46 protein-coding genes, 2 tRNA genes and 1 rRNA gene (1 of these 49 running past the window's edge) are annotated in these 57671 nt (G+C 67.1%); 35 read left to right on the top strand and 14 right to left on the bottom strand.

Going from position 1 to position 57671, the window contains the following annotated elements; translation table 11 throughout:
* The 4 genes in view from AS031_RS14175 to AS031_RS14160 are tightly spaced (at most 49 nt apart) and all read left to right on the top strand, a layout consistent with a single transcriptional unit that may run on beyond the window.
* A protein-coding gene (locus AS031_RS14175; RefSeq protein WP_058268814.1) for an ABC transporter substrate-binding protein crosses the window boundary here: on the top strand, positions 1–533 show its 3' portion. 568 nt of this gene lie to the left of the window's left edge; only the last 533 of its 1101 coding nucleotides appear in the window; the start codon falls outside the window, past its left edge; it ends in the stop codon at positions 531–533.
* Positions 534–535: 2 nt separating this feature from the next.
* A complete protein-coding gene (locus tag AS031_RS14170; protein ID WP_058268813.1) occupies positions 536–1435 on the top strand; it encodes an ABC transporter ATP-binding protein in 900 nt (299 codons plus the stop codon).
* Entirely contained in the window at positions 1435–2346 is a 912-nt protein-coding gene (locus tag AS031_RS14165) for an ABC transporter permease (RefSeq protein WP_058268812.1), read from the top strand. The genes AS031_RS14170 and AS031_RS14165 overlap by 1 nt, the downstream gene beginning before the upstream one ends.
* Positions 2347–2395: 49 nt before the next feature.
* Positions 2396–3319: a TauD/TfdA dioxygenase family protein gene (locus AS031_RS14160; protein ID WP_058268811.1), complete on the top strand. Its 924-nt coding sequence runs from the start codon at positions 2396–2398 to the stop codon at positions 3317–3319.
* An 83-nt stretch (positions 3320–3402) separates the two neighbouring features.
* Here the strand turns inward: AS031_RS14160 and AS031_RS14155 are convergent, their stop codons facing one another.
* The 3 genes from AS031_RS14155 to AS031_RS14145 form a co-directional block, all read right to left on the bottom strand.
* Positions 3403–7932: an ExeM/NucH family extracellular endonuclease gene (locus AS031_RS14155; protein ID WP_058268810.1), complete on the bottom strand. Its 4530-nt coding sequence runs from the start codon at positions 7930–7932 to the stop codon at positions 3403–3405.
* Positions 7933–8296: 364 nt separating this feature from the next.
* Positions 8297–9082 carry a VOC family protein gene (locus tag AS031_RS14150; RefSeq protein ID WP_058268809.1) on the bottom strand — a complete coding sequence of 262 codons (786 nt, stop codon included), beginning with the start codon at positions 9080–9082 and terminating at the stop codon, positions 8297–8299.
* A gap of 168 nt (positions 9083–9250) precedes the next feature.
* Positions 9251–9338: transfer RNA gene (locus AS031_RS14145), tRNA-Ser, on the bottom strand.
* 109 nt (positions 9339–9447) lie between these two features.
* Between AS031_RS14145 and AS031_RS14140 the strand changes: the two genes are divergently transcribed.
* From AS031_RS14140 to AS031_RS14100, 9 genes are all read left to right on the top strand, one after another.
* Positions 9448–10431, top strand: a complete 984-nt coding sequence (locus tag AS031_RS14140) for an NAD(P)H-quinone oxidoreductase (protein ID WP_058268808.1) — start codon at positions 9448–9450, stop codon at positions 10429–10431.
* Between the two features lie 121 nt (positions 10432–10552).
* On the top strand, positions 10553–11161 hold the full coding sequence (locus AS031_RS14135) for a PadR family transcriptional regulator (RefSeq protein ID WP_058268807.1): 609 nt from the start codon (positions 10553–10555) through the stop codon (positions 11159–11161).
* Entirely contained in the window at positions 11158–11895 is a 738-nt protein-coding gene (locus AS031_RS14130) for an ABC transporter ATP-binding protein (protein ID WP_058268806.1), read from the top strand. Before AS031_RS14135 ends, AS031_RS14130 begins: the two co-directional genes overlap by 4 nt.
* Positions 11895–14768, top strand: coding sequence for an FtsX-like permease family protein (locus AS031_RS14125; protein ID WP_058268805.1), 2874 nt, complete (start codon positions 11895–11897; stop codon positions 14766–14768). Before AS031_RS14130 ends, AS031_RS14125 begins: the two co-directional genes overlap by 1 nt.
* A gap of 265 nt (positions 14769–15033) precedes the next feature.
* On the top strand, positions 15034–17331 hold the full coding sequence (locus AS031_RS14120; protein WP_058268804.1) for a carbon starvation CstA family protein: 2298 nt from the start codon (positions 15034–15036) through the stop codon (positions 17329–17331).
* Entirely contained in the window at positions 17331–17534 is a 204-nt protein-coding gene (locus AS031_RS14115; protein WP_058268803.1) for a YbdD/YjiX family protein, read from the top strand. The genes AS031_RS14120 and AS031_RS14115 overlap by 1 nt, the downstream gene beginning before the upstream one ends.
* Before the next feature lie 79 nt (positions 17535–17613).
* Positions 17614–18243, top strand: a complete 630-nt coding sequence (locus tag AS031_RS14110) for a bacterial proteasome activator family protein (RefSeq protein WP_058268802.1) — start codon at positions 17614–17616, stop codon at positions 18241–18243.
* Between the two features lie 8 nt (positions 18244–18251).
* Positions 18252–18707 carry a hypothetical protein gene (locus AS031_RS14105; RefSeq protein WP_058268801.1) on the top strand — a complete coding sequence of 152 codons (456 nt, stop codon included), beginning with the start codon at positions 18252–18254 and terminating at the stop codon, positions 18705–18707.
* Between the two features lie 99 nt (positions 18708–18806).
* Positions 18807–19652, top strand: coding sequence for an aldo/keto reductase (locus AS031_RS14100; protein WP_058268800.1), 846 nt, complete (start codon positions 18807–18809; stop codon positions 19650–19652).
* Positions 19653–19809: 157 nt separating this feature from the next.
* Here the strand turns inward: AS031_RS14100 and AS031_RS14095 are convergent, their stop codons facing one another.
* Complete coding sequence (locus AS031_RS14095; protein WP_058268799.1) at positions 19810–19992, bottom strand: hypothetical protein; 183 nt, start codon at positions 19990–19992, stop codon at positions 19810–19812.
* Positions 19993–20320: 328 nt separating this feature from the next.
* Between AS031_RS14095 and AS031_RS14090 the strand changes: the two genes are divergently transcribed.
* Positions 20321–20698 carry a hypothetical protein gene (locus AS031_RS14090; RefSeq protein ID WP_058268798.1) on the top strand — a complete coding sequence of 126 codons (378 nt, stop codon included), beginning with the start codon at positions 20321–20323 and terminating at the stop codon, positions 20696–20698.
* A 31-nt stretch (positions 20699–20729) separates the two neighbouring features.
* On the opposite strand, the gene AS031_RS14085 is transcribed toward AS031_RS14090, so the two are convergent.
* A complete protein-coding gene (locus AS031_RS14085; RefSeq protein ID WP_058269032.1) occupies positions 20730–21698 on the bottom strand; it encodes a hypothetical protein in 969 nt (322 codons plus the stop codon).
* Between the two features lie 125 nt (positions 21699–21823).
* Between AS031_RS14085 and AS031_RS14080 the strand changes: the two genes are divergently transcribed.
* The 4 genes from AS031_RS14080 (at position 21824) to AS031_RS14065 (ending at position 26060) form a co-directional block, all read left to right on the top strand.
* The gene (locus AS031_RS14080; protein ID WP_058268797.1) at positions 21824–23065 is read left to right on the top strand and encodes an NAD(P)/FAD-dependent oxidoreductase; all 1242 of its coding nucleotides are present in this window, start codon (positions 21824–21826) and stop codon (positions 23063–23065) included.
* 466 nt (positions 23066–23531) lie between these two features.
* Positions 23532–24197 (top strand): nicotinamide riboside transporter PnuC, encoded by a 666-nt coding sequence (gene pnuC / locus AS031_RS14075; protein WP_058268796.1) that lies wholly within the window; start codon positions 23532–23534, stop codon positions 24195–24197.
* Position 24198: 1 nt separating this feature from the next.
* On the top strand, positions 24199–25305 hold the full coding sequence (locus tag AS031_RS14070) for an AAA family ATPase (protein ID WP_058268795.1): 1107 nt from the start codon (positions 24199–24201) through the stop codon (positions 25303–25305).
* Positions 25302–26060 (top strand): NUDIX hydrolase, encoded by a 759-nt coding sequence (locus AS031_RS14065; RefSeq protein ID WP_058268794.1) that lies wholly within the window; start codon positions 25302–25304, stop codon positions 26058–26060. The genes AS031_RS14070 and AS031_RS14065 overlap by 4 nt, the downstream gene beginning before the upstream one ends.
* Before the next feature lie 145 nt (positions 26061–26205).
* On the opposite strand, the gene AS031_RS14060 is transcribed toward AS031_RS14065, so the two are convergent.
* From AS031_RS14060 to tmk, 4 genes are all read right to left on the bottom strand, one after another.
* Positions 26206–26278 (bottom strand) — tRNA-Thr (locus tag AS031_RS14060).
* A 106-nt stretch (positions 26279–26384) separates the two neighbouring features.
* Positions 26385–27950: an alpha/beta hydrolase gene (locus AS031_RS14055; protein ID WP_058268793.1), complete on the bottom strand. Its 1566-nt coding sequence runs from the start codon at positions 27948–27950 to the stop codon at positions 26385–26387.
* Positions 27947–29110 carry a DNA polymerase III subunit delta' gene (locus tag AS031_RS14050; protein WP_058268792.1) on the bottom strand — a complete coding sequence of 388 codons (1164 nt, stop codon included), beginning with the start codon at positions 29108–29110 and terminating at the stop codon, positions 27947–27949. Before AS031_RS14050 ends, AS031_RS14055 begins: the two co-directional genes overlap by 4 nt.
* Complete coding sequence (gene tmk, locus AS031_RS14045; RefSeq protein ID WP_058268791.1) at positions 29107–29805, bottom strand: dTMP kinase; 699 nt, start codon at positions 29803–29805, stop codon at positions 29107–29109. Before tmk ends, AS031_RS14050 begins: the two co-directional genes overlap by 4 nt.
* A gap of 116 nt (positions 29806–29921) precedes the next feature.
* Here tmk and AS031_RS14040 point away from each other — a divergent pair, with 116 nt between their 5' ends.
* The gene (locus tag AS031_RS14040) at positions 29922–31112 is read left to right on the top strand and encodes a trans-sulfuration enzyme family protein (RefSeq protein WP_058268790.1); all 1191 of its coding nucleotides are present in this window, start codon (positions 29922–29924) and stop codon (positions 31110–31112) included.
* Positions 31113–31121: 9 nt separating this feature from the next.
* Positions 31122–31472 carry a DUF2516 family protein gene (locus AS031_RS14035; RefSeq protein WP_058268789.1) on the top strand — a complete coding sequence of 117 codons (351 nt, stop codon included), beginning with the start codon at positions 31122–31124 and terminating at the stop codon, positions 31470–31472.
* A 25-nt stretch (positions 31473–31497) separates the two neighbouring features.
* On the opposite strand, the gene AS031_RS14030 is transcribed toward AS031_RS14035, so the two are convergent.
* Positions 31498–32343 (bottom strand): class I SAM-dependent methyltransferase, encoded by an 846-nt coding sequence (locus AS031_RS14030; protein ID WP_176716552.1) that lies wholly within the window; start codon positions 32341–32343, stop codon positions 31498–31500.
* 71 nt (positions 32344–32414) lie between these two features.
* Here AS031_RS14030 and AS031_RS14025 point away from each other — a divergent pair, with 71 nt between their 5' ends.
* Positions 32415–33161 (top strand): phosphoglyceromutase, encoded by a 747-nt coding sequence (locus AS031_RS14025; protein WP_058268788.1) that lies wholly within the window; start codon positions 32415–32417, stop codon positions 33159–33161.
* Between the two features lie 152 nt (positions 33162–33313).
* On the opposite strand, the gene phoU is transcribed toward AS031_RS14025, so the two are convergent.
* Positions 33314–33976 carry a phosphate signaling complex protein PhoU gene (phoU, locus tag AS031_RS14020; protein ID WP_058269030.1) on the bottom strand — a complete coding sequence of 221 codons (663 nt, stop codon included), beginning with the start codon at positions 33974–33976 and terminating at the stop codon, positions 33314–33316.
* 206 nt (positions 33977–34182) lie between these two features.
* On the opposite strand from phoU, the gene AS031_RS14015 reads away from it, so the two are divergent.
* The gene (locus AS031_RS14015; RefSeq protein ID WP_058268787.1) at positions 34183–35481 is read left to right on the top strand and encodes a sensor histidine kinase; all 1299 of its coding nucleotides are present in this window, start codon (positions 34183–34185) and stop codon (positions 35479–35481) included.
* Positions 35478–36158 (top strand): response regulator transcription factor, encoded by a 681-nt coding sequence (locus AS031_RS14010; protein WP_058268786.1) that lies wholly within the window; start codon positions 35478–35480, stop codon positions 36156–36158. Before AS031_RS14015 ends, AS031_RS14010 begins: the two co-directional genes overlap by 4 nt.
* 106 nt (positions 36159–36264) lie before the next feature.
* Here AS031_RS14010 and AS031_RS14005 read toward each other — a convergent pair whose 3' ends face one another.
* A complete protein-coding gene (locus AS031_RS14005) occupies positions 36265–36810 on the bottom strand; it encodes a hypothetical protein (RefSeq protein ID WP_058268785.1) in 546 nt (181 codons plus the stop codon).
* Positions 36811–37082: 272 nt separating this feature from the next.
* Between AS031_RS14005 and AS031_RS14000 the strand changes: the two genes are divergently transcribed.
* The 8 genes from AS031_RS14000 (at position 37083) to AS031_RS13965 (ending at position 44648) form a co-directional block, all read left to right on the top strand.
* Positions 37083–37565: a CarD family transcriptional regulator gene (locus AS031_RS14000; RefSeq protein ID WP_011690592.1), complete on the top strand. Its 483-nt coding sequence runs from the start codon at positions 37083–37085 to the stop codon at positions 37563–37565.
* 124 nt (positions 37566–37689) lie between these two features.
* A complete protein-coding gene (gene ispD / locus AS031_RS13995) occupies positions 37690–38472 on the top strand; it encodes a 2-C-methyl-D-erythritol 4-phosphate cytidylyltransferase (RefSeq protein WP_058268784.1) in 783 nt (260 codons plus the stop codon).
* Positions 38469–39011: a 2-C-methyl-D-erythritol 2,4-cyclodiphosphate synthase gene (ispF, locus tag AS031_RS13990; RefSeq protein WP_058268783.1), complete on the top strand. Its 543-nt coding sequence runs from the start codon at positions 38469–38471 to the stop codon at positions 39009–39011. Before ispD ends, ispF begins: the two co-directional genes overlap by 4 nt.
* Positions 39008–40474 carry a cysteine--tRNA ligase gene (gene cysS / locus AS031_RS13985; protein ID WP_058268782.1) on the top strand — a complete coding sequence of 489 codons (1467 nt, stop codon included), beginning with the start codon at positions 39008–39010 and terminating at the stop codon, positions 40472–40474. The genes ispF and cysS overlap by 4 nt, the downstream gene beginning before the upstream one ends.
* A 90-nt stretch (positions 40475–40564) precedes the next feature.
* Complete coding sequence (gene rlmB / locus AS031_RS13980) at positions 40565–41554, top strand: 23S rRNA (guanosine(2251)-2'-O)-methyltransferase RlmB (RefSeq protein ID WP_058268781.1); 990 nt, start codon at positions 40565–40567, stop codon at positions 41552–41554.
* A 92-nt stretch (positions 41555–41646) separates the two neighbouring features.
* Entirely contained in the window at positions 41647–43758 is a 2112-nt protein-coding gene (glgX, locus tag AS031_RS13975) for a glycogen debranching protein GlgX (RefSeq protein WP_058268780.1), read from the top strand.
* Between the two features lie 13 nt (positions 43759–43771).
* Positions 43772–44284 carry a guanyl-specific ribonuclease gene (locus tag AS031_RS13970; RefSeq protein WP_082642020.1) on the top strand — a complete coding sequence of 171 codons (513 nt, stop codon included), beginning with the start codon at positions 43772–43774 and terminating at the stop codon, positions 44282–44284.
* Between the two features lie 7 nt (positions 44285–44291).
* Entirely contained in the window at positions 44292–44648 is a 357-nt protein-coding gene (locus AS031_RS13965; RefSeq protein WP_058268778.1) for a barstar family protein, read from the top strand.
* A gap of 6 nt (positions 44649–44654) precedes the next feature.
* Here the strand turns inward: AS031_RS13965 and AS031_RS13960 are convergent, their stop codons facing one another.
* Entirely contained in the window at positions 44655–46442 is a 1788-nt protein-coding gene (locus AS031_RS13960; RefSeq protein ID WP_058268777.1) for a thiamine pyrophosphate-requiring protein, read from the bottom strand.
* A 76-nt stretch (positions 46443–46518) separates the two neighbouring features.
* Positions 46519–49137, bottom strand: coding sequence for an alpha-glucan family phosphorylase (gene glgP, locus AS031_RS13955; RefSeq protein ID WP_176716551.1), 2619 nt, complete (start codon positions 49135–49137; stop codon positions 46519–46521).
* A 193-nt stretch (positions 49138–49330) separates the two neighbouring features.
* Between glgP and AS031_RS13950 the strand changes: the two genes are divergently transcribed.
* The 4 genes from AS031_RS13950 to AS031_RS13935 all read left to right on the top strand — a co-directional run.
* Positions 49331–51373 carry an alpha-1,4-glucan--maltose-1-phosphate maltosyltransferase gene (locus AS031_RS13950; protein WP_058268775.1) on the top strand — a complete coding sequence of 681 codons (2043 nt, stop codon included), beginning with the start codon at positions 49331–49333 and terminating at the stop codon, positions 51371–51373.
* Positions 51370–53166: a maltose alpha-D-glucosyltransferase gene (treS, locus tag AS031_RS13945; protein ID WP_058268774.1), complete on the top strand. Its 1797-nt coding sequence runs from the start codon at positions 51370–51372 to the stop codon at positions 53164–53166. The genes AS031_RS13950 and treS overlap by 4 nt, the downstream gene beginning before the upstream one ends.
* A gap of 3 nt (positions 53167–53169) precedes the next feature.
* Positions 53170–56877, top strand: a complete 3708-nt coding sequence (locus AS031_RS13940) for a 1,4-alpha-glucan branching enzyme (RefSeq protein WP_058268773.1) — start codon at positions 53170–53172, stop codon at positions 56875–56877.
* 476 nt (positions 56878–57353) lie between these two features.
* A 16S ribosomal RNA gene (locus tag AS031_RS13935) occupies positions 57354–57671 on the top strand; the annotation flags it as partial.

Raw genomic sequence — 57671 nt, 5'->3', positions numbered from 1 at the left:
TGCCACCCAACGAAACCGAGGTGGCCCTGCGCAAAAAGCAGGTGGACGTCGGCACCCTGGGCGGTGTCCTCCAGGACCGGGCGCTCGCAGAAGGCGGCATCCGGGCGCTGTTCACCGACGTCGGGGTCATCGGTGGACCGTTCGACGCCGGCCAGTACGTGCTGCGGAAGGACTTCCTCGCGAAGAACCCGGAGACCAGCCGCACCGTGGTCACGGGTGTGGCGAAGGCGATCGAGTGGGAGCGCACCACGCCCCGCGAACAGGTGATCGCCAAGTTTGAGGAGATCATCGCCAAGCGCGGCCGGAACGAAAGCACTGAGGCGCTCAAGTACTGGAAGAGCGTGGGCGTAGCGTCGCCCGGCGGCCGGATCCAGGACACGGACTTCACCCGCTGGGAGGACTACCTGAAGGGCGCCGGCGTCATCTCGGGAGACCTGGACACGGCCAGGCTTTACACCAACGACTTCAACCACCTCGGCCCGACCGCTCCGGCGGCAACAGCACCATCAGCCGGCCCTGCGTCGAAGGGATAGCCATGACTCCCAAGATCAGCCTGCACAACGTCACCAAGGAATTCACTGTCCGCCAGGGAAGGACGAAAGGAAACACCACGGGGCGCCGTGCCGGCCAGGCGGGCCCGCCGGTCCTCACCGCCCTGGAGAACCTCAGCCTCGACGTCGCCCCCGGCGAGTTCCTGACCCTTGTGGGTCCCAGCGGCTCCGGCAAGACCACCCTGCTGGACCTGCTGGCCGGACTGTCCAGGCCCACTTCCGGGAAGGTCCTCGTGGACGGGGCGGAAGTGGCAGGTCCCGGCAGGGACAGGGCGGTGGTCTTCCAGCAGTACGCGCTCTTTCCCTGGCGGACGGCGTCCGCGAACGTCTCCATCGGACTGGAAAACAAGGGCCTGTCCCGGAAACAGCGCGCCGAAGCGGCCTCCAGGTACTTGGACCTGGTGGGCCTCGCGGGGTTCGAGGACCGGTATCCGCATGAACTGTCCGGCGGCATGAAGCAGCGCGTGGCCATCGCCAGGAGCCTCGCCTATGAGCCGGACATACTCCTGATGGACGAACCGTTCGCGGCTCTGGACGCCCAGACCCGCGAGCAGCTGCAGGACGAGCTCCTCCGCATCTGGAAAGCCACCGGCAAGACCATCGTCTTCATCACCCACGGCATCGACGAGGCCGTCTACCTCGGCCAGCGCGTCGCGGTGCTCAGCGCCCGCCCGGGCCGGCTCAAAGCGGTCGTGGACATCGACATTCCGGACCGGGACGGCGACGCGGACGTCCGCTCGCACCCCTCCTTCGTGGAGCACCGGCACCAGGTCTGGTCCCTGCTGCATGACGAAGTCCGCCTGGCGCAGGACTCCGGCCACCGGAAGATCCTGCCGGACGGCTCCGCCCCGGATGAACAGCCCCTTGAAAGGAACGTTGCCTGATGAGCACTGTGCTGAGCCGACCCGCCGACGGGACTGCCGCCGTCGAACGTCCCCAAGGCCCTGCCGTACCAAAGCCACAGCCGGGGCCCTCCGGTGCGGAACGTCCGACGGCGTCACACCGGCTGGGTGCCATGGCGCACCGTGCCGGACGGGCCGGCTGGAAATCCCTGGCCGTGGTGCTGTTCCTGGCCCTGTGGGAGCTCGGACCGCAGTACCTCGCCGGTCCCTCCACGAGGGTTTTCCTGCCGCCGCTGCACGAAGTCCTGGCTGCAGGCGCCGGGTTGCTGGACACCGGCCAGCTGCAAAGCCACCTGCAGGCCAGCCTCACCAGGTCCGCGGCCGGGTTCGGCATTGCCGTGGTGCTGGCAGTTGCCCTGGGCCTGCTGATCGCCTGGTATGGGTGGCTGAACTCCTTCCTCAACCCATTGCTGGAACTCTTCCGCAACACGGCCACGCTTGCGCTGCTGCCGGTGTTCACGCTGCTGCTGGGGATCGGCGAGGAATCGAAGATCACGATTGTGGCCTACGCGGCCTTCTTCCCCGTCCTGCTCAACACCATCGCCGGGGTCAGGACCGTGGACCCGCTGCTGGTCCGGGCCGCAAAGTCACTGGGCCTCAACAGCTTCCGGCTGTTCCAGAAGGTCATCCTGCCCTCGGCGGTCCCCACGATCTTCACCGGGATCCGGATGGCCGGCACCTCCTCCATCCTGGTGCTCATCGCGGCTGAAATGGTGGGCGCCAAAGCGGGGCTGGGCTACCTGATCGTCAATGCGCAGGCCAGTTTCCTCATCCCGGACATGTACGCGGGCATCCTCACCGTCTCCGTCCTGGGGCTCCTGGTCAACGTCCTCCTCGTGGCCCTGGAACGCCACTTCTCCCGCTGGCGCACCGCCGTCGGCGCCGCCACCTGACCGCCGACCCTCCCACCAAACCACCAACCATCGAAAGGCAAGGAACACCATGACCGCCATAACCGAAACGAAGCTCGAATTCACCAAGCTCGGCTCCCGCATCGGCGCCGAAATCCGCGGCCTGGACCTCAGCGGGGACCTCAGCCCGGCAACCGTGGCCCAGATCCGGGAAGCCCTCAACGTGCACAAGGCCCTGGTCTTCCGCGAGGCCAACATACTGACCGACGAGGACCAGGTGAAGTTCGCCGGCCACTTCGGGCCCCTCACCAACGCCCACCCCACCGTGGCCTCGGTGGACGGAGAACCTGCCGTGCTGCCGGTGGACAGCGAGAACGGCAGCGCGAACAACTGGCACACGGATGTTACCTTCGTGGTCAATCCCCCGCAGGCGTCCACCCTGCGCAGCATCACCCTGCCTTCCTACGGCGGCGAGACCCTCATCGCCTCCTCAGCCGGCGCCTACCGGGACCTGCCCGACGAGCTGCGGAACTTCGCGGACACCCTGTGGGCCATCCACACCAACGATTACGACTACTCCCGGCCCAAGAACCTCGAACACGCCAACGCCGAGGAACGGCGCAAGGAGTTCACCCGGATCCACTTCGAGTCCGCCCACCCCGTGGTCCGGGTCCACCCGCTGACCGGGGAACGCGGGCTCTTCATTGGCGGCTTTGCCCAGCGGCTGCGCATCGTTGGCCTGTCCAACACGGAATCCAAGGACATCCTGCGCATCCTGCAGGCCTACATCACCCGGCCGGAAAACGTGGTGCGCGTGAACTGGGAGCCGAACCAGCTGGTCCTGTTCGACAACCGCATCACCCAGCATTACGCGCCGGGCAACTACGACGGGCAGCCGCGCAAGCTCAACCGCGTGACCATCGCCGGTGACATCCCGGTGGGGGCCGATGGACGCACCAGCACCTCCATCAAGGGTGACTCGTCCGCCTACTCGGAGACCGTCGTCGTACCCTGACCTGCCAACAAGAAGGTGCCCCTCCCGGCCAGCTGGCCGGGAGGGGCACCCCTTTTTGTGTTCTATGCCTTACCGGCGCTGTGTCAGCCGCGCAGGCACTGCTGGTACTGGAGCCAGGCGATGCCGTAGCGGATCCAGCCCAGGACGTCGTACCACTTGGCGGGCTTGGTGGGGGCCGTGCACGTGGGCGGCTGTGGAGCGGTGGCGGCCACCTGGACCCCGACGGTCAGCTTTGTGCCGGACTCCGCAGCGGTGAGCACCAGCGTCCCGGCACCCGCCGCGGCACCGGCCGGTACGGCGAGGCTGACGGTGGCTGCCCCGGAGGACACCGGAGCGGACCCCAGCTGGGTGGCCTGGCCGGCGGCGTCGGTAAACACTGCTGCCAGGGTTGTGTTGACCGGGCTGCCCAGTGACGTCAGGTCCAGCTTGGAGACGGCCAGGTTCACCGGTTCGCCGGGCTTGACCTCAGCTGTGGTGGTATTCACCACGGCGACCGAGCGGCGGGCGAAGTCCGGTGAGACGGGGCTGCTCTTCTGCAGGTAGCCAATCCAGGCGTCCCGGTCCACCAGCCCGGAGTCCCGGGTGTTGGTGCCTTCGGTGAAGGCCCGGAAGTTGTCACCGCCGGTTGCCAGGAAGCTGAACGTGCCCACCCGGTAGGACTTGGCAGGATCCAGGACCTCACCGTTGACCCGCACCGAGGTGATCCGGTCACCGGCGGCGCGGGCGGCGTCGTAGGTGTAGTTCACGTTCTTGGACAGGCCCAGCTGCAGGTAGGCGCGGCTGGGGACCGTGCCGTCCGCATTGGTCTGCCACTGCTGCTCCAACAGGGTCTTGAACTGCGCCCCCGTCAGGGAGGTGGTCCAGAGATTGTTCACAAACGGCAACACCGCATTCGCCTCGGCGTACGTGACGGTTCCGTCCGGGGCGTAGTACAGCTCATTGCGGAGGCCGCCGGGATTGACGACGCCGATCTCCGCACCGCCCAGTTCGGCCGGCTTCAGCGAATCGAGCAGGGAGTCGGCCACCAGGTTGCCCAGGGTGGACTCGCTGCCGCGGTCGTCGCGCTTGGCGGTGCCGGTGGCGTCGGTGCTGAAGGCGGTGGTGATGTCCTTGGTGACCGAACCGACGGGCTGGTTGCCCACCTCGGCTGCGGCTGCCAGGGCCTTCTGCACGATCGCATCGACCGCGGCCACGCGCGGGTAGGCCGCAATCAGGTCTGCCGCTGCATCCGTGGTCCGCTTGACGTTACCGGCCTTGTAACCGGTGACCTCCTTGGTGGCGGTGTCCACGGTCAGCTGGATCTGGCCCACGTTCTCCCCGTAGTTGCCTGTCTGCACGATGGGACGGGTCTTGCCCTCAACGCCGGGGACGGGCGCGTCCCAGGCGTATTCCTTGTGCGTGTGGCCGGTGAAGATGGCGTCAACGTCGACGGAGGTTTCGGTGACCAGCTTCGCGAACGGTCCGCCCGCTGCCACTTCCTGCTCCAGCGTGGAGCCTTCCACCACGCCCGAGCCGGCGCCGTCGTGGTTTTCCACGATGATGACGTCGGCCAGCTTGTCCGCCGTGATCTTCGCGGCCGCCCGGTTGATGGCGTCCACCGGGTCCCCGAACTCAAGGTCGGCGATGCCGGCCGGGGTCACCAGGGAGGGGACTTCCTGGGTGACGGTGCCGATGACGGCCACCTTGATGCCGTTCATGTCCAGCACCGTGTACTCCGGCAGGACCGGCTCCGTGGTGCCCTTCCGGTAGACGTTCGCTCCGAGGTACGGGAACTTGGCATTGGATCCGCCCGCAATGACGCGGTCGCGCAGATCTGCCCAGCCGCCGTCGAACTCGTGGTTGCCCACTGCGGAGGCCTTCAGCTCCAGGGCGTTCAGCACATCGATGGTGGGCTGGTCCTTGGCCACTGCCGAGGCGAACAGCGAGGCCCCGATGTTGTCGCCGGCGGAGAGGAATGCCGTAGCACCGGGAGCGGCCGCTGCGCGCAGCTTCTCGATGGTTCCGGCGAACTGGACGGTGTTGGAATCGATCCTGCCGTGGAAATCGTTGATGCCCAGGAAGTTCAGGTCAACGCTGGCAGGTGCGGACTTCAGGTTCAGGCCGACCACCACGGGGTCGTGGTCGCTGGCGCGGAACTGGTCCGGTGCGTAGTAGTTGGTGACGTTGTTGTTGTAGCGGCTGTATTCCAGGGCCACAGATTCAACGGAGTTGATGTTCCAGATGTCCGCGCCGGTCACCACGCCATTGGCGGCGGGGGAGGCCAGGATATGGTCCAGGGACCCCACCAGGCCGCCGAACAGGTAGGAGTGCTTGGCGGAGCCGTCGGCGTTCTTCGCCTTGTCGTCCTGGTTGACGTAGCCGGCGGCCGTCAGGACGTTGATGGGATCTTCCTTGCCATAAGAGTTGAAGTCACCGATCAGGAAGACTTTGTCGGTGCCTTTCGACTGCTGCAGGGAGGTGGCGAACTCCAGCAGCGACTTTGCCTGCGCCGTGCGTGCCAGGTTGGAGTTGCCCTGGCCCTGGTCGGTGTCGTCCGGCGTGGCGGGAGAACCCTTGGACTTGAAGTGGTTGGCGATGGCGATGAACTCGGTGCCGGCGCCGCCGCCCACGGGCTTGAAGACCTGGGCCAGCGGCTTGCGGGCGCTGGCGAAAGCGGTGGTGTCATTGTGGATGATGGATTCACCCACGGGTTCTGCGACGGCTTTCTTGTAGATGAAGGCGGTGCGGATCATGTCCTCATCGGCCAGCGGGGGTGCGTTCGCGGGGGAGCGCACATAGTCCCAGATGCCGGGCGTGGGAATGTTCAGCGCCTCGACGAGCTTGGCCAGGGCATCGTCCCGGCTCTTGCCGAACTGCGCGGAGTTTTCGATCTCCATGAGGGTGACCACGTCCGCGCCGGTCTTGCTGATCGCGGAGACGATCTTGTCCTGCTGGCGCTTGAAGTTCTCGGCGTTGGCCGCGCCGCGGGCATCGCAGCCGCCGCGGACCGTGATCGGGTTGCCCGCCCGGTCCTCGTAGTAGGTGCACCCGGCCAGGGTGTCACCGGTGGTGGGGAAGTAGTTAAGGACATTGAAGGAAGCGATCTTGACGTCGCCGCCCACCGGTGCGGGCGCCTCGGTGCGGGTGGCCCCGAAGCCGGCGGGCTGGACCGTGGCCTTGTTGGCGTCGGTGAGGTGGGTCAGCGGCTGCAGCTTCCACGAATTGTTCCCGTATCCCAGCACCACGTTGGTGGTGAACGTGACGGCGGATCCCACGCGGACGGGGTCCGTGGTGGTCAGGTACGGCAGCACTTCGGCCTTGGTGGCGGCGTCCTTGAGGAAGTTGGTGCTGGAGCCGTCGTCGAGCTTGATACCGCGGGCCGCGTTGTCCGCCACGGCGGCGTTGTACTCGTCCGAGCCGTACGGGGCGACGGCGGTGGGCTGCACCAGCGGGGTGGTGCCCCCGGCCAGGCCGATCTCGCCGTACTGGTTGAGGCTGTAATTATCTGTCACCGTCATGGGTCCCTGGGGTGCCAGGAGCATGCCTTCGAGCGATTCGCGGAAGGATTCCGTGGCGGGAAGGGTGAAGATCGTGGGCTTGACCTCCGGCGCGGCGTCAGTGAGCTTGGTGAGCCCCGCTGCGTCGGTGACGTTGACCTGGGTCATGCCGTAGTACTCGGCCACGGCACCGGTCACCTGGACGTAGTCGCCGGCCTGGACCGATCCAACGGTGGCGGGCGAGTAGACGAAGATGCCGTCCGATGCCGCGTGGTTCGTGGCCGTCAGGTCACCGCCGGTGCCCGGGGTCTGGATGTAGTAGCCGTTAAGGCCGCCGGTGGGGAACGCCGCGGTGACTTTGCCGCGGGTGGTCACGGTGGTTCCGGCCAGCGGGCTGGCGGTTCCGGTGCCCTGGATCTCGGCGATGGTCTTGACGGCCGGGTCCGGGGTGGGGTTGGGGTCCGGGACGTTACCGCCCGAGGAGGTCGGCGTGATCGTGGAGCTGAGGCTGAAGTCGGCGGCGTTGCTGTTGCTGTCCGCTCCGCCCGTCCTGTTCAGGCTCCTGACGTCAGTGTTGCTGGAGGGACCGGCAGCTACCCGGGTTTCAAACGTGTTGGACGTCCCGTAGCCGAGGAGGTCCGCCACACCCTCGGTTTCCACCACGGAACCGGTGGAAAGTGCGACGGCGGCGGGCTGCTTGGCGAGCACGATCGTTCCGGTGGTGCCGCTCGGGTTGAGGGAGGTGGCAACGTCCGGCTTGGGGAGGTCCGCGCCGGCGGTTCCGTTGCTGCCGCCCTGGATCAGGTAGTGGCCCTTGGCGGGTATGGAGCCGGACAGGGCGGCGACCCCGTTGGGCGCGCCGGTGCCGGTGGCGGAACGGTACTGGATGGACCAGCCGTCCAGTGAGACCGGGGCGTCGGAGGTGTTGTAGAGCTCCACGAACTTGTTCTTGTACGCGGCGCCGCTGCTGCCGCCGCTCAGGTAGGCCTCGTTGATGACAACGGGCGAACTGCCGGCCGCGGCTGAGACCTCCGCGGCCGGCTGGTCAGCGAGCGCGGGCACTGCCCCCAGCGGCGCTGCGATGAGCCCCGCTGACAGCGCCGTGCCCAGCGCTAATTTCCAAGGTGTTTGATGCATCCGCTCTTACTTTCATGAGGTTGTCCCCGGTAGGGGACCCATTGGAGTATGTCCGGGTTGTACCGATCGGACCGGGGCCCGGACCCTGCTCCTGGTCAAGTGGTTGTCCGGCACATCCCAACAGCACTGAATGAACGCAAGGTGGCCAGCGCGTGCATTCGGCGGACCGGTCCCCAGCGGAGCGGCCCGTCCACCGTCCCGGAGCGCCCTTGGCCCCGGCTCGGGTGATGCCATTGCGGTGGCCGGCATCCTTCCGGATGTGCCGGCCATCACAAACAATACCGGCCGGTAGCAAGGTGTTCCGGCCGGTACCGCGTTGTTTTTACGTGCTGACTGCCGGCAGCGCCGCCTGCCGCGGAATCCTTCAGCCCTGTGGTGCCTGGCTGGAGATGATCTTGAAGGTGGCTCCGGTGGGATCGGCCAGCATGGCCACCCGGCCGAAGTCACTGTCAGCCGGCCCATCAAGGACGGTGGCACCCATGGCGGTGGCTTTATTGATGGCGGCGTCCGTGTCCTCAACGGCGAAGTAGACCTGCCAGTGGGAGGGCACCTCCGCGGGCAGGTACCCGGACGCGTCCATGATTCCGGCCTGTGCCGACATGCCGGACCCCAGGGTGGTGTACCGGAACCCGGGGGCGTCGCTCATGACCTCGGTGTCCCAGCCGAAGACGTCCTGGTAGAACCGGACGGCGGTTTCGTAGTCCTTGGCATGCAGTTCGTGCCACGCCGCCGTGCCCGGCTCGGCCACCACTTCGTATCCGACCATTTCACCGGGCTGCCAGGCGCCGATGACGGCGCCGGACGGGTCACCGAACATTGCCATGCGGCCCTGCTCCGGGACATCCATCGACGGCATGTGGACCTGCCCGCCGTGGGCGGCGACCGCCTCCGCCGTGGCCGCGGCGTCCACGGTGCGAAGATAGGTGGACCACATATCCGGCATGCCCGCCATGGTGTCATCCTTCTGCATGAGTCCGGCTGCGGGTTGACCGTCTTTCCTGGCGACGACATACCCGCCGTACTTCTCCTGGTCGCCCGCTTCGAACTCCCACCCGAACAGCTCTCCGTAGAACCTGCGGGCGGTGTCGATGTCGGCGGTCATCAGGTCAATCCAGCACGGGGCTCCGGGCGTCGGTACGGGGCTGGGCATCGTTGTCTCCTGTCGCAGGGGTGCTGTCCGGATGGAACACCTTGACCCTACGTTCGGGCGCTGACAACGTTCAACGGATTTTCGAAGGAGTCCCGGAACTGCGCAGCATGCCGCGCTTAAAGCGGAGGACCCCCGCCCGCCGGGTGCGGCGTGCGGGGGTCCTGATCGCGGAAGGTAAGAGATTCGAACTCTTGGTACGGGGTTACCGCACACTGGTTTTCAAGACCAGCTCCTTCGGCCGCTCGGACAACCTTCCTCAACGAGTAGTGTTTCATAGGCACTTGCCTGCAACAAAACACGGCAGGCAAGGTGCAGCGGTGCACACTGGTTGCAGCGGGTATTGAGTCAGGAACAGGGAGTGGTCCATGAAAGCCGTCTACATCTCCAAGCCGGGGGGACCGGAAGTGCTGGAGGTGCGCGAGGTCGAGGCGCCGGTGCCTGGCCAGGGCGAGGTGCTGATCGACGTCGTGGCGGCCGGACTGAACCGGGCAGACGTCCAGCAGCGCCGCGGGTTCTATCCTCCGCCGCCCGGCGCATCGGAGATTCCCGGCCTGGAGGTCTCCGGCCGGATCGCCGGCTTCGGCCCCGGCGTCACCAAGCCATTCTCGGTGGGCGACAAAGTGGTGGCGCTGCTCGCAGGCGGCGGCTATGCCCAGCAGGTGGCGGTCCCTGCCGAGCAGGTGTTGCGTCTGCCTGAGGGCGTTGACCTGGTCACGGCCGCGTCCCTCCCGGAAGTGGCGGCCACCGTCTACTCGAACCTGGTCATGACCGCCCAGCTTCAGCCCGGCGAGACGGTCCTCATCCACGGCGCCACGGGCGGAATCGGCACCATGGCCATCCAGCTGGCCAAGGCCTACGGGGCCAAGGTGGCCACCACCGCGGGGACTGAGGAGAAAGTCAGCACCGCCAAAGCCTTCCTGGGTGCGGACATCGCCATCAACTACGCCGAAGAGGACTTTCCGGAGAGCCTGCGCCGGCAAAACGGAGGCAAGGGCGCGGACGTCATCCTTGACGTGGTGGGCGCCAAGTACTTGAAGCAGAACATCGACGCGCTCGCCAAATACGGCCGCCTGGTGGTGATCGGCCTGCAGGGCGGCACGAAGGGTGAACTGGACCTCGGCGAACTCCTGAAAAAGCGCGCCGCGGTGGTGGCCACGGCCCTCCGCCCCCGGCCGGTGTCGGAGAAAGGCGCCATCATGAACGAGGTGCGCGACCATGTCTGGCCCCTCGTGGCGGAGGGTAGGATCCAGCCACTGGTGGCCAGGACGTTCCCGCTCGACCAGGCGGGCGCCGCCCATGAGTATTTCGACAGCGGCGACCATGTGGGCAAAGTCCTGCTGGTCATGTAGCGCCCCGATAGATACTGAGTATTGCTTGCTGGGCGCCGACAGGCTAGGCTCGACTATACGCGGTATGCACAGGTCTTGGGGGCCTGTGCATACCGGCAATGACTGAGCCCGGGGGAGCACCATGTCGATACGCCACAGCCTCCTCGCCCTGCTGCAGGACCAGCCGCGCTACGGCTACCAGCTGCGGGTCGAGTTCGAAAACCGCACAGGGTCCACGTGGCCCCTCAACATCGGCCAGGTGTATACCACCTTGGACCGGCTGGAGCGCGACGGCCTGGTGGCCAGGGAGGGTGACGACGGCGGCGGACACGTGGTCTACAGCATCACCGCCGAGGGCGCCTCGGAAGTGCAGAATTGGTTCGCGGCCCCGGTGGAACGGAACAACCCGCCCCGGAACGAGCTCGCCATCAAGCTGGCGCTCGCCGTCACCTTGCCCGGCGTGGACGTCCAGGCCATCATCCAGGCGCAGCGGGTGGCCTCCATCAGGGCGCTCCAGGATTACACGAAGGCACGCCGCGACACCGCAGCCAACCAGCGCACGGCGGACACCGCATGGCTCCTGGTCCTTGACTCGCTGATCTTCCAGACGGAGGCCGAGGTCCGCTGGTTGGATCTTTGCGAAGCGAGGATGGTCCAGCAGGCCCAGTCCGCCGGCCCCGGGGCCGTCCGCAAAACGTCCAACGGGGTCACGGAAGACGCCGCCCCGCTCACCACGGAAACCCGCCGGTGAGCGTCAAGGGACCGCAGCAGGTCCTTGAACTGGCCAAGGTCAGTCGCACCTTCGGGCAGGGCGCTACCGCGGTCGCCGCCCTCAGGGACGTGGACCTCACCATTGCCGCCGGCGAATTCGTCGCGGTCATGGGTCCGTCCGGCTCCGGAAAATCCTCCCTGCTGGCGCTGGCCGGCGGACTGGACCGGCCGACGTCGGGCGGGGTCTTCGTGGAGTCGACGCCGCTTGCCGGACTCGGCCTGAACGAGCTGGCCAGGCTGCGGCGGCGTGCTGTGGGCTACGTCTTCCAGGACTTCAACCTGGTCCCCACACTTACCGCGGCCGAGAACGTGGCGCTTCCACTGGAACTGGACGGGACGGCGGCACGGAAAGCGGGGCGCCAGGCGCTGGATGCCCTCCGCCAGGTGGGCATCCCGGAGCTTGCCGACCGGTTCATGGACCAGATGTCCGGGGGCCAGCAGCAGCGCGTCGCCATCGCCCGGGCCATTGTCGGCCAGCGCCGGCTGATCCTCGCGGATGAGCCCACCGGGGCACTGGACTCCACCACCGGCCACGGCGTCATGGAGGTCCTCCGCGCCAGGGCAGACGCCGGGGCCGCCGTCATGCTGGTCACCCATGAAGCACGGCACGCGGCGTGGGCGGACCGGGTGGTCTTCCTGCGGGACGGACGGATCGTGGACCAGGCCGCGGCCATGCATGATCCCACCTTCCTCCTCACCCAGGCGGGACTCTGATGCCTGACGGGCACCCGGCGCTTGACCTCGCCCCGGCCCGCGGCGCCCGTCGCAGCAGTTTCCGCATCGCCGCAAGAATGGCCAGGCGGGACATCCTCCGGCACAAGGGCCGTTCCCTCCTGATCATCCTCCTGATCATGCTGCCTGTGGCCGGAATGAGCGGCGCGGCCACCCTTTACCAGAGCTCGCTGCGCACTCCGGCGGAGATCGTCCGGTACGAACTGGGCAACACCCAGGCCAGGTACGCCATGCTGCCGGTCCCCAACGGCGAATCGCTCCAGGACCCGCTGAACGACACCATCGTGGCCTCCAGTACGGGGGAGCTTGACCAGGACTTTCGGCCCAGCCCGCCGGAAGACCTGCTGCCGGACGGTTACGAGGTCCTGCCGTTGCGGCAGCTGAAGCTGACAGCCACGGCAGGCGACGCCGCGGTACCCCTCCAGGGCCGGCAGGTGGACGCCCTCCATCCCGCCTTTGAAGGAAAGTTCACCCTCCTCGAGGGACGTGCGCCCGCCACCGGAGACGAGGTCCTGGTTTCGCCCGGCCTGATCGAGCGCTTCGCCCTCTCCTTCGGGGAGGAATTTACGACGTCGGCGGGAACCTTCGTGCCGGTCGGCACCATCCGTGACGCGGACGCGTCTGACCGCAACAGCATTCTGTACCTTCGCCAGGGCCAGGGGCCCGCGGCGCTGGGCCAGGGAGACGCTTCTCCGCAGTCCGTCTCCTACTACCTCGCAGGCGCGGCGCCGGTCACGTGGGAGCAGGTCCGCGCCGCCAACAGCCGCGGCGTGGGGGTGCTGTCCCGCAGCGTTGTGCTGAGCCCGCCGCCGCCCGACGAACAGACCGTGCCGGGTGCCATACAGGCCGGAACCCCGTCGGAACAGGTGGCCGCGTACGGCACCTTCGGCCTGGTGGGTGCCCTCGCGCTGCTGGAGGTGGGCCTCCTTGCCGGCGCCGCTTTCGCCGTCGGCGCCAAGAACCAGGTTCGTGAACTCGCGTTGCTGGCGGCGTCCGGAGCCGAAGCGCCCACCATCCGGGCCGTCGTCACCGCAAGCGGGCTCTGGCTGGGCGGGGCGGCCGTTGCGTCCGGCGCCGTTGCCGGCGTGGGAGCTGCGGCGGTGGTGGTCTGGTGGGTCCGCTCCACGGGGTCGGCCCGCCTGGCGGGAGTGCACCCGGATCCGCTGCTGACGGGGACCGCCATGGCAATGGGGCTCGCTGCTTGCCTTCTCGCCGCGCTGGCACCCGCCAACCGCGTGGCCCGGCAGGCCCTGGTGGGTGCACTGAAGTCCGGTCGGGCCCCGGCGGCGGGCGGAAAACGGACAACCCTTACCGGAGCGGTCCTGCTGCCGGTAGCTGCCGGACTGTTGGCAGCGGGGTGGCTGGTGGCGCAGTCCGCGGCGGATCCGGACGAACGCGCGCGGCAGGCCGGTCTGGTTTCCTCGCTGCTGGCGGGAGGAGCCGTCCTGGGAGTCGTGGCACTGGTGCTGCTGACCGGGTGGCTGACCACAGGTTTGACGCCCCGTACCGGGAGCCTTCCGTTGGCTCTTCGGATGGCAGCCCGGGACTCCGCCAGGAACAGGGGGCGGACGGTGCCTGCTGTCGCGGCTGTGCTCGCTGCCGCTACGCTGGCGAGTGCCGCCCTGGTACTGTCCGCCAGCCAGCAAGCGGGGCAGCGGCTTTCGCATTCGTGGAGCGCCCTGGAGAACCAGGCGTACCTGCCGCTCAGCCTTGCCCAGCCGCCGCAGGCCGACGGGACGATTCCGCCAGCCATCACCGCCAACCCGGAGCACCTCTCAACTGCCGTCTCGGGAGCACTGGACAGTGTGTCCTGGACCAGAACCGTCACCACGCCCGCGCCGGTGCGGAATTGCGGCTTCGGTGAAGGCGCCGGTCCTGCCGGCCAGGTGACAACGGACGTGTCCAATTGCCTCCAATATTCGCTGGCCAGACCGGCGGGCCAGGCATGTCCGCTCACCGCGCAGCGGCGCGTGGTGGACCCGGACGACTGGCGGTGCCGCGGATCGATGGCATGGGACCAGGGATCCGACAGGTCCATTCTGGTGGGAGGCGCTGAGGACATCCGGGCCATGTTTGGGCGGGAAGCAGGTGCGGACGCGGTCGCCGCCCTGAACGCCGGCGCCATGGTGGTGACGAACCCTGTCTTCATTCGGGACGGGAAAGTCGAGTTGCAGGGGCAGGACGTGCGCACGCAGCAGGGGTCCCCGGACGGCTCCGTGGTCCATGACACTGTCAGCAGCACCGTTCTGGAGGCAGTGACTCTGGAACCTTCCGTGGCCGTGCCGTACTACGGCATCGTCTCCCCGGCCACGGCCCACAGGTTGAACCTTGCCCCGGAAGCCGCCGGATTGGCGGTCCAGCTCAGCCGGGCCCCGTCGGCGGCCGAGGTCGACGCCGTCACCGGTGCCATCGCAGGTGTCTTCGGGCAGCCCGGCATCGGATTCTGGGCCGAGCCGGGAGTACCGAAGGACCAGGCCTGGATGGGCTGGCTGATCGTGGCGGTCAGTGCCCTGGTCACCTTCAGCGCAGCCGGAATCACCACCGGGCTGTCGCTGGCCGACGCCCGCACCGACCATGCCACGCTTGCCGGCGTCGGTGCCGCGCCCCGGCTGCGGAAGGCCCTTGCCGCTTCGCAGGCCTTGTTCACCGCAGGGCTCGGCGCCGTGCTGGGAACCCTGGCAGGTGCGGTGCCCGCAGTGCTGATCGTGGTGTCCACGGACCTGCGGACGGCTTTGGACGTTCCCTGGCTGCCCCTCGCCGCCATGGTGGCGGCGGTTCCGGTGACCGCCTCGGCCCTGGCCTGGGCCTTCACCCGGGTGGCCCTCCCCATGACCCGGCGGGCACCCGGCGGCTGAGTGGACCGGATCCGGCGTCGCTGGGGCGGGACGTTCTCCGGTCCCGCCGTGGGCAGGTCCGGCCACTTTTGCGGTGCGCCTCTTTCCGGTTGGGACGGGGAAGCCTAACGTGGGAAGCACAAGGCCGCCCGACCGCCGTCGTTCGTCGCCGATTGCCTGCCGCCTGCCGCATAAACCCGGGCACCCGGCAGAACCGTCGCAGCCCTGGCCGCCGGGTTGGGTAGGGTGCCTCAGAGCAGATGCGCACGAATCTCGAGGAGGAGACATGGCCGAAGCGCCAGACAACAGGGCGGGTTCAACAGGGCAGGAAGGATCGGTGGCCACAGACCCGGCGCTTCCCCCCACCGCCGTGGACGACGCCGTCCGCGATGCCGAGGACAGGAAGTGGACGCCGGGGAAGATCGCGCTTTGGGCTGCGATCTCCCTCCTCGGCGGCGTGGCATGGTTCATGCTGGCCATCGTCCGCGGGGAAACCGTTAACGCGATCTGGTTTGTGTTCGCCTCGGTCTGCACCTACCTGATCGGGTACCGGTTCTACTCCAAGGTCATCGAACGCTTCATCACCAGGCCCGATGACCGCCGTGCCACTCCCGCCGAATACAAGGCGGACGGCAAGGACTACGTCCGGACGGACCGGAACGTCCTGTTCGGCCACCACTTTGCCGCCATCGCAGGTGCCGGGCCGCTGGTTGGTCCCGTCATCGCCGCCCAGATGGGCTACCTGCCGGGCACCATCTGGATCATCGTGGGTGTGGTCCTGGCCGGAGCCGTCCAGGACTACCTGGTGATGTTCTTCTCCATGCGCCGCGGCGGACGCTCACTGGGCCAGATGGCCCGCGAGGAACTCGGCGTCATCGGCGGTACCGCCGCGCTGATCGCCACCCTGCTGATCATGGTGATCATCGTGGCCATCCTGGCGCTCGTCGTCGTCAACGCACTGGGTGAGAGCCCGTGGGGTGTCTTCTCCGTGGGCATGACCATCCCGATCGCCCTGTTCATGGGCGTCTACCTCCGCTACCTCCGGCCGGGCAAGGTCATGGAGGTCTCCATCATCGGTTTCGTCCTGCTGATGGCCGCCATCATCGGCGGCGGAATCGTGGCGGAAACCGCCTGGGGCGCGGACATCTTCACCCTGGACAAGGTCACCATCGCCTGGGGCCTGATCGTCTACGGCTTCATCGCCGCGATCCTGCCGGTCTGGCTCCTCCTGGCACCGCGCGACTACCTGTCCACGTTCATGAAGATCGGCGTGATCGTGATGCTCGCCCTGGCCATCATCGTGGTCCGGCCGGAGATCAACGTCCCGGCCTTCAGCGAATTCGCCGGCAGGGAAAACGGGCCGGTATTCCCCGGTGCCCTCTTCCCGTTCCTGTTCGTCACCATCGCGTGCGGCGCACTGTCCGGGTTCCATGCGCTGATCTCGTCCGGTACCACCCCGAAGCTGGTGGAGAAGGAACGCCAGACCCGGTACATCGGTTACGGCGGCATGCTCATGGAGTCCTTCGTGGCCATCATGGCCCTGGTGGCTGCCATCTCGATTGACCGCGGCCTCTACTTCGCCATGAACGCGCCGGCCGCGCTGACCGGCGGTACCGTGGAAACCGCCGCCACCTGGGTGAATAGCCTGGGCCTGGCCGGGGTGAACATCAGCCCCGAGCTGCTGTCCGAAACCGCCCGCAACGTGGGGGAGCAAAGCGTCGTGTCCCGCACCGGCGGCGCCCCCACGCTCGCCGTGGGCCTGGCGCACATCATGCAGCAGTTCATCGGCGGCACGGCGATGATGTCCTTCTGGTACCACTTCGCCATCATGTTCGAAGCCCTGTTCATCCTGACGGCCGTGGACGCCGGAACCCGCGTGGCCCGTTTCATGTTGCAGGACTCCATCGGCAACTTCGTCCCCAAGTTCAAGGAAGCCTCCTGGCGGCCGGGAGCCTGGCTCTGCACGGCCATCATGGTGGGAGCCTGGGGAGCGGTCCTGCTCATGGGCGTCACCGATCCGCTCGGCGGCATCAACACCCTGTTCCCGCTGTTCGGTATCGCCAACCAGCTCCTGGCGGCCATCGCCCTCTCCGTCTGCCTGGCCATCGTGGCCAAGCGCGGCACGTTCAAGTACCTGTGGATCGTGGCCCTGCCGCTGGCCTTCGCGGCAGTGGTAACCATCACCGCCAGCTACCAGAAGATCTTCTCGCCCACCCCCGCCGTCGGCTACTTCGCCAACAACGCGGCGTTCAGCAAGGCCCTGGCGGACGGCAAGACGGAGTTCGGCACCGCCAAGACGGTCACCGCCATGGAAGCAGTAGTCCGCAACACCGCCATCCAGGGCTGGCTGTCGGTGATCTTCGTGGTCCTGAGCATCATCGTGATCGCGACGGCGGTGCTCGCCACCATCAAGGCTTTCCGCACCAGGGGTGCCGGGACGGCCACGGACAACGAGGACCCGGCCCGGCCCTCACGCGTGTTCGCGCCCGCCGGCCCCGTCCCCACGGCCGCCGAGCGCGAACTGCTTGCCGAGTGGGAAAAGGTTCCGGCAAACCTCCGGTTTGAGCGGGCAGGCCACCACTGATGGGCGCCGGGCTGGCGGTACTTTCCAACGGGTTCCGGGGGTTCGCCCGGTACCTCAGCGGTGTCCTGGGTGCCGACGCGTACGCCAAGTACCTGGAACACCACCGCTCCTGCGGCCACAGCGGACCACCGCTGACCGAGCGCGAATTCTGGCGGGACCGGACGGACCGCCAGGACGCCAACCCGCAGGGCCGCTGCTGCTGATTTAGCCCTCAGCGGACGCCGCGACCGCAGGCTTCATGGAGTGGAGTGGCTTTCGGATCGCTCATGAGAGTATGAACGCATGAGCGATCCGAAAGACACCCAGGCAGCTGAGGACCTCCCCGTCGAAGGCACCACCATCGATGACGGCCAGCCGGCGGCCCAGGCGGAGCCACGGGACGGCGGCAGGCCGCGCGGCAGCAACCTGCAGGACCTTGTGGATGAACCGGCCAAGGTGATGCGGATCGGCACCATGATCCGGCAGCTCCTGGAAGAGGTGAAGTCTGCCCCGCTGGACGACGCCGCCCGTGGCCGGCTCGCCGAGATCCACGAACGCTCCATCAAGGAACTTGAGGACGGCCTGGCACCGGAACTCGTGGAGGAACTGGACCGCATCAGCCTCCCCTTCACGGATGACGCCACCCCGTCCGACGCTGAGCTGCGCATCGCCCAGGCGCAGCTTGTGGGCTGGCTGGAAGGCCTGTTCCACGGAATCCAGACCGCAATCGCCGCCCAGCATGCCGCCCAGCAGCAGGCCGCCGCGCAGATGCAGCTCCGCCAGCTCCCCCCGGGAACCATGATCGCCCCCGGCGTGGTGATCGGTGAAAACGGGGAGCCGCAGCGCGCCCCCGCCGGCCAGGCGCGTACTGGCGCCCCGGCCCCCTCCGGCAAGCGAGAAGATCCGGACCACGGTCCCGGGCAGTACCTGTAGGGCTCCGGTTGGGGTTCTTCAGCGCCGCCAGGCAGGGGCGCAAGGATGATGCGGAACTGGGCAAGGGGTTGTGGCGGCGCGCGCACGACCGCTTCCACCGGGGACTGGACCGCTTCCACCAGGTGCTGGAAGGGGTTGAGGACGACCAGCTCTACGCGGAGCTGGTGGAAATCGCCAACGCGCTTGCCGGACTGATGGACCGGGTCCGGGCGGTCTGCATGGAGGCCCAGCGCCGGGCCCCCAGCGAAGGGCTGGACATTCCGGTGGCGCTGTCAGGCGTGCACCGTGCACTCTCCAAGGCGGGCAATTCACTCGCGACCACGGCGGAGGCGGCAGCCATGCTCCGGCTCGCCGTGGGCCCTGTCCCGGTGGGCGCTGCTTCCGTGCGCCGCCGGGCCGAGGCCGTCTTCGAACAGGTGGCCGACGCCGAACGGCATCTTGCCGCCGATCCGCCCCAACCCTGATTTATTCCCGCCAACGGAGCAGATATTCCGTGTTAAGCGCCTGGCTGACAGGGCCGGAAAACGGCACGGCGGCGGTGGCCGGTTTGGCAGGATGAATGCATGACTCTTTCACCTACTCTGACTTTCAACGACGGAAACACCATCCCCCAGCTGGGCTACGGCGTATGGCAGGTGGAGGACGACGTCGCGGAAAAGGTTGTCCGCCAGGCGTTCGAAGCCGGCTTCCGCCACATCGATACCGCCAAGATCTATGGCAACGAGGCAGGCGTGGGACGCGCCATCGCCAGTTCCGGCCTGACCCCGGAGCAGATCTTCATCACCACCAAGCTGTGGAACGCGGACCAAGGCTACGAGTCCACCCTGACGGCCTTCGAGGAGTCCATGGACCGCCTCGGCCTGGAGACGCTGGACCTGTACCTGATCCACTGGATGCAGCCCAAGCAGGACAAGTACGTGGACACGTGGAAGGCCCTGATCGAACTCCAGAAGCGCGGACGGGTCAAGTCCATCGGCGTGTCCAACTTCACGGCGGAGGGCCTGCAGCGGCTGATCGACGAAACCGGTGTGGTTCCGGCCATCCACCAGATTGAACTCCACCCCTACTTCAGCCAGCGTGAGCTGCGCGAATTCGGTGCCTCCAAGGGCATCCTGACCCAGGCCTGGTCCCCGCTGGGCCAGGGCGGCGAACTCCTGGAGGACGCCACGGTCGCCGGCATCGCCGCCAAGCACCAGGCAACTCCGGCGCAGGTCGTCATCGCCTGGCACCTGGCCATCGGCAACGTGGTCATTCCGAAGTCTGTCACCGAGTCCCGCATCCGCGAGAACTACGCTGCACTGGACGTCACCCTGGACTCCGAGGACATCGACGCGATCAACGGCCTGGACCGGACCGCCGCCGGTGAAGGCAGGATCGGCCCCGACCCGGCAGTCTCCGACTTCGCCTGACACGGCCTTCCCTGCTGCACGGTTAACCAGGCATCAAGGACCAGGTATCAGGGACACAGGAACCCGCACACCCCGGCCAACCCGGAGGGTGCGGGTTCCTTCCTTTAATGCTCCGTACCAGCGCGCCTGAACGCGAGGCCGCGACGAACCAAAGGAATCAGGCGGCAAGCCGGGCAGGCTCGACGGTGACAGCGTCGATAACGGCCCAGCTGTCCTCGCCGGAGCAGTGCCGGTCCGCGAAACGCTGGGCCTCTGCCATGGTGTCGAAGGTCTCGGACCGGGAACGCCCACAGTCGGCGTCGAAGTACGTGACGTGAAATTCCTGAACGTTGTTCTCCATGAATCCAGTGTGCAACCGGGGTCTGACATTTACAGGAACCGGCCCCGCGTGTTGCCGGGGGAGGCCATAAGACACGGCGTCATGGCAAAGAAACTGTTCCTGCGGGGAACCCGGTCGGCGAGCCGCCCCAGGGGAAGTGGGGCGTGGTGGGCCGGCGACGGCTGGGGGAGGCGCCGTGGTCTCAGCGGCGCCCTCATCGCCGGCCCTGGCATCAAGGTACGGGGGAATGACAGGCGGCACGTGAGTGGTCACTACCTGTTTTGCAGCCGGCCGGGAACAAGTTTCCGTCATTGACTACCGGGCAGGGGAGTCCGGCTAGGCTGTGACCATGCAGGTTGGAGATGCCCCCGAAGACGCCCCGGACAAGGACAACGCCACCAGGCACATCAACCGGGAGTTGGCCCGGCGGCGAGGCTGGATGCTGACAGTTGCGGTGGGCTTCGCCCTGCACCTCCTGAGCGTCGTGGTCGGCCTCAAACCCGTGGCACCGTCGTGCGGCAGCCCCCTCATTCCACACAGCGGGGCCGCGGAGCTGTCCGACGCCCAGCTGGTCACCACCGGCTTGGCCGCGGAATGCTACCGGACCATCGATTCCGCTGCCGTTCCGGTGTGGCTGCTGATGGGTGCAGGCATCGCACTGGTTCTGGCGGGAGTGACCGTCAGGATCATTGGTATCCGCAGGTCGCTTGCTGCCCTAGGAGCCTGACCGGCAGGACATCGCTGCCGTTACGGACCCCCTACGGGTTCTCCAGCCGCAGGACGCGTTCCCGGGCGAGCAACGCCGCCCTGGCCGCCTTGTCCGCTTCCCGCTGGGCCTGTTTGGCTTCGGCAGAAGTGCCGGCCAGTTGCTTTTTGGCCTGGTCCAGGCCGGTTTCGGCGGCCTTTAGCCGCGCCCGCAGCCCTTCGATTTCCTCCCGGAGCGAGGCGATGGTGCCAGCGGCCTGCTGTGCCAGTTCCTGGACTTCTTGGGAGCGGCGCGCGGAGTCCGCTTCCTCCGCCTCGGCCGCCGCCAACGCCGCCTTGGCCTTTTCCACGGCCGGCCGTGATGCCGTGCGCGGCGTCTGCCGGACAGCCTCGAGCCGTGGTTTGGTGGCCCGGGGACCGGACGCGCGTTCCGCCGTCGTCCGGGCTGTCCGTGCCGGAGCGGCCTTGTCAACGTCCGGTGGCGGTGCGGGGGAAGCGTCCGCCGGAAGCGCGCTTGGGACCGCCACGGCGCCGTCGAGGTCTGCGGCGCTGACGCCGTCGGCGGACAGGGTTTTCAGGAGCCTGCCGCTGCGGACCGCTGCCGCGGCACCCTCGTCTGCCGTCAGGGCCCGGAGGGTTTCCTCGACGTCGCCGGCGATGGTGTCACTGAGTGCCCGGCCCTGCCGCTCGACGACGGTACGGGCGGCCTCCACGGCGGAGGCCAGCATGGTGCGCCGCTCGCGTGCCAGGTCCCGCAGGGCCTTGGCGTCGAGGGACGCCTGTGCGGTCCGCATGCGCAGGCCCAGGCCGGCCAGTTCGTCGAGGACGTCCGGATCATGGACGGCCAGCATGTTCACCGCCCAGGCACCCACGGACGGTTTCGCGAGGCCACGGACGGCCGCGCCGAGTTCCTTGTCCTGCCCCGAGGCTTCCTTCGCGGCCGCGGTACGGGCCGCAATGAAGCCATCGAGGGGCGCGGCGTAGAGCCTGTTCGCGATACCGGCCAGGGACTCTTCATCCATGTCCGCCATCTTAGGCTGACGTGCCGGCCGGCCCCTCCGGGCGGCGCCGGCCGGAGCGGATCTGCGTTCGGCTCCGGTGAAACGCTGCCCTGTTGCTGCGGCGTCCGGCACGGTATGTTGCTCGAATGGACGATACATATCAGGTCATCGTGGTGGGCGGCGGTTTTGCGGGCAAGGCGGCGGCGCAGGAATTGGGCCGCAAGGGCGTCCGGGTGCTGCTGATAGACGCCAACAACTATCAGCAGTTCCAGCCGCTGCTGTACCAGGTGGCGTCGTCCCAGATCGGGGTGTCGGCGGTGGCCCGGCCGCTCCGCGCCGTCTTCCGCGGAATCAAGGGCGTGCGGGTGCTGACGGCTGAAGTTACGGCTGTGGACGCCGCCACGCGCACCGTGACCACGGCGGACGGGGCCACGTACCGGGCACAGTTCCTGGTCCTGGCCACAGGTGCCGTGCCCAACTTCTTTAATACCCCGGGAGCTGAGGAGCACGCGTACCCGCTGTACTCGGTGTCCGACGCCACCAGGCTGAGTGTTGCCCTGACCGAGGCCCTTGACGAGGCAGACCGCGGGGCCGGCGGCAGCCCCGACGTCGTGGTGGTGGGCGGCGGGCCCACCGGTGTGGAGACCGCCGGGGCGTTGGCCGAGAACATCAAATACATAGTGCCGAAGTACTTTTCGTCCGAACTGGCATCCCGCTGCCACGTGCACCTCGTGGACATGGTGCCTAACGTCCTGATGGCCTTTTCGGAGAAATCACAGAAGTACACCCGGGACCGGCTGGGGAAGCTGGGTGTCCAGCTCCATATGGGGCACAGCGTCACGGAGGTCCGCCCGGACGGCGTCACTTTGGCCGACGGGACTGTCATCCCGGCGCAGATCGTGGTGTGGGCCGGCGGCCTGCAGGCAGGAAAGATCATCGCGGAGTCGGGGCTGCAGCAGGGAAGGGGAGGCCGCATCGATGTGCAGCCGGACCTCACTGCGCCGGGAGTCGACGGCGTGTACGTCCTGGGTGACTCGGCGAACATCACGGACGCCAAGGGGGCGAAGCTGCCGCAGCTCGGTTCGGTGGCGCAGCAGTCAGGCAAATGGGCTGCCCGAAACATCCACGCCGACCTCACCGGCGGCACCCGCCAGCCCTTCCGGTACGTGGACAAGGGGTACATGGCCATGGTGGGCAGGGGCGCTGCCGTAGCGGAACTGGGACCGCAGCGGATCCAGCTGCAGGGGCCGCTGGCTTTCCTGTCCTGGCTGGGCGTGCACCTGGCCCTGCTGCCGGGGCTGCAGCAGAAAATCCGTGCCCTCTTTTCCTGGGCGGTGGGCTACGTAACCCACAGCCCGTCACAAGTGGTGGTGGGCCGGCCGGACTAGGGTTCGCCCGTCGGCCGTCGGTGCCCTCCAGGCGGGAGCCGGCGACGGCTGGAGGTGGCATCGGGATCTCAGACGATGCCAACGCCGCCGGCTCCGGCTTCCACGGTAGGAACGGTTCCTGAAGGGAACCCGAATATTCGGATGGTGTTTCCGCAGGGTTTATATGCTGCACCGTGCTGGGGTGGGCCGGCGACGGCTGGGGGAGGTGCTGGTCTCCATGAAGCACCATCGCCGCCGGCCCCAAGCACTACCGTATGGTCCGTGAACCGGTTTCGCCTGAGTGGTGGCTACGTGTTTCCGGCGCAGATGCTACCTGCGGCGGTTTAGACCCTTCGACGGCTGTGGGAGCCCATCCTCCACCAGGAACAGACTGAACCGCCTGCGGCGCGGAACTCGCTTATTGTCAAGCTGATAATTACTTGGTAGATTTTTAATTATCATTTTGATAATTAAGGACGGAACCACGATGACAACACTGCTCGACTGGATGAATTCCGCGGCACTCCCCGACCTGTTCGGCGCCCCCGTGAGCTGGATTGAAGTCATCGGCTTCGTTACCGGCGCAGCCTGTGTGTATGGCGTCGCAAAGCAGAAGCTGTGGAACTGGCCGGTCGGGATCCTGAACAACGTCGCGTTCATTCTCCTGTTCCTGGGCGCCGGCCTTTATGGCGAAACGCTCCTGCAGGTCATCTTCGCCGCCGTCGCCGTTTACGGCTGGATCAACTGGATGCGCGGCAACGCCAACACGGAGGCGAAGAACGACCTTCCCATCCGGAACGCCACCGCCAAGGAGTCCTTCGTCGGCATCGGCGCCACCATCGCCGGCACTGCCGCTGTAGCCTTGATCCTCACCCACGGGACTGATTCCCAGGTGCCCTGGCCGGACGCCTTCGTCCTTACCGCGTCCCTGCTGGCAACCTATGGCCAGGCCAAGAAGATCTTCCAGCACTGGTACGTCTGGATCCTCATCGACGTCGTCTCCATCCCGCTGTACTTCAGCCGCGGCCTGACCCTCACGGGCGTCCTCTACGTCGGGTTCCTCGCGCTGTGCGTCTACGGCCTCATTGACTGGAAGCGCACCCGTACCGCCGAAACCACCGCCGCCCTCACGACCATCACCGCAGGAGCCTGACATGTTCAACCAGTCCATGGTCATCGGCAAGTTCTACCCGCCGCACGCCGGCCACGCCCACCTGATCGCCACCGCGGCCACCCAGTCCAGGAAGGTCGCCGTCCTCGTCCTGGGTAACCGGTTCGAATCCATCACGGTCGCCGAGCGGGCCACATGGCTCGCTGCCGAGTTCGAGGACACCAACGTGCAGGTGATCGCGATGCCGAACGATTGCCCCGAGGACTACCACTCCGGGGAAATCTGGAAGGCCCAGAACGAGCTCATGCGCCTGGCCCTGAAAAGCCACGGCATTAGGGCCATTGACGCCGTCTTCAGTTCCGAGGAGTACGGCACCCAGCTGGCCGAATACTTCAGCGCCGAGCACGTCCTCGTGGACCTGTCCCGGGCCACCTACCCGGTCAGCGGCACGCTTTGCAGGGACGATTTGGGAGCGGCCTGGCCGTACGTGATCGCACCCGCCCGGCAGGGGTTGGCCACCCGGGTCATCATCGTCGGGGCCGAATCCACCGGCACCACTACCCTGACCAAGGCGCTGATGGAGCACTACCGCCCCCGGTTCCCGCGGATCGCCGACGTTCCGGAATACGGCCGGGACTACACCTACAGGAAGTTCGACGCCCTTCGGGCCGACAAACCGGACGCCGTACTGGCCGACATGGTCTGGACCGCGCGGGACTTCAGCGTCATCGCCACCCGGCAGAACGAGCTCGAGAACGCAGCGGCCGCTGCCTGCCCGCTGGTCATCGCCGACACCGACTCCCTCGCCACCACCCTGTGGGAGCGGTTCTACGTGGGGGAGCGCAGCTACGGCTCCTACAACGCCATGGACCACCTGCCCCGCCGGGACCTGTACCTGATCACCGACCACGACGGCGTCGCCTTCGAAGACGACGGCTGGCGCGAAGGCGAACACCGACGGGCAGAGATGACCGAGTGGTTCAAGGAGACACTGACCGCGGAGGGCCACTCCTGGATCCTCGTCACCGGGAACCACGAACGGCGGATGAAGACCGCCACTGAGATCATTGACCTGATCCTCGCCCAACGCAACGGCTTTACCTCTCCGCCCTGGGCTACCCGCACGGTACTCGATGGAGCAACCGTATGAAGGGCTCGAATGCGGAGCAGGACTACCTTGAGTCGTACCGGCCCGGCGACTACCCCTCGGTCGCCCTGACCGCCGACCTGGTCGTTTTCGCCATCACCGGAGGCGTCCTGCAGGTAGCGTTGGTACGCCGCGGCGCCCACCCCTTCAAGGACCAGCTGGCCTTGCCGGGCGGGTTCGTTGGCCCCCGCGAATCGGCCGACGACGCCGCCCGGCGGGAGCTGGCGGAAGAGACAGGCCTCGACCTGGGCAACTTGCCCGTCCACATCGAGCAGCTGGCCACCTACACGGGTCCGCTGCGGGACCCCCGCATGCGTGTGGTGTCCGTAGCTCACCTGGTACTGCTCGCCACCGACGGCAGCGCCTTGCCTGAGGTCTCCGCGGCGTCCGATGCCGCCGGCGCCGGGTGGTACCCGGTCTATGACATCCTGCACGGCCATCACAGCGGGCCACTGGCCTTCGACCACTCCATGATCCTGCTGGACGGGCTGAACCGGCTGGCCGGAAAGATGGAGTACACCACCGTCGCCGCCCAATTACTGACCGAGGAGTTCACCCTCTCGCAGCTGCGGACCGTGTATGAGGCGGTCTGGAACGCACCCCTGCCGCCCGGCAACTTCACCCGCAAGATGACACCCCAGCTGGAGGACACCGGGAAGAAGACCCGAGCGCCGGGCGGGGGAGCTCCGGCGGCCCTGTTCCGCGCCACCGACAGGCACATCCACCCACCGTTGGCAAGGCCAAGGACAAATTTGTAACGCTGCAGCCACCCAGGCCCTGCAAGCAGACGTCGCGGGAATATCCGACTACGCCAAAAGTGGAGCCTCCGGCCGAATTCGCCGCTTAACCAGCGAAAAACCCCCCCAAAGCCCTGAGAGTCAGGGCAATAGGGGGTTTATCCCGAGCTTCCTATCAGAATCGAACTGATGACCTTTTCATTACGAGTGAAACGCTCTACCGACTGAGCTAAGGAAGCACCGCGTGAAGTTCCCGGAAAATCCCGGGCGCCTCATGCAAGAGTCAACTGTAGTAGAGTCCCGGCGCCCGGGTCAAAATGGACGCCCACGCTCGGGGTAAGGCTTTCAGCACACGGTGTTGTCGGCCGGTACCTGGCCGCTCACCAGGTAGCTGTCCACCTTGTCCTCAAGGCAGCTGTTGGCCCTGCCGTAGGCCGTATGCCCCTCGCCCTCCCACGTCATCAGCGAGGCGTTGCCCAGCTGTTTGCGCAGCGAGGACGCCCATTCAACCGGTGTGGCGGGATCTCCGGTGGTGCCGATGACGACGATGGGCGCCTCCCCGTTGTACTCCACTGGGGCGGGCGTGCGGACGTTCTTGTACGGCCAGTCGGCGCAGTTGATGCCGCCGTAGGCGAAGTAGTAGCCCAGTGTGGGGGATTCCTGCATGAGCCGCTGCTGCTCGGCCCGCATGGCCGCAGGGTCGGAGACCATCGGGTAGTCCAGGCAGTTAATGGCGTTGAAGGCAAACGTCGAGTTAGACGTGTAGGTGCCGTTGGAGGACCGGTCGGCGCCGAGATCGGACAACCGCAGCATCAGGCTCACGTCGCCGGTCATGGCCGCCTCCAGCGCCTGGGTCAGGGCGGGCCAGCTCTGGTCGTTGTACAGCGGGGTGATAAGCCCGCTGACGAACATGGTGGCGTTGACCACCCTGCCGTCCTTGGCGGTACGGGGCTGCTGTTCCACGGCGTTGATCAGGTCGCGGATCTGCTGCACTCCGCCGTCGACGCCGCCGCTCAACGGGCAGTCCTTCTGCTGTTCACAGCTGGCAACGTAGGTCCGCACCGCTTTTTCGAAGGCCACGGCCTGGCCGCTGGTCAGTTCCTCGTTGCCGATGGCCGGGTCCAGCGCACCGTCGAGCACCATCCGGCCCACGTTGTCCGGAAACAGCTGCGCGTAAGTGGAACCGAGGAATGTTCCATAGGAGTACCCCAGGTAGTTCAGCTTGGTGTCGTTGACGACGGCCCGCAGCACGTCGAGGTCCTTGGCCGCGCTTTGGGTGTCGATGTGGCCCAGTGACGGTCCCGTCTGCGCCGCACACTTCTCCGCGATGGCCTTGTTGTCCGCCCTGGCGGCGGCCAAGCCGGCGTCGGTTTCAAGGTCATAGATTTTGGCGCGGGCCTCATCACGTTCGGCATCGGTCATGCAGGTGACCGGCGCCGAGCGCTTCACGCCGCGGGGATCAAAACCCACCAGGTCATAGGCGTCACGGACCGGCTGCGAGAAATGCGTAGTTGCCGCGTCCTTGACGAAGTCGTAGCCGGAAGCGCCCGGACCGCCGGGGTTGACCAACAGGCTCCCCGTTTTCTTGCCGGTGCTGGACGCCCGCAGGGCTGCGATCTGGATGGTGTCCCCGTCAGGCTTGGCGTAGTCCATGGGCACCGTGATTTTGGCGCACTGGAACTGGCCTTCACAGGGTTCCCACACCACTTCCTGTGAATAGAACTTCTCCAGCCCGGCCGGCGCCGAAGCCACAATGGAGGGGTCCGCCTTGGCCGTGGCGGCCTCCTGCTTGCGGTCGCCCCCGTTGAGGAGGCTGCACGAGGCCAGGACCAAGGCGAGGGCCATGGCCCCGGCGGCACGGACCGCCAGCATCAGGGAGCGGTGGCGTGCGGGCAGGGGGCGGGCAGTCATCGTGTCTCCTTGGAGGGCTGGATCAGGCTGGCTGCCATGGACTCAATGGCCAACAGCGGGGCAACGTTGGTGGTGGTGATTCGTTCACGGGCTTTGTTGATGGCGTCCATCCTGGCCAGGGTGGTTTCCGGGGTGGACCGCGAGGCGAACTCCTCCAGTTCACCCCTCAGCTCAACGTTCACCAGGTCAACAGCATTCCCAAGCTGGATGATCAGGACATCCCGGTAGAAGGACAGCAAATCCGTCAGCGTGCGGTCCAGTGAGTCGGTGATGGACCGCTTGGCCCGCCGTTTCTGGTCGTCCTCCAACTGCCTGACCTGGGCACGCATCGAGGGCGGCAGGGTGCCAGACTCGGGAGCGCCGAGCGTGGCCAGCAGGGCGGCCTTTTCCGCAGCATCGCGTTCTTCGTTGGAACTGGTGGCCTCGGCAGTGGCGATCTTCACCAGTTTGTCCGCCATCATGACCGCCGCGGTCACACCGCGAAGGCCCAGCGGGAACCTGACCGTTTCCAGCCGGCGTTCCCGGGCCGCAGGGTCGCGGGCCAGCCTGCGGGCGATGCCCACGTGGCTTTGGGCCGCCCTCGCCGCGCGTTCGGCCAGGGCGGGGTCCACGCCGTCGCGCTTCACCAGGAGCGCCGCGACGTCCGCGGCGGGCGGGAGCCGCAGCGCCACGCTGCGGCAGCGCGAACGGATGGTGACCAGCACGTCGGCGGGGGAGGGGGCGCAGAGCATCCACACGGTCCGCGGGGTGGGTTCTTCAATTGCCTTGAGCAGGACGTTGGTGGTGCGTTCGGCCATCCGGTCGGCATCCTCCACCACGATGATCCGCCAGCGGCCGGAGGAGGGCCTGTTGCCCGCGGTGGCCACGAGGTCGCGGGCTTCGTCGATGGTGATGGTGACCTTTTCGGTGCGCACGAACGTCACATCGGAATGCGTTTCGCCCAGGATGGTGAGGCACGCGTGGCACTGCCCGCAGCCGCGAAGGTTCACGTCCTCCTGGTCACAGTTCAGGGCGGCAGCGAACGCCTTGGCCGCGTTGGAACGCCCGGATCCGGGCGGCCCGGTGAACAACCATGCGTGCGTCAGCGCCTCACCGCGGGAGGCCTGGCGCAATTGGTCGACGACGGCGGGCTGGCCCTGCAGGTCATCCCAGACGGTCACGGGGTACTGCCGCCCTGCACGCCGCCGGCGGCAACGGCGCCTGTCCGCGAATCCGGCACAGCAGCAAGCAGTGCCTCCACGCGCTCCAGGATGTCAGCGGCGAGCTCGTCCACCGGCCGGCTGGCCGGCAGCACCAGGTAGGACCCGGGCCGGAGGGCTGCCAACCCAAGGAAGGCTTCGCGGATCCGGGAGTGGAACTCGTCCGCCTCGGACTCCAGCCTGTCCTCGGCTGCGTCCCCGGCGGTGCGCCTGGTCCTGCCCACTTGGGGTTCGACGTCCAGCAGGACGGTGAGGTGGGGCTGCAGCCCGGACGTGGCCCACTCATTAAGGGAGCGCACGGCGTCCATTCCGAGGTCCCGCCCGGCACCCTGGTACGCCACGGAGGAGTCAATGTACCTGTCGGTCAGTACGATCTCGCCCCGCTCCAGCGCCGGACGGATCACCTGGACCGCGTGGGCTGCGCGGGACGCAGCAAAAATGAGCGCCTCGGTATGCGCGTCGATATGGCCGTGGCCGTGATCCAGTACCAGGGAACGGAGCTTCTCGCCGATGGGGGTGCCGCCCGGCTCACGGGTCCGCAGCACGGACAGCCCGCGGCGTTCGAGTGCTTCGGCCAGCTTTGCGGCCTGGGTGGACTTGCCGGCGCCGTCGCCGCCTTCGAACGCGATGAAAAGTCCGGCACTCTGATTGCTCACCGTTCAAGCCTACCGACCGGCAGGGACATTCACCGATCCGGGCGGGGCCATGTGGACAGTGGCACTGTGCCGGGGCCTTAACGGGAGCCCCGCGGCCAAACAGTACGCTGGTCTCCATGAGTCTTTCGCACGAGCAGTTGGCCGGCCTGTCCGCCGAAACCGTGGTGGTCGCCTCGGGCCGGCCGCCACGGGACAGGGACCAGCCGGTCAATCCGCCCATCGTCCTTTCCTCCACCTACTTTGGCACCGGCCCGCTTGGTGACGGGGACCGTGGCTACGGCAGGTACTCCAACCCCACCTGGGACCCGTTCGAAGAGGCCCTTGGCCAGCTGGAAGGCGCCGAGCTCCCCGGCCTGCTCTTTGCCTCTGGCCTGGCCGCCGTGAGCGCAGCCCTCTCCCTGGTTCCCGCCGGCGGGGTGCTGGTCATGCCCACCCACAGCTACTCGGGAACCCTGGTGATGGCGGCGGAGCTGGCGCAGAAAGGCTTCATCGAGTTGCGGACAGTGGACATCGCCGATACCGGTGCGGTCAAGGAGGCACTGGCCCCGGCGGGGCCGGACGCCAAGGCCGCGGCGATGCTGTGGCTGGAAAGCCCCACCAACCCCATGCTGGGCATCGCCGACATCCCCGAACTGACCGAGGCCGCGCACGCCGCCGGCGCCATGGTGGTCACGGACAACACGTTCTCCACCCCGCTGGTCCAGCAGCCCCTCACCCTGGGGTCCGACGTCGTGCTCCACTCGGTGACCAAGTACCTTGCGGGGCACTCCGACGTCGTCCTCGGCGCCCTGGTGACCTCCAACGCTGACATCCGCGCGGCACTCCTTCACCACCGGACCATCCACGGCGCCATCGCCGGGCCCTTCGAAGCGTGGCTGGCGCTCCGCGGCCTGCGGACCCTCGCGCTCCGGGTGGAAAGGTCCCAGGAAACCGCCGCGGTCCTCGCCGGACGCCTCAGCAATGATCCCCGCATCGAATCCGTGCGTTTCCCCGGCCTGCCCGGCGACCCCGGCCACCAGCGTGCCACGTCCCAGATGAAGGGGTTCGGCTCCATCATCTGCATCCAGATGAAACCGGCCGGCGCCCTGACCGGCGCCGACGCCGCGGACAAACTGGTGGGCGCGGTCAAGCTGTGGCTGCCGGCCACCTCGCTGGGCGGTGTTGAGTCGCTGATCGAACGCCGACGCCGGCACGCCGCGGAACCGGCGAGCGTTCCGGAAAACCTGATCCGCCTCAGCGTCGGAGTGGAAAATGTTGAGGACCTTTGGGCGGACCTGCGGCAGGCGCTGGACACGCTGGGCGGCTAGGCTGGGCTTGTGGACGGTGAACTGATTATTCGGCCTGTGGAACAGGCAGTGTTCTTTATCCTTGCCCTGGTTGCCCTCGGCCTGGAACTGTGGGCCGTGGCCGACTGCGCCCGGCACAAAGCGAACGCCTTCGAAGCGACCGGCAAGCGGACCAAGGCGTTCTGGCTGGCCCTGACCGGCGGCGCTGCCCTGGTGGGTGTCATCTCCCTCTTTGCGAGCGGCGGCATCTTCGGAACCCTGGGACTGTTCGGACTGGCCGCGGTGGTCGCTGCATCCGTCTACCTCGCCGACGTCCGCCCCGCAGTCAAGGACGCCGGCCGTGGCGGCAGCCGCAACATGGGGCCCTACGGCCCTTGGTGACCTTCCGGCAGGCGGTGGCGGGCCCTTAGGAGTTGGGTGCCACGGCCTCCCACGCCACGGTCAGCTCGCCGAGGCGCCACCTGGCTGGCCCGTCCTGGACCGGCCAGCCGGCAGCGCGCAGCGCCCTGCACATGCCCTGCCAGCGCTGCCGGTTCCCGAACGACGCCAGCGGCGCGCACTCCAGCCAGGCCTTGTCCATGGCCTGCAGCAGGGCATGCACGGGTTCGCCGGGTACGTTCCGGTGAATCAGGGCCTTGGGCAGGCGCTCCGCCACGTCGGACGGCATGGTGAAGCCACCGAAGCGTACCGAGATGCTCAGTGACAGGGGGCGTTCGGGATCCAGGGCCACCCAGGTCACGCGGCGGCCGATCTCGTCACAGGTGCCGTCGATGAAGAGTCCGTCCGGGGCGAGCCGGCCCTGGATCAGCCGCCAGATTCCGGCAACATCGGCTTCCTCGTATTGCCGCAGCACGTTGAAGGCGCGGACCAGGACGGGACGCCCGGCAACAGGCAGCTCGAACCCGCCCACCTGGAAACTGAGGCCTGGCCGTTCAAGGGGGAGGGCGGCGCGCACCCGCTCAGGCTCAATTTCGATCCCGCACACGCGGACGTCCGGGCGGACGACGGCGAGGCGTTCAAAGAGCTCGACGGCGGTGGCCGGCGTTGCGCCGTACCCCAAGTCCACCACCAACGGGTTTTCCGCCCTGCGCAGCCGCCAGGCCTGCGGTCCGGCCAGCCACCGGTCCACGCGGCGCATCCGGTTGGGGTTCGTGGTGCCGCGGGTCACGTTGCCCACCGGCCGGCCCTGCCTGCCGGGAAGCCTCCTGCCGGTGATCTCGGGCGAGCCCACCCGTTCAGCCTTTTGCACCACCGCCCCACTGTATCCCCCAGCCCGCTGTAACGCTGGGCGGGCGGCAACACTGCTCGGCTAGGATGAAATTCATGACTTACAAGCTGATTCTGCTGCGCCACGGCCACAGCGAATGGAACGCCAAGAACCTGTTCACCGGCTGGGTGGACGTTGACCTGAACGACCAGGGCCGCGCGGAAGCAGCGCGCGGAGGTGAGCTGCTGGTGGAGAACAACATCCTGCCGGATGTCCTTTACACTTCCCTGCTGAAGCGGGCCATCAACACGGCGAACATCGCCCTGGACAAGGCTGACCGCGGCTGGATCCCGGTCAAGCGCGACTGGCGCCTGAACGAACGCCACTACGGTGCGCTGCAGGGCAAGGACAAGGCCCAGACCCTGGCCGAGTTCGGTGAAGAACAGTTCATGGAATGGCGCCGCTCCTACGACACCCCGCCGCCGCCGCTGTCCGACGACTCGGAGTTCTCGCAGGCCAACGATCCCCGCTATGCGGATCTCGGCGACGCCCTGCCGCGCACGGAGTGCCTGAAGGACGTCCTGGTCCGGCTGCTGCCGTACTGGGAGTCCGATATCAAGGCCGACCTGAAGGCGGGCAAGACCGTGCTGGTCACCGCGCACGGCAATTCCCTGCGTGCCCTGGTCAAGCACCTGGACGGCATCAGCGACGACGCCATCGCCGGCCTGAACATCCCCACCGGCATCCCCCTGGTCTACGACCTGGACGAGGACTTCCAGCCCGTCAAGCCGGGCGGCACCTATCTGGACCCCGAGGCCGCCGAGCAGGCCATCCTCGCCGTCGCCAACCAGGGCAAGAAGTAAGACTTCGCGGTTCTTCGCCGGGTGCTCGGTCGTTCCTCCCTTAGACGCACTCCGGCCGAAGAACGCGCTACGTCGACCGTGATACGTACGACGGCGGGCTGGTCACCTGGGTGACCAGCCCGCCGTCGTTATCTCTGCCGGGTTTCCCGTTCCTAGCTGTGCTCGGTGGCGTTGGGCTGCCACGCACCCGTCACCAGGTAGGTGACCTTCTGGGCCACCGAAACGCCGTGGTCGGCGAAGCGCTCGAAGTAGCGGCTGGCCAGTGCCACGTCCACGGTGGTGGCCGGCGACTCGGCCCACTCGGTGGCGGCTATGGCCTTGAAAACGCTCAGGTGGAGGTCGTTGATGGCGGCGTTGGCCTTCATGATGTCCCGGGCCACTTCGAGGTCCCGGGTTTCCAGGAGCACGGTGAGCTTGTCGGCGATGACCTGGTCCAGCTCCGCCATGTGCTTGAACGTTTCGGTCATCGAGGCCGGGATGACGGTGGCGGGGAAGCGCAGCCGCGCGAGCTGCGCGATGTGCCGGGCGAGGTCGCCCATCCGCTCCAGGGACGCGCTCATCCGCAGCGACCCCACGATCATCCGCAGGTCGCTGGCCACGGGTCCCTGCAGGGCAAGGATGTCGATGGCCCGCTCGTCGAGGCTGTTCTGCAGGAAGTCGATGCGCGCGTCCGCGGCGATGACATCCTGGGCGAGGTCCACGTCCGCCACCTCGAAGGATGTGGTGGCCTTGTCGATAGCTTCGCTGACCAGCCGGGAGATCTCCACCAGCTGGTCACCGACCTGGGTGAGTTCTTCCTGAAAAACCTTACGCACGTAGGCGTCCTTTCCTTGGAACTCCTGCACACCCGCGTCAGGGCAGCAGGAATCGTCTCGCCTTTCGGCACTCCAACTGGATACTTTGCCAGTATCCGGTGAACGGTTGAACCCCTGCAGGTGAACGTTAGTTGAACCGTGGCTGCAGCAGCCCCGGACGCGCCGATACGCCAACGGCAAGAGCATAAGGTGGACCTGTGGATCCTATGTTCATCGGCCTGGTCGCGGGCCTCGTCGGCCTGGCGCTGGGCACCTTCGGCGTGCTTGCCTTCCGGGTCAGCGAGAAGCAGCGGCAGTTGCTTGACATCGACGCCGATGAACCGGGGTTGCCGGACGGCGCCGCGGAAGTCCTCGCCGTCGTCGGGCGCGCCTTCGTGGTGGTGGACGCGGTGGACGGCGTGGTCAGGGCCAGTCCGGCCGCCTACGCCTACGGGCTGGTCCGCGGGCACACCGTAGTGCACAAAGAACTGCTGGACATGACGGCAGGCGTCCGGCGCGATGGCGTGATCCTCGAAAAGACACTCGAGCTTCCCCGAGGGCCGCTGGGGCAGGGCACCATCATCGTCCAGGTGCGGGCGGCCATGCTGGGCGAGGAATATATCTTGCTGCTCGCCGATGACCGCACCGAGATCACCCGCACCGAGGAGATCCGCAACGACTTCGTTGCGAACGTGTCGCACGAGCTCAAGACCCCGGTAGGTGCCATCTCCCTGCTCGCCGAGGCGCTGGAGTCCTCGGCCGACGACGAAACGGCCGTCCGGCGCTTCGCCAAACGGATGCACAAGGAGTCGGGCCGCCTGGCCGCCCTCGTTCAGGACATCATCGAGCTCTCCCGCCTGCAGGGCGCCAGTGTCATCCAGCAGGGCGGACCGGTGGACGTCAACGCCGTCATCGCCGAAGCCGTGGACAGGTCCCAGCTTCCGGCCGAGAGCAAGAACATCACGATTGTGGTGGGCGGCCGGACGGCGGAGAAGGTCTTTGGTGACCAGGACCTCCTGGTCACCGCGCTGCGCAACCTGATCGACAATGCCATCCGGTATTCACCGCCCAACACCCGTGTGGGCATCGGCGTCCGCTCCAAGGAAGGCCTGGTGTCCATCTCGGTGACGGACCAGGGCGAGGGCCTCAGCGCCGAAGACCAGGAGCGGGTATTCGAACGCTTTTACCGCGTGGACGCCGCACGGTCGCGGCATACCGGCGGCACCGGCCTGGGGCTGAGCATCGTCAAGCACGTCGCGTCAAACCACGGGGGAGAGGTGACCCTGTGGTCCCAGCCCGGCCAGGGCTCCACTTTCACGCTCCGGCTTCCGGAGATGGAGGATTCCGTGGCCGGAGCGGCCGATCCCGAACCCGGACCCCCTGTTGCCCCGGCGGACCCGCCAGCGGACCGCCAGGTGGGGCTGGGTCCCGGGGAACAGGGCCCGGGAGGGCAGCGCCCGGAAGAGCCTGATGTCACCCAAGTACCACGCGCCGCAGGCGCAAAAGAACGAGGAGCCAACGCTTGAGCAGGATCTTGATTGTGGAGGACGAGGAGTCGTTCAGCGACCCGCTGTCCTATTTGCTGGGCAAGGAGGGGTTCGAAGTCGAGGTGGTGGACAACGGCCTGGACGCCATCACCGAATTCGACCGCAACGGCGCCGACCTGGTGCTGCTGGACCTGCAGCTTCCCGGCCTGTCCGGCACCGAGGTGTGCCGGCAGCTCCGGCAGCGCTCATCGGTTCCGGTGATCATGCTGACCGCCAAGGACTCGGAAATCGACAAAGTGGTGGGGCTGGAACTTGGCGCCGACGACTACGTCACCAAACCGTATTCGTCCCGCGAACTCGTGGCCAGGGTGCGGGCGGTGCTGCGCCGGCAAGGCGAGCCCGAGGAACTGATTTCCTCCACCGTGCAGGCGGGCCCGGTCCGGATGGACATCGAACGCCACGTGGTCAGCGTCGACGGCGAACAGGTCCTGCTGCCGTTGAAGGAGTTTGAGCTGCTGGAGATGCTGCTGCGCAACTCCGGCCGGGTGCTGACCCGGGGGCAGCTCATCGACCGTGTCTGGGGCTCGGACTACGTCGGTGACACCAAGACGCTGGACGTCCACGTCAAGCGGCTCCGCGGGAAAATAGAGCCCGATCCCTCAACACCGCGGTACCTGGTCACGGTCCGGGGGCTGGGCTACAAGTTCGAGCCCTAGCTCCACGGCCGGGCACAGCAAAGACGGCGGGCACAGCAAAGGGGAGGAGCCGGATGGCTCCTCCCCTTCGTCATGCCTTCACCTGCTGCGGGCAGGGGGCCGGCGCCTAGTGGTTCGAGGCGCCGGACTCGGAAGCAGTGGGAGACGGCGTTGCCGAGCTGCTCGGCGACGGGGTGCTGCCGGCCGGGAGGTATTCCTTGTACTCGGGCAGGGTGGCGTCCAGGACCGGCACCTTCACGGTGTTGCTGACGTTGGTGCCGTCCTCGCTGACCTGGATGTCCACCAGCGAACCGGGCTTGCCGCCGCTGGTGCTGAGGATGGCCTCGTCGGTGGTGTCATTGAGCAGTGTGGAGGAGTTTGCCTTGACGGAAACTTCGGTCTGCGATCCCTCGGCGCCCTTCATGGTCAGCTTCACGTCCTGCGAAGAGGAGTTGTAGACAGCGCCGATGACGCGTCCGGGCTGGTCGTCGCCGGAGGAGACGATCAGGATGTTCCGCAGCTTAAGCGGGCCCAGGTCGGCCCGGATGCCGTCGGAAGCGGAGTACTGATGGTTCGTCTGCTGGGGCGTGATGTAACCGCATCCCGCGGTCAGCAGGCCTACGCCCAGGGCGGCAGCCGTCAGCGCCAGCTTGCCGCGTCGGGCCCGGTTCATCGCAGTGAAACGCACGTCACGTACTCCTTGAAAGACTTGAATGATTATTCAGCCCATAGCCTATCCGCAAAGGGGCTCAAACGCGGATTCGGGGCCGTCACATCATCCTTGGCAGCGCATGCGCGATGCACTATTATCCGCTTTCGTCAAGGGGTCTAAGGGGGTTGATTGGGCCGATTTTCCGCGTATTTCTGCGGTTGAAGGCCTCTTCCGCGGCCGGTCATATGCCTGAATCGTGATAAACTGGTCTGCGGGAAAGGGGAAATGTCCACATGGTATTTGAGGTCGGCGAGACAGTAGTTTACCCTCACCACGGTGCTGCGAAGATTGAAGAAATCAAGATGCGCACCATCAAGGGCGAAGAGAAGATGTATCTCAAGCTCAAGGTGGCTCAGGGTGATCTGACCATTGAAGTTCCAGCAGAAAACGTTGACCTTGTTGGGGTCCGGGACGTAGTGGGCAAGGAAGGCCTGGAGCACGTGTTTGATGTGCTCCGCGCCGAGTTCACCGAAGAGCCCACCAACTGGTCGCGCAGGTACAAGGCAAATCTGGAGAAGCTTGCTTCCGGTGACGTCATCAAGGTGGCAGAGGTCGTCCGCGACCTGTGGCGCCGGGATCACGACCGGGGCCTTTCCGCAGGCGAGAAGCGAATGCTGGCCAAGGCCCGGCAGATTCTGATTTCAGAACTGGCGCTGGCCGAAAAGACCGACGAAGAGAAAGCGGCAAGCGTTCTCGACGAGGTCTTGGCTTCCTAAGAATTGAGCCCCGGCGGCACGCAAGTGCCGCCGGGGCTTCTTTTTTGCCCGGGGAAAGCCGTGTCCGCCCTGGGGCCGGCCCATGCCCGGGCACTTCCGCCGTGCGGGACGTAGGCTAGTCGGCATGAGTGAAACTCCCAACCGCCTGGTGACCGCTGTGATCCTCGTGGCGGCCGGCTCCGGCCAGCGCCTGGGTTACGGCATGCCCAAGGCGGCAGTGCCCTTGGGCGGTGAAACGATCCTGATGCATGCCCTCCGCGGCATCGTCGCGTCCGGGGTGGCCAGCCAGGTCTGCGTCGTGCTGCCCGAGGGCGACGACGGCCTCCGCGCCCAGTGCGACGCCTTCCGTGAGGAACTGGCCGACGGCGGCCCGCTCCTGACAGCCGTTGACGGCGGCGCCACGCGGGCCGACTCCGTTCGCCAGGGCATCGCCGCTCTCATGGACGGCATCGAGGCCGTCCTGGTGCATGACGCCGCCCGCGCACTCACGCCCGAATCGGTGTTCCACCGCGTTGCCGACGCCCTTGCCGCCGGCGCCGAGGCCGTCATACCGGCGGTCCCGGTCGTGGACACGGTCAAGACCGTGGCGCCCGCGGCAGACGGGGACGGCACGGTAGCCCCGGAGGTTGTGACCGGGACCGCCGCGCGCGGAAACCTGCGCGCCGTGCAGACCCCCCAGGGCTTCCGGGCCGCCACCCTCCGCGATGCGCACCAGGCCGCCCGGACACTGGACCCGGAACAGGCCGCAGCCGTCACGGACGACGCCATGCTGGTGGAGATGGCCGGAACCCCGGTGCACGTTGTCCGCGGTTCAACCCAATCCCTCAAGATCACCACCCCCCTCGACCTCATTTTTGCCGAAGGCCTCCTGGAGGGTCCCCTCGGCGCGAGGTGGGTGGAAGGATGAACGGCCCCAACATGATCATTCCGCGTACCGGCATCGGACTGGACGTACACGCCTTCGCGGCCGAGGAAGACCCGCGGCAGTTGTGGCTCGGCGGCCTCCTCTGGCCGGGAGAACGCGGCCTGTCCGGACACTCGGACGGCGACCCTGTGGCACATGCGGCAGCGGATGCCCTGTTCTCGGCCGCCGGAGTAGGGGACCTGGGCACCCACTTCGGCACCGACCGGCCCGAGTTCGCCGGCGCCTCCGGGGTGACCCTGCTGGCCGAGGCGGCGCGCATCGTCAGGGCCGCCGGCTTCGACATCGGCAACATTGCCGTGCAGTTCGTGGCCAACCGGCCCAAATTCGGTCCCCGCCGCGAGGAGGCCCAGCAGGTCCTGTCGGATGCAGCCGGTGCGCCCGTCAGCGTCACCGCCACGACCAGCGACGGCCTGGGCTTCACCGGCCGCGGCGAGGGCATCTCAGCGGTGGCCACCGCCCTGGTGTACCCGCGCCACCACGAAGGCATCGGGCAATCTGCATCGGCTAATCTGGAGCGGTGACCCTGCGCTTCTATGACACTGCCTCCGCCGAAGTCCGCGACTTCGTCCCCCTCGTCGAGGGAAGGGCCAGCCTCTACTACTGCGGGGCCACAGTGCAAGGCATGCCGCACGTGGGCCACATCCGCTCCGCCATCGCCTTCGACCAGCTCACCCGGTGGCTGACGCACCGCGGGTTGCGCGTCACCGTGGTGCGGAATGTCACCGACATCGATGACAAGATCCTGGCCAAGTCCGAGGCCTCCTTCGCTCCTGGCTTCCAGCCGGAAACAGGTGAAGTGCGCGGTGAAGAGTGGTGGGCGCTGGCCTACCGCTACGAGCAGGAATTCCTGAAGGCCTACGACGCCCTGGGAGTCTCCCGCCCCACCTACGAACCCAGGGCCACGGGCCACATCCCGGAAATGCATGCCCTGATCCAGCGCCTGATCGACCGCGGCCACGCCTACCCGGCACTGGACCGCTCCGGAGACGTCTACTTCGACGTCCGCTCCTGGAGCAAATACGGCGCGCTGACCCGGCAAAACATCGACGACATGCAGGCCGCCCCGGACGCAGATCCCCGCGGCAAGAAGGACCCGCGCGACTTCGCCCTCTGGAAAGGGTCCAAGGCAGGCGAACCTGCCACCGCCAGCTGGGCCTCGCCGTGGGGTGCCGGCCGGCCGGGCTGGCACCTCGAATGCTCCGCCATGGTCACTAAATACCTAGGCACGGAATTCGACATCCATGGCGGCGGCCTGGACCTGCGCTTCCCGCACCATGAGAACGAGATGGCCCAGTCCCAGGCGGCGGGCCACGCTTTCGCGAACTTCTGGATGCACAACGGCATGGTGACGTACGAGGGCGAGAAGATGTCCAAGTCCATCGGCAACACCATCAGCCCGGCCGAGATGCTCGAACTCGCCCCGCCGCGGGTGGTGCGCTACTACCTCGGCCAGGCACACTACCGTTCCGTCCTGGATTACCGGCCCACCTCGCTGCAGGAGGCTGCGGCCGCCGTCGAACGCATTGACGGGTTCCTGGCCAAAGCCGTGGCCCGCTTTGGCACGGACTTCGGCTTCGTGGCAGGCGACTTTGGCGCCTCCACCGGCAATGTCGAGGCCTTTTACGCGGCCATGGACGATGACCTGAACGTCCCGCGCGCCCTGGCAGCGCTGCACGAGACCGTCCGGACGGGAAACACCGCCCTGGCAGGCGGCGACGACGACGCCGCCCGGACGGCGATGTACGCCGTTGGCATCATGACCGACGTCCTGGGGCTCAACGCCGTCGCCGGCGCCGATCCCTCAAACAGTGCGGAAGCCGGGGCGCTTGCGGTCTTGGTGGATGCGCAGCTCGCAGCCCGTGCGGACGCTCGTGCCCGGAAGGACTGGGCCGCCTCAGACGCTATCCGCGACACCCTCAACCAGGCCGGCGTCGTCGTGGAGGACGGCCCCGACGGTGCCACGTGGAGCCTGAAGCGCGCGTAACCGTACGCCGCCCGCCGTGGCCCCGCGGATTTTTTCCGGGTCAGTAGACTGTTAGGCAGACTCAGCCAACACAATCAAGGGTGGAACACTATGGCCAACAATGGTCGCCGATCGGTTAAAGCGAAGAAGGGGCCGACCGTCGGAACCGGTGGCCATGGCCGCAAAGCCCTCGAAGGCAAGGGACCCACGCCCAAAGCGGAGGACCGCGTCTACCACAAGGCCCACAAGGCCAAGCAGCTCTCCGAACGTTCCGCCGCCAAGCGCAACGCCGGTGCCCGCAGCGCCGGCGCCGGCAAGTCCGGCCCCAAGGGACGCGCCACGGAGGAAGTGGTCACGGGACGCAACTCCGTGGTGGAGGCGCTGCGCGCCGGCATCCCCGCCAAAGCCCTGCACGTGGCCATCCGCATCGAAATGGATGACCGGGTCAAGGAATCCCTGAAGCTGGCCGCCGAGCGCGGCATCCCGCTGCTGGAGACCAGCAAGCCGGAACTGGACCGGATGACCGAGGACGCCGTCCACCAGGGCCTCGTCCTGCAGATCCCGCCCTACGACTACGCGGACGCCTACGAGCTCGCCGAAGAAACCGTTGACAAGTGGAAGAAGGGCCACATTGCCAACGCCCCGCTCTTCGTTGCCCTCGACGGAATTACCGACCCCCGGAACCTCGGCGCGATCATCCGCTCAGCGTCAGCGTTCAGCGGCCACGGCGTCATCGTCCCCGAACGCCGTTCCGTGGGCGTCACGGCCTCTGCCTGGAAGACCAGCGCCGGCGCGGCGGTCCGCGTCCCGGTGGCGCGTGCCTCCAACCTCAACAGCGCCCTCAAACAGTTCAAGAGCATGGGCATCTTCGTGCTGGGGCTCGACGGTGACGGCGACGTTTCGCTGCCGGACCTGACGCTGGCCACCGAGCCCGTGTGCATTGTGGTGGGTTCGGAAGGGAAAGGCCTCAGCCGCCTGGTCCGGGAAAACTGCGACCAGATCGTCTCGATCCCCATCGACTCCGCCATGGAATCGCTGAACGCCTCCATGGCGGTGGGAATCACGCTGTACGAGGTCTCCCGCCAGCGCGCGGCGAAGTAGCCTCCGCCGGGTTCCCGCGCAGACCCTGCGGGTTACCGCTGTTCTGTGACGTTGGCGCAGGCCAGGTGCCGCCGGCGGCTACTATTTAGGTAATGGTCATGCCGCTCTTCGACACCGCTTCCACCATGGACGCCTCAACGGCTGTTCCCCTCGGTGTCAGCGTTCCGCGCGCGGAATCGGACGGGTCCCGTCCGGCTCCCCGCGGCCGCGCCAACGTCGCCTGCTATGCCCCCGGCGTGGCCAGCCTGGAAATCGTCTACAGCGCGCCGGGCGGCGAGTGGCGCGTCCAGCCGCTGCCGAACGTCACCCAGGGCGTCCACCACGGCATCGTCGAGCACCTGCCCGCCGGCTCACGGTATGGTTTCCGCCCGGCGTCGGGGGCGCAGCCGCTGCCCGTGCCGGTTCCCGCAGCGGACCTGGACGACGACGGCGCCCGCCCGCTGCTGGACCCTTACGGCCGCGCCGTGGACCAGCGCGGCGGGCTGGTGACCAGCGCCCGGACGGACAGCACGTTCGACTGGGAAGCTGACGGCAGGCTGCGGCTTCCCTGGCGCAACACCATCATTTACGAGGCCCACGTCCGCGGCCAGACCCAGCTGCACCCCGATGTGCCGGCGGAACTCCGCGGCACCTATGCCGGCATGGCCCACCCCGCCGTCGTCGAGTACTTCAAGGGGCTGGGCATCACCGCCGTACAGCTCCTGCCGGTCCACTTCCACCTGGATGAACCACACCTGCAGGACCTCGGACTGACCAACTACTGGGGCTATAACACCGCGGCGTTCTTCGCCCCGCACCCCGGCTACGCCACCCGCGCCGCCCAGGACGCCGGCCCGCAGGCGGTACAGGACGAGTTCAAGCGCATGGTCAAGGCCCTCCACTCAGCCGGGCTCGAGGTCATCCTGGACGTCGTCTACAACCACACCGCCGAAGGCGGGCCGGACGGACAGACCACCAGCTTCCGGGGGCTGGCGGAAAACAGGTACTACCGGACCGACGGCCACGGGAAATACATCGACACCACGGGCTGCGGCAACAGCCTCAACTTCAGCGAACCCCGGGTTGTCCAGCTGGTCCTTGATTCGCTGCGCTACTGGGTGGACGAGTTCCACATCGACGGGTTCCGCTTCGACCTGGCCGTCACCCTCTGCCGCAACGCCGACAACGACTTCGATCCACAGCACCCGTTCCTGGTGGGCATCGCCGCGGACCCGGTCCTCTCCGACGTCAAACTCATCGCCGAACCATGGGACGTGGGTTACGGGGGCTGGCAGACGGGACGTTTCCCGGCTGGGTGGGCTGACTGGAACGACCACTTCCGCGACTCCGTCCGGTCCTTCTGGCTGGCAGACCGGGCCGCCCTGGAATCCGGCGGCCAAGGTGGTTCGGTGGCGAAACTCGCTGACGCACTGTCCGGATCAGCAGCGCTGTTCGAAGCCTCCGGCCGCTCCCGGCTGGCCTCGGTCAACTACGTCACCGCGCATGACGGTTTCACGCTGAACGACCTGGTGTCCTACGACCGGAAGCACAACGAGGCCAACGGCGAACAGAACCGCGACGGGCACGGCGACAACCGCAGCTACAACCACGGAGTGGAAGGCCCCACCGAAAACGGGGAAATCCTTGCCCGCCGCGCCCAGTCCCGCCGCAACATGATGGCGTCCCTGATGATCTCCCTGGGCGTGCCCATGATCACCGCCGGCGACGAGCTGGCGCGCACCCAGCAGGGCAACAACAACGCGTACTGCCAGGACAACGCCATCACCTGGCTCGACTGGACCCGGACCCCCGAATCCCACGAGATGCTCCGCAGCACCAAGCGGTACATCCGGCTCCGCAAGGAGTTCCTGGCCGCCCAGCCGCACCATTTCCCCGTCCTGCACGAACAGTCCTACCTTTACTGGTTCGACCACAACGGCCAGCCCATGTCCATGGACCGCTGGAACGACCCGCAGCACCGGGTGATGCAGCTCCTCCTCGGCTCGGAGGACGGCGAACTCGAAGGCCTGGTGGTAGTGAACGGGACAGGGACGAACATCACTATCACCCTTCCCCGGCCGGCCGCCAAAGGCACCGCGCCGCGCCTGTTCGAACTCCGCCTCACCACATCCGCGCTGCACGAATCCCGGCAGGGCGGCCGCGTGGCGTCCGGGGAGAAGGACCTGGTGGAGGCCAACTCCATCAGCATCTACCGCACCCTCTAGGCCGGGAACCATCATGCGCAACCGCACCATCCTGCCCCTGCTGCTCGCCGCCGTCGTGGTGGTGGCGGTGCTCTTCTTCGGCGGCCAGGGGGTCCTGGGCCAGTTGCTGGAAGGAACGGCGCCGGCCCCCGCCCCGAGTGCCGGGGCCTCCGCCGCCTCACGGTCCGCGGCACCGGAAGCCCCGGCGTCGGCGGGAGCTGCGACGCCGGGGAAGACGGCAACGGCCGCCAAGAACCCGTCACGGCTCCCGGCCATCCCGGAGTCCGCGCTGCCTGCCGAGGGGCGCAGGGTCCTGGCCCTGATCCGGGCCGGCGGCCCATACCGGTACAGCCAGGACGACCAGACCTTCGGCAACTTCGAGGGCATCCTGCCCCGCCGCGACCGCGGCTACTACCGCGAATACACCGTCCCCACCCCTGGTGAGGGGGACCGCGGTGCCCGCAGGATCGTTGCCGGCGCGGACGGCGAAAAGTACTACACCGACGACCACTACGAATCGTTCTCGTTCATCACGGAAGGCAGCTAGCACCCCCATGAAGATTTACTCCGGCGACACCTGGACCCTCGAGGAACTCAAGGACCAGGTGGCGGACGCCGGGAGGCGCAGCCTGGTGATACCCCCGGCGGAGAGCAAGCGGGCCGTCCTGGAAACCTTCGGCGAAGTCCTGAGCTTCCCCGAGCACTATGGAGTCAACCTCGACGCCCTGAATGATTCGCTGCACGACTTCGCAGACAGCATCACGGACAACGGCAACCCGCCCGTCACCGTGCTGTGGCAGGTAGCCGCACCCTTCCGGGCAGACCGGTCGTTCGGCGTCATCTGCGAGATCCTGCAGGATGCCGAACGCTATGCGGGCAAGGACCTGGCAGTGACCGCAGTCCTGCTCTGACCCGCCTTAGCCGCCGGGGCGTTCTTCCTGCGCCGCGTAGGTGTCCAGCAGCGCCCGGGCGTGACCGGCGTCGTCCTCCGCGTCCAGTCCCTTGCGCATGCTGTCCGCTTTCTCCCGCCCCGCCGGGAACGGCGGCAGCAGCGGAACCTCAGGATCCGTCAGCACCTCGATGACCACCGGCCGGTCCGCTGCAAAGGCCCGGTCCCAGGCATCCCCGAGGTCTTCGGGGTCGTCCACGAGGATGCCCTCCAACCCCAACAGCCGGGCATAGGCGGCGAACGGGAAGTTGGGGAGCTCCTGGCTGTCTCCGAACCGCGGCTCCGCCTCGGACTCCCGCTGTTCCCAGGTCACCTCCGCCAGCTCCCGGTTGTTGAAGACGCACACCACGAACCGCGGATCCTGCCACTGCTGCCAGCGGTGGGCCACGGTGACCAGTTCCGCCGCGCCCGCCATCTGCATCGCACCGTCACCGGCCAGGGCAACCACCGGCCGCCCGGGATGGGCGAGCTTGGCGGCGAGGCCATACGGGATGGCGCACCCCATGCTGGCCAGTGTGCCGGACAGGTGCGCAGGGACGCCCGGCGGCAGGACCAGCTGGCGGGCATACCAGTAGACGCAGCTTCCGACGTCGATACTCACCTGGGCGTCCGCGGGGAGCCTTCCGTTCAGCTCACGGACTACGCGTTCGGGGTTGACGGGCACCGCCGGTACAGCCGCCCGGTCGGCAGCGAGGATGCGCCAGCGGCTGACCTCCGCCTCCACCGAGGAGCGCCACTCTCCATGCGGCCGGTGCTCCAGCCGGGTGTCCAGGGCGGCCAGGGCGGCCGCGGCGTCCCCGGCCAGGCCTACCTCCACCGGGTACCGGTTGCCGATCTTCTTTTCGTCGATGTCGACCTGAACGGCCCGCGCCGCCCCGGGCGGCGGGTAGAACTCGGTCCAGGGGTCGTTGGATCCCACAATGAGCAGGGCATCGCAGTTGCCCAGCAGATGGGCGCTGGCCGTCGTCCCCAGGTGGCCCATGGGTCCCGCCACGAATGGCAACGTCTCATCCACGTACGGCTTGCCCAGCAGGCTGGTGGCAATGCCCGCACCCAGCTTTTCGGCGATGGCCACCACTTCGGCTGAGGCGTTTTTGGCGCCCTGGCCCACCAGCAGCGCCACGCGCTCGGCGGAATTGAGCAGGGCGGCGGCAGCATCAAGGTCAGCCTCGCGCGGCATCGTGGCAGCGGCAGCCCACGACGGTGCGGTCACGACGATTCCATGCTCCTGCTCCAGGTCCGGCGCTGCCGCGGACTGGAGGTCATGGGGAACAATAACCACGCAGGGCGACGATGTTGCCCGGGCCGTCCGGAACGCCCGGTCCAGCACCATGGGAACCTGCTCCGGCACGCTGACCAGCTGCACGAACCGGGACGCCACATCTTTGAACAGCGGCACCAGGTCGATTTCCTGCATGTAAGCCGATCCGAGCACCGTGCGGCTCTGCTGCCCCACGATGGCCACCACCGGTACGCCGTCCAGCTTGGCGTCGTACAGGCCGTTGAGGAGGTGCACCGCGCCCGGCCCCTGCGTGGAGGTGACCACTCCTATGCCGCCGGTGTACTTGGCATGGCCCACCGCCATGAACGCGGCGTTCTCCTCGTGCCGCGCCTGGATGAACCCCACCCGTCCGGCGGAACGGCGCAGCGCACCCATGAACCCGTTGATACCGTCCCCGCTGTACCCGAAGACGCGGTCCACGCCCCAGACGGTGAGCCGGTGAACGATCACGTCGGCCACGGTGCGTTCTGACATTGGATCCTCCTGGGTCGGTTGAGTGCCCTTCCAAGGACACGTACCCGCCGGGAGGCATTCCTGTCAGGGCGCAGGTCTACGCGTTGACGATCAACCCCAGTTCCGCCTTGGATGCCAGGCCTTCATGCCGCGGCAGCACCCGCACCGTGTAACCGAACGGGCCTGAGCGGTCGATCACCAGGGAGCCGCTGAACAGGTGGCGGCCGCTGCCGAGATCCTCCTTCACCTGCAGTTCCATCAGGGTGATGTCCGTGAGGTTGTCGCTTTCCTCGGCCCTGCCGTAGGCCACCTCTACGTACACGTCCTCCGGAGTGAGGCTGTTGAGCGCCACATAGGCGTTGACCTGGAGGGTATCGCCGATCTGCGGGTCCTCGGAAACTCCCACCGAGTCCACGTGCTCCACGTGCACCTGCGGCCACGCCGAGCGCACCTTGGCGGTCCAGGACGCGAGCGAGCGGGCTTCCAGGTAGTTGGCTGCGCTGGCGCTCCGGCCGGCCTCGGCCGCGGGACGGTAGAGGATGTTGACGTAGTCGCGGAGCATGCGTTCGGCCGAAACCTGCGGGCCCAGGTGGGACAGGGTGTGCTTGATCATGGACACCCAGTGCGTCGGCACCCGCTCGGCGCCCGACGTCGACGGCCCGGCAGCCCCCGCGGCCGCAGACACGGTGCTGCCGTAGAACCGGGGCGCCACCTGGGTTTCGAGCAGTTCGTACAGCGCGGCGGCCTCGATGTCGTCGCGTTCCTCGGGGGACGCGCCGTTGTTGGCGGTGGGGATGGCCCAGCCGTTCTCGCCGTCGTACATCTCGTCCCACCAGCCGTCCAGGACGGACAGGTTCAGCGATCCGTTCAGCGCCGCCTTCATGCCGGAGGTGCCGCAGGCCTCCAGAGGCCGCAGCGGGTTGTTCAGCCACACGTCGCACCCGGGGAACAGCGTGCGTGCCATGGCGATGTCATAGTTCGGCAGGAAGGCGATCCGGTGGCGGACCTCTGGGTCGTCGGTGAACCGGACCAGGTCCTGGATCATCTTCTTGCCGGCGTCGTCCGCGGGGTGGGACTTGCCCGCGATGACCAGCTGGATGGGGTGGTCCTTGTGCAGCAGCAGCGCCTTCAACCGCTCCGGTTCACGCAGCATCAGCGTCAGCCGCTTGTAGGTGGGGACGCGGCGGGCAAACCCGATGGTGAGCACATCCGGGTCCAGGACATGCTCGGTCCAGCCCAGTTCCGCGTCTGCCGCGCCGCGCTTCTTCCACGAAGCGCGCAGCCGGCGGCGGACATCGTCCACCAGCGCGGACCGCAGCTCACGCCGCAGGGCCCAGACATCGGCGTCGCTGACGTTGTAGGCCAGGTCCCAGCGGCCGTTGGCCTCCGCCTCGCTGCCGAACTGGTCGCGGGCAAGCTTGGAAATCCGGCTGTCCACCCACGTGGGGACGTGGACGCCGTTGGTCACGGACGTGATGGGGACCTCGGAGTGGTCGAAGCCCGGCCACAGGGCCGAGAACATGCCGCGGGACACCTCGCCGTGCAGCTTGGCCACGCCATTGGCCCGCTGCGCGAGGCGAAGGCCCATCACCGCCATGTTGAAGACCGCGGGGTTGCCCTCCGCGTAGTTTTCCCGGCCCAGCTCGAGGATGCGGTCCACCGGGACATCGGGAGCCAGCCCGGCCTGGAAGAAGTGGCTGATCTGGGCGATCTCGAACCTGTCGATGCCTGCCGGCACCGGGGTGTGGGTGGTGAACACCGTGGAGGCGCGGCCTGCGGCGAGGGCTTCGTCGAAGGTGAGGGCCTGGTCCCCGGACATGAGTTCCTGGATGCGTTCAATGCCCAGGAAACCGGCGTGCCCTTCGTTGGTGTGGAACACCTCCGGCGCCGCGGTGCCGGTGAGTTTCTGGAAGGCACGCAGCGCCTTGACGCCGCCCATGCCCAGCAGCAGCTCCTGCTGGAGCCGGTGGTCGCCGCCGCCGCCGTACAGCCGGTCCGTGATGCTGCGGGCGGCGTCGTCGTTGCCCGGCACGTTGGAGTCCAGGAGCAGCAGGGGGACGCGTCCGACGTCGGCCCGCCAGATGTGTGCCAGCAGCCGGCGTCCGTTGGGCAGCGGCAGCGAAACCTGCACTGCCCGGCCGTTGCCGTCCGGCGACGGTTCACGCAGCAGGGTCAGCGGCAGCCCGTCCGGATCCAGTACCGGATAGGTTTCCTGCTGCCAGGCATCGCGGGACAGGGACTGCTTGAAGTAGCCGGCCTGGTAGAGCAGGCCGACGCCGATCAGCGGAACGCCAAGGTCCGAAGCCGCCTTCAGGTGGTCGCCGGCCAGGATGCCCAGGCCGCCCGAGTACTGGGGCAGCACTTCGGTGATGCCGAACTCGGGGGAGAAGTAGGCAATGGAGGCCGGGGCGTCCGGGCCCAGTCCCTGGTACCAGCGGGGCTCTTCGAGGTACCGGTCCAGGTCCTCCTCGGCCGCACGGACCTTGTCCACCACCGCCTGGTTGGTGGCCAGCCGCTGCAGTTCCTCCCGGCTGATCATGCCCAGGAAACCCACCGGATCCTGGCCGCTTTCCTCCCACAGGGCGGGGTGGAGGCCCGCGAAAAGTTCCCGCGTGGGGCGGTGCCAGGACCACCGGAGGTTGCTTGCCAGCCGGGCCAGCGGCCGGATGGGTTCGGGGAGGACTGTACGGACCGTAAACCTGCGGATTGCCTTCACCTGCGTCACACTAACGGACAACCTGCGCGGCCGGAACCAGCTTTGGGTTTCATTTGCGTAAATGACAGGAGACGTGGAGGAAATGAAGCGCGGCACAACAAAATACAGTGAGCAGGCTTAGCATTCCTGGCCATTTCTCGCTAACGTCGAGCCTGTGACGACTAACTCAGTAACCAGTGCCGCTTCGAAGAAAATGCCAAAGGGACAGATCACCGACGGGCTGCGGTTCGGACGTTTTCCGATCACTGCAGTTGAGCCTGTCGTCGAGGGCGGGAAGTTTCCCGCCAAGGCCCTGCCCGGCGAGGGGATCGTGGTGGGAGCCACCGCGTTCCGGGAGGGACATGACCAGCTGGGCGTCAGCGCCGTGCTGCTGGATCCCTCCGGCGCCGAACGCCAGCGCGTCCGCCTGGCACCGCCCCGCGGGGAACGCGGCATGGGCACGGACCGCTGGGAAGGCATCCTCACGCCGTCGGAAACCGGCAACTGGTCCTTCGTCATCGAAGCGTGGCATGACCGCTACGGCACCTGGCGCCACAACGCCGAGGTGAAGATCGACGCCGGCATCGACGTCGAGCTCATGCTCGCCGAAGGTGCCGCCCTGCTGCGCGAAGCGTCCGCCGAGGACTTCCGCAGCGACTGGGACCAGGGCGTCCTCCGGGCGGCAGCCGACAAGCTGGCTGACCAGTCCCTCAGCACCGAGGAGCGGCTGGCAGCCGGATTCGGGCACGACGTCGCCGGCGTTGTGGCACACCAGCCCATCCGGGAGCTGGTTACCGTTTCACAGAAGTACCCGCTCCTGGTAGAGCGGGACCGTGCCGGCCGCGGCGCGTGGTACGAGTTTTTCCCCCGTTCGGAGGGTGCCGTCAAGGACCACAGCACGGGAGCCTGGACCTCTGGAAACTTCCGCACGGCCGCCCGCCGGCTCGACGCCGTGGCCGCGATGGGCTTCGACGTGCTGTACATGCCGCCCATCCACCCCATCGGCGTCCAGCACCGCAAGGGCCCCAACAACACCCTGGTGGCCGGGCCGCACGATCCCGGCTCCCCGTGGGCCATAGGCGCAGCCGAGGGCGGCCACGACGCCATCCACCCCGACCTGGGAACGTTCGAGGACTTCGACGCCTTCGTGGCCCGGGCCAACGAACTCGGCCTCGAAGTGGCCCTGGACCTGGCGCTGCAGGCGGCACCGGACCACCCCTGGGTGTCCGAACATCCGGAATGGTTCACCACCCGCGTTGACGGCAGCATTGCCTACGCCGAAAATCCCCCCAAGAAGTACCAGGACATTTATCCCCTGAATTTCGATAATGACCCTGAGGGGCTTTCCCGGGAAATTCTGCGGATTGTCCTGTTGTGGGTGAGCCACGGCGTGAAAATTTTCCGTGTTGATAACCCGCACACCAAACCGGTGTGGTTCTGGGAATGGCTCATTGCGGAAGTCAATAAAGCAGAACCCGGCGTGGTCTTCCTGGCGGAGGCCTTCACCCGGCCGGCCATGATGCACGCCTTGGGCAGGGCAGGGTTCCAGCAGTCCTACACGTACTTCACGTGGCGCAACACGAAGAAGGAAATCGAGGAGTACTTCCACGAAGTCAGCCACGAATCACCGGCGTTCTTCCGGCCCAACTTCTTCGTCAACACCCCGGACATCCTCACCGAGTACCTCCAGTACGGCGGCCCGGCAGCCTTCCGGGTCAGGGCAGTGCTGGCATCCACGGCCAGCCCCCTGTGGGGCGTCTACGCGGGCTACGAGCTGTACGAGCACGTGGCCCGTCCGGGAGCCGAGGAGTACATCGACAACGAAAAGTTCGAGTACAAGGCACGCGATTGGGACGCTGCCGCGGAATCGGGGCGCACGCTGGCCCCCTACATCACCCGGCTGAACCACATCAGGCGCGACCACCCGGCCCTGCAGGACCTGCAGAACCTGACGGTGCACCAGAGCACGGATGACTCCACGGTGGTCTACTCGAAGCACAAGACGCTTCCGGACGGCTCCAAGGACACCATCATCGTGGTGGTGAACGTGGATCCGCACGTCACCAAGGAATGCAGCGTGGTCCTGGACCTGGCAGCCCTGGAACTGGACCCCCAGGACCGCACGCCGGGCGGCGGCTTCCACGTGGACGACCTGCTGACAGGCAACAGCTGGGAATGGGGCGAATACAACTACGTCCGCCTCGACCCGCACGTGGAGCCCGCACACATCCTGAGCGTCAGGAGAATGCATCAGTGAGCTTTAGTCCGCAAAGTTCCGGCCAGCACTTCACTCCGAAAAGCACCTTTGAGCTGAACGCTCCCGGCCTCCAGCATGATCCGCTGTGGTACCGGAAGGCTGTTTTCTACGAAGTGCTGGTCCGGGCCTTTGCGGATGCCAACGGCGACGGATCCGGGGACTTTTCCGGCCTCATCGACCGGCTGGACTACCTGCAGTGGCTGGGCGTGGACTGCCTGTGGCTGCCGCCGTTCTTCCAGTCCCCGCTGCGCGACGGCGGGTACGACATCTCGGACTACAACTCCGTGCTGGACGAGTTCGGGACCATCAGCGACTTCAAGCGCCTGGTCGCAGAAGCCCACGCACGCGGCGTCCGGGTGATCATCGACCTGCCGCTGAACCACACCTCGGACCAGCACCCGTGGTTCCAGGAGTCGCGCAGGGACCCGGACGGTCCGTACGGCGACTTCTACGTCTGGAGCGACACCGACGAGAAGTACCAGGACGCCCGCATCATCTTCGTGGACACCGAGGAGTCCAACTGGACCTTCGATCCCATCCGCCGGCAGTTTTTCTGGCACCGGTTCTTCAGCCACCAGCCGGACCTGAACTTCGAGAACCCCAAAGTCATCGAGGCGCTCTTCGATGTGGTGCGCTTTTGGCTGGACCAGGGCATTGACGGATTCCGGGCGGATGCCATCCCGTACCTCTTCGAGGAGGAAGGCACCAACTGCGAAAACCTTCCGGCCACCCACGAGTTCCTCCGCAACCTGCGGGCCATGGTGGACGAAAGCTACCCCGGCCGGGTCATCATCGCCGAGGCCAACCAGCCGCCCAACGAGGTCGTGGAGTACTTCGGCACGGAGGAGCAGCCCGAATGCCACATGGCCTTCCACTTCCCGATCATGCCGCGGCTGTACTACGCCCTCCGGGACCAGAAGGCTGCCCCCATCATCGCCACCATGCGCGACACCCCGGACATCCCCGACGGCGCGCAGTGGGGGACGTTCCTGCGCAACCACGACGAACTCACCCTGGAGATGGTCACCGCCGATGAGCGCGCAGCGATGCTGGGCTGGTACGCGCCGGACCCGCGCATGCGCGCCAACATCGGCATCCGGCGGCGGCTGGCCCCGCTCCTGGACAACTCACGGGCCGAGATAGAACTGATCAACGCCCTGCTGCTGTCCCTGCCGGGGAGCCCGTTCCTGTACTACGGGGACGAGATCGGCATGGGGGACAACATCTGGCTCGAGGACCGCGACGCCGTCCGTACGCCCATGCAGTGGAACCCGGACCGCAATGCGGGGTTTTCGCATGCAGACCCCGGGAAGCTTTACCTTCCGCCCATCCAGTCGCTGGTCTACAACTACAGCATGGCCAACGTGGAAGCCGAAGCTGCACACTCCGGTTCCCTGCTTCGGTGGACCCGGCAGATCCTCAGCGTCCGCAGGAACCACCCCGCCTTCGGGCTCGGCAGGTTCAAACACGTCGAAGCCGACCACGACGCCGTCCTGGCTTACCTCAGGGAGCTTCCGGGCGGCAACTCCGCCGGGGTGGACGGGGAAACCATCCTCTGCGCATTCAATTTGTCTCAGCACCCCGTGGCCGCGACGCTGCGGATCCCCGATTACGCCGGACGGGGACTGCGCGACGTCTTCGGCGGCCAGATTTTCCCCGGGATCAACGAGGACGGAACGTTGACGCTGACCCTCGGAAGCCACGACTTCTTCTGGCTCCGGCTGCGGTCCGCGGCATCCAACCCGGCCTCGCCCTACACACAGGCACTGCCCATCCTGTCGATAGAGGACTGATAAATGAACCAGCCCATCCTCACCCCCGCCCTGACCGCGCTGCTGCAGGAATGGCTCCCGCAGCAGCGATGGTTCCCCGTCAAAACCCCCGACTTCGAAATGTCCCAGGCAGGCAGCCTGGGACTGGAAGACCCCTCCGGGCACGCAGGGCTCGCCGTGTTCCTGCTGGGCATCACCACGAAACAGCCCGACGGCGGCCGGCGCACCAGCGTGGTACAGGTCCCCTTGAGCTTCCGGGCGGCGCCTGCGGCCGGGATGGAGAGGGCCCTGGTGGGCCAGGCCGCCGGGACGGACCCTTCACGGACGTGGGTCTACGACGCGCTCCACGACCCGGACTTCATTGGCGCCTGGCTGGAACTCATCAGGCAGGAGACCAGGCCCCTCACCGGCGCGGCAACGGGCCACCGGGTGCCGGGCGATTACCGGCTGCCCACAGCGCAGGGCGTCGTGAAAGTACTCTCGGGGGAGCAGTCCAATACCTCGGTCATCGTTGACGACGGCGAATCGGCCGCCATCGTGAAGTTCTTCCGCGTGCTGTCCGCCGGAGCCAACCCCGAGGTTGAGGTGGGGTCGGCACTGACGGCCGCCGGCACCACCGAAGTCCCCGCCACCCTCGGCTGGGTCCGCGGTGAATGGCTGGAACGCGGCAACAAGGACGCGGCCGGGGCCACGGCCGGAACGCACGTGGTGGAAGGCGAGCTCGCCGTGGCGCACGAATTCCTGGCAGGCGGCCTCGACGCCTGGCGCCTGGCCGTCGACGCCGCCCGTTCCGGCAGGGACTTCACCGCTGAGGCGCGGGCGCTCGGAGCCGCCACGGCCACGGTCCACCAGCGGCTCGCCGAGACCCTCGGGCACACCCCGGAGGCCGGGGCCGGCGCCGGATCGGAAGCTGACGCCGGTGCAGCGGTAGCCCAGCGGATCCGCGCCGCATGGACGGAAGCGGGTCCCGCCGTCGGCCCCTACGACCACGCACTTGAGGCACTCCTGCAAGGGCTCGACGGCGCGGGCGCCGGCCCGCTTCAGCGGATCCACGGCGACCTGCATCTGGGCCAGATCCTCCAGGTGCCCCGCGCGGCCGGTGATCCGCGCTGGGCCATCCTGGACTTCGAAGGCGAGCCCCTGCGGCCCATCGACGAACGCAACGTCCCGGACCTGCCGCTCCGTGACGTTGCCGGGATGCTGCGCTCCTTCGATTACGCCGCGGGGGCGGCGCAACGCGAACAGGAAGGCGCGCAGGTGCCCGATTCCTGGGTGGACGACTGCGCGGACGCGTTCCTGGTAGGCTACGCAGCCGTCACGCCGGGCACCGTGGACCGGACTTCACCGCTCTTTGTGGCATTGTGGCTGGACAAGGCCCTGTACGAAGTTGTTTATGAAATGCGGAACAGGCCCGACTGGCTGGCGATCCCAGTAAGCGCCTCCAGGCGGCTCCTTGGCGGCAACAGCACCGGCGACACCGCCGGTGCAGCATCGGAAGGTAACGAAATGACAGGCACTGCACGAACAGACCGGCCGGGAGCGCCGCTCCCCGTGGACGAAGGCACCCTTGGCAAGATCGCCAACGGGGAGCACCACGCGCCGCACTCCGTACTGGGGGCGCACCTGGACGACTACGGCCACGTCACCATTCGCACCGTGAAGCACCTTGCAGAGTCCGTTACGGTGGTCACCGCCGCCGGTGAAACGCCCATGCAGCATGAGGCACACGGCGCGTGGGTGGCAGTGCTGGAGCCGCTGGAACGTGGCCATGTGCCGGACTACCGGCTTTCCGTCACCTACCCCGGGGCGGAACCTGTCACGGTGGACGAGCCGTACCGCTACCTCCCCACCGTGGGCGAAGTCGACCTGCACCTGATCGGGGAGGGCCGGCACGAGAAGCTGTGGAAGGTCCTGGGCGCGCATGTCCAGCACTACAAATCGTCGCTGGGAGACGTGGATGGTGTCTCCTTCGCCGTGTGGGCACCCAACGCGCAGGCAGTCCGGGTCAAGGGCGACTTCAACGGCTGGGACGGCCGCGAACATTCCCTCCGGTCACTCGGCTCCTCCGGCGTGTGGGAAATCTTTGTTCCCGGGGTTATGGCAGGGGCGTGCTACAAATTCGAGATCCGGACCCGGTCGGGGCACTGGGTGGAGAAAGCCGACCCGCTCGCCTTCGGGACGGAGGTGCCTCCGCTGACCGCCTCACGGGTGGTGGAGCCCTCCTACGCCTTCAAGGATGACGAGTGGATGCAGGCCCGTGCCGGGCGGGATCCGCACAACTCGGCCATGAGCGTCTATGAAGTCCACCTGGGGTCCTGGCGCCTTGGCCTGGGGTACCGGGAGCTGGCCAAGGAGCTCGTGGAGTACGTCAAGTGGCTCGGGTTCACCCACGTTGAATTCATGCCCGTAGCGGAGCACCCCTTCGGCGGGTCCTGGGGCTACCAGGTCACGTCCTATTTCGCGCCGACCTCCCGCTTTGGCCACCCGGACGAATTCCGCTACCTCGTTGATACCCTGCACCAGGCCGGCATTGGGGTGCTCCTGGACTGGGTGCCGGCGCACTTCCCCAAGGACTCCTGGGCGTTGGCCCGCTTCGACGGCGAGCCGCTGTACGAGCACGCGGATCCAACCCTGGGTGAACACCCTGACTGGGGCACGCTGATCTTCGACTTCGGCCGCACCGAGGTCCGGAACTTCCTGGTGGCCAACGCCCTCTACTGGCTCGATGAGTTCCACATCGACGGACTGCGCGTCGATGCCGTGGCGTCCATGCTCTACCTGGACTACTCCCGGCAGGACGGGCAGTGGCGGCCCAACCGCTTTGGCGGCCGCGAGAACCTGGAAGCAATCTCCTTCCTCCAGGAAGTCAACGCCACGGTCTACAAGACCCACCCGGGTGCGGTCATGATCGCCGAGGAGTCCACTGCTTTCCCCGGCGTCACCGCGCCCACCAGCCATGGCGGACTCGGGTTTGGCCTCAAGTGGAATATGGGCTGGATGCACGACAGCCTGAAGTACGCGTCCGAAGACCCGATCAACCGCAAGTGGCACCACGGCACGTTGACGTTCTCGCTGGTGTACGCCTTCACCGAGAACTTCCTGCTGCCCATCAGCCACGACGAGGTAGTCCACGGCAAGGGCTCGATGCTCCGCAAGATGCCGGGGGACCGGTGGCAGCAGCTGGCGAACCTGCGTGCCTTCCTGGCCTACCAGTGGGCGCACCCCGGAAAGCAGCTGATCTTCATGGGAACCGAATTCGGCCAGGAAGCCGAATGGTCTGAGCAGCACGGGCTGGATTGGTGGCTGGCCGACATTCCGGCGCACAAGGGCCTGCAGCTCCTGACCAAGGACCTGAACGAGGTCTACAAGTCCACCCCGTCCTTCTACACCCGGGACAACGAGCCCGGCGGGTTCCAGTGGATCAACGGCGGAGACGCGGACCGCAACGTCCTGTCGTTCATCCGCCGGGACGCCGAGGGAAACCCGGTGGTCTGCGCCATCAACTTCTCCGGTGCCCCGCACGTCGGTTACACCCTCGGAGTACCGACTGCCGGCGCCTGGACCGAGGTGCTGAATACGGACCACACCACGTACGGAGGTTCGGGCGTGCTCAACACCGGCGAGCTGAAAGCCACTGACGAAGGCCAGGACGGCCAGCCCGCGACGCTGACCGTGACGCTGCCCCCGCTGGGTGCTTCCTACTTCAAGCCGGGTGCGCCCGCCGCTCCCTAAACAGGCAGCTATCCCACCGGCCGGCCCGGTATGGAGAAGCCCGGAATCCGCGTGATTCCGGGCTTCTCCACCTCCCCGGCCACCCGGTCCGAAAGCCGCCCGGCACACGGGTTGGCCTTTCTGGCCAAGGGGTGGTAGAGTTTATTTCCGCGCTGATCCACCGAGTCAGACGGAAAACCAACCAACAAAGCTTCACGGCGATGAAGGTTGCGGATGCCGATTTGACACGGAAGAATTCAGCCGGTAAGTTTGAAAAGTTGCTCCGGAGCGATCCTGAACGGAATTGTTTGGGTGGTGCCGGGTGTGTCTGTTGTTTGAGAACTCAATAGTGTGCCAAGTTTGTTGATACCAATTGTTTTATTGGTTGTTTTGGCTGTGCCGCCACCCCGTGGTTGGCATGGTTTTTACAGCTGGTTTCAAATTTTGTGCAGCTTTTTCTGGTGTTATTTCCACTGGTTTTGGTTGTGTCTGTTTTTTCAACGGAGAGTTTGATCCTGGCTCAGGATGAACGCTGGCGGCGTGCTTAACACATGCAAGTCGAACGATGAAGCCCACTTGTGGGTGGATTAGTGGCGAACGGGTGAGTAACACGTGAGTAACCTGCCCTTGACTCTGGGATAAGCCTGGGAAACTGGGTCTAATACCGGATATGACCTTCCATCGCATGGTGGTTGGTGGAAAGCTTTTGTGGTTTTGGATGGACTCGCGGCCTATCAGCTTGTTGGTGGGGTAATGGCCTACCAAGGCGACGACGGGTAGCCGGCCTGAGAGGGTGACCGGCCACACTGGGACTG

The organism is Pseudarthrobacter enclensis, assembly GCF_001457025.1.
Taxonomy (GTDB): Bacteria; Actinomycetota; Actinomycetes; order Actinomycetales; family Micrococcaceae; genus Arthrobacter; species Arthrobacter enclensis.
Note: the sequence above shows the minus strand (reverse complement) of the source record. Positions and strands in the feature narration are given on the sequence as shown.

Coding starts and splice junctions, on each gene's coding strand:
- glgX (WP_058268780.1), top strand. CDS start 41,647: ATGGTCATGCCGCTCTTCGACACCGCTTCCACCATGGACGCCTCAACG.
- AS031_RS14110 (WP_058268802.1), top strand. CDS start 17,614: ATGAGCGATCCGAAAGACACCCAGGCAGCTGAGGACCTCCCCGTCGAA.
- AS031_RS14155 (WP_058268810.1), bottom strand. CDS start 7,932: ATGCATCAAACACCTTGGAAATTAGCGCTGGGCACGGCGCTGTCAGCG.
- AS031_RS14005 (WP_058268785.1), bottom strand. CDS start 36,810: ATGAACCGGGCCCGACGCGGCAAGCTGGCGCTGACGGCTGCCGCCCTG.
- AS031_RS14085 (WP_058269032.1), bottom strand. CDS start 21,698: ATGGATGAAGAGTCCCTGGCCGGTATCGCGAACAGGCTCTACGCCGCG.
- AS031_RS14090 (WP_058268798.1), top strand. CDS start 20,321: ATGCAGGTTGGAGATGCCCCCGAAGACGCCCCGGACAAGGACAACGCC.
- AS031_RS14070 (WP_058268795.1), top strand. CDS start 24,199: ATGTTCAACCAGTCCATGGTCATCGGCAAGTTCTACCCGCCGCACGCC.
- AS031_RS14025 (WP_058268788.1), top strand. CDS start 32,415: ATGACTTACAAGCTGATTCTGCTGCGCCACGGCCACAGCGAATGGAAC.
- pnuC (WP_058268796.1), top strand. CDS start 23,532: ATGACAACACTGCTCGACTGGATGAATTCCGCGGCACTCCCCGACCTG.
- AS031_RS14160 (WP_058268811.1), top strand. CDS start 2,396: ATGACCGCCATAACCGAAACGAAGCTCGAATTCACCAAGCTCGGCTCC.
- rlmB (WP_058268781.1), top strand. CDS start 40,565: ATGGCCAACAATGGTCGCCGATCGGTTAAAGCGAAGAAGGGGCCGACC.
- ispD (WP_058268784.1), top strand. CDS start 37,690: ATGAGTGAAACTCCCAACCGCCTGGTGACCGCTGTGATCCTCGTGGCG.
- AS031_RS14055 (WP_058268793.1), bottom strand. CDS start 27,950: ATGACTGCCCGCCCCCTGCCCGCACGCCACCGCTCCCTGATGCTGGCG.
- AS031_RS14115 (WP_058268803.1), top strand. CDS start 17,331: ATGGGCGCCGGGCTGGCGGTACTTTCCAACGGGTTCCGGGGGTTCGCC.
- AS031_RS14125 (WP_058268805.1), top strand. CDS start 11,895: ATGCCTGACGGGCACCCGGCGCTTGACCTCGCCCCGGCCCGCGGCGCC.
- AS031_RS14095 (WP_058268799.1), bottom strand. CDS start 19,992: ATGGAGAACAACGTTCAGGAATTTCACGTCACGTACTTCGACGCCGAC.
- AS031_RS14065 (WP_058268794.1), top strand. CDS start 25,302: ATGAAGGGCTCGAATGCGGAGCAGGACTACCTTGAGTCGTACCGGCCC.
- AS031_RS14140 (WP_058268808.1), top strand. CDS start 9,448: ATGAAAGCCGTCTACATCTCCAAGCCGGGGGGACCGGAAGTGCTGGAG.
- AS031_RS14150 (WP_058268809.1), bottom strand. CDS start 9,082: ATGCCCAGCCCCGTACCGACGCCCGGAGCCCCGTGCTGGATTGACCTG.
- AS031_RS13965 (WP_058268778.1), top strand. CDS start 44,292: ATGAAGATTTACTCCGGCGACACCTGGACCCTCGAGGAACTCAAGGAC.
- ispF (WP_058268783.1), top strand. CDS start 38,469: ATGAACGGCCCCAACATGATCATTCCGCGTACCGGCATCGGACTGGAC.
- AS031_RS14135 (WP_058268807.1), top strand. CDS start 10,553: ATGTCGATACGCCACAGCCTCCTCGCCCTGCTGCAGGACCAGCCGCGC.
- AS031_RS14170 (WP_058268813.1), top strand. CDS start 536: ATGACTCCCAAGATCAGCCTGCACAACGTCACCAAGGAATTCACTGTC.
- AS031_RS14080 (WP_058268797.1), top strand. CDS start 21,824: ATGGACGATACATATCAGGTCATCGTGGTGGGCGGCGGTTTTGCGGGC.
- AS031_RS14100 (WP_058268800.1), top strand. CDS start 18,807: ATGACTCTTTCACCTACTCTGACTTTCAACGACGGAAACACCATCCCC.
- AS031_RS14000 (WP_011690592.1), top strand. CDS start 37,083: ATGGTATTTGAGGTCGGCGAGACAGTAGTTTACCCTCACCACGGTGCT.
- AS031_RS14040 (WP_058268790.1), top strand. CDS start 29,922: ATGAGTCTTTCGCACGAGCAGTTGGCCGGCCTGTCCGCCGAAACCGTG.
- AS031_RS13970 (WP_082642020.1), top strand. CDS start 43,772: ATGCGCAACCGCACCATCCTGCCCCTGCTGCTCGCCGCCGTCGTGGTG.
- AS031_RS14165 (WP_058268812.1), top strand. CDS start 1,435: ATGAGCACTGTGCTGAGCCGACCCGCCGACGGGACTGCCGCCGTCGAA.
- AS031_RS14120 (WP_058268804.1), top strand. CDS start 15,034: ATGGCCGAAGCGCCAGACAACAGGGCGGGTTCAACAGGGCAGGAAGGA.
- AS031_RS14015 (WP_058268787.1), top strand. CDS start 34,183: ATGTTCATCGGCCTGGTCGCGGGCCTCGTCGGCCTGGCGCTGGGCACC.
- AS031_RS13940 (WP_058268773.1), top strand. CDS start 53,170: ATGAACCAGCCCATCCTCACCCCCGCCCTGACCGCGCTGCTGCAGGAA.
- AS031_RS13960 (WP_058268777.1), bottom strand. CDS start 46,442: ATGTCAGAACGCACCGTGGCCGACGTGATCGTTCACCGGCTCACCGTC.
- AS031_RS13950 (WP_058268775.1), top strand. CDS start 49,331: ATGCCAAAGGGACAGATCACCGACGGGCTGCGGTTCGGACGTTTTCCG.